Source organism: Synechococcus sp. HK05 (assembly GCF_019104765.1).
GTDB lineage: Bacteria > Cyanobacteriota > Cyanobacteriia > PCC-6307 > Cyanobiaceae > Vulcanococcus.
This window is the reverse complement of the sequence record NZ_JAHRXJ010000011.1, coordinates 222,259-279,669: the sequence shown is the minus strand read 5'-3', so window position 1 is coordinate 279,669 and position 57,411 is coordinate 222,259. Positions and strand designations below refer to the sequence as shown.

Here is a 57,411-nt window from a genome sequence, read left to right as displayed (position 1 = left end):
CGGCGCCGCCTATCCCTATTTCGCGCGCCGGTTGATGGAAGACCCCGACCCGCAGCTGCGGAACAGCCTCAAAGAAATGTTGTTCGACGGCGAGATCTTCCGCTGGCAGCGGCTCGACAACCTGATCAGCAGCGCCGCGAGCGGCAGCCAGCTCGATCTCGAGGGCCTACTGGATCAGGTGCTCGATTTCCTTTTCTCCCCTAACGCCGGGATGCTGCGCGGGCAGCTGGTGGAAGCAGCAGTGAATCAAATGGATGCCCTGGGCTGGCAAACCACCCTGCGCATCACCCAACGGCTGCCGCGCCTGCTGCGGCCACCCGGCCTACGCGATGCCCTGCCGATGAGCGCCAACGACGCCGAATTGCTCTCGCTCGAGCCGATCCAACGGCTGGTGGCGATCCTGCGCCAGCTGCCGGGCTTTGATCCCCAATTGCTGCTCAAGCGGGTGCCACGTTTGCTCCAGGAAACAGAGCTGCGCCGCATGGGCGCCGACCTGGCCCGCGGCCTGGCGGAGCGGGGTGTGGTGCACCTGGTGCGCGATGTGTTGGTGGGAGCTGATCTGCAGCGGAAGCCGGCCTAGGGTCTGGCGAACCCAGCGCGTTCTGCCATGCCCATCAGCAAGCGTCAGCGCCTCACCGCTGCTGTGCTGAGCCTGGGCTTGATCGGCAGCAGCCCCGCCGCCATCGCCGCCGAAAACGTGGTGTTTGTGACCGGGGCCTTCCGGCGCTCGATCGCCGTGACAGATCTCGAGTACCTGGCGGACACCGGCCAGGCCCGGGGGCTGATCGCCGACGTGCTTCTGATTGCCAAGCAGAAGCCCGAAGAGGTGAGCAAGCTGCTCAAAGCAGAGCTGTCGATTCCTTTGCTGCTCACCAGCCGGCTGCTCAGCACGCGCCTGGGCGAGGCCCTGCTGGCCCGGATCGCCCAGATCATCTATCCGCTCTATGCCAAGCGGGCGGGCATCCCTGCCCTGCGCGCGGGGGTGATCAATGCCTTGGTGGCCACAGGCGGCAAGCTCAGCGCCATCAGCTTCCTCAAGGCCTACCCGGTGGATGAAATGGAAGTGAGCATCCCGGCCTTGCTGGCGGTGCTGCAGAAAGCGAAATCGGTGAGTGAGCTGATCCAGTTCTTCATGGAATCGCCCCTCGACGGCCTGCGCGGCAACAGCGCGGCCAGCGGCGGTAGCAGCGCCCCCCAGAAACCCGCCCCGTAGATTCGGCTCCAGACCGTCCCTGCTGCCCGTGGCCCTGTTGTCCTCCCTTCGCCGGCGCCTGGGACGCACCCGCCCGGCCATGCAGGACTGGCCCGGCCTGATCGAGGGCTACCGCAAGTGGCTGCCGGTCAGCGACAAGACGCCGGTGATCACCCTGCGCGAGGGTGCCACGCCGCTGATTCCAGCCCCGGTGATCGCCGAGCGCATCGGCAAGGGCGTGAAGGTGTTTCTCAAATACGACGGCCTCAACCCCACCGGCTCCTTCAAAGACCGGGGGATGACCATGGCCATCTCCAAGGCCAAGGAAGCCGGTTCGGAGGCGGTGATCTGCGCCAGCACCGGCAACACCTCGGCCGCCGCCGCCGCCTATGCCCGCCGCGGCGGGATGCGTGCCTTCGTGCTGATCCCCGATGGCTACGTGGCCCAGGGCAAGCTGGCGCAGGCCCTGCTCTACGGCGCTGAGGTACTGGCGGTGAAAGGCAACTTCGACCGCGCCCTGGCGATCGTGCAGGAAGTGGCGAACCAATACCCGATCACCCTGGTGAACTCGGTGAACCCCTACCGCCTGCAGGGACAGAAAACCGCCGCCTTCGAGGTGGTGGATGCCCTGGGTGAAGCGCCCGACTGGCTCTGCATCCCCGTGGGCAACGCCGGCAACATCAGCGCCTACTGGATGGGCTTCAACGAATACAAGGCAGCAGGCCACAGCCGTCGCCTGCCGCGGATGATGGGCTTCCAAGCCGCCGGTTCGGCGCCGCTCGTGCTCGGCCACACGGTGGAGCAGCCCGACACGATCGCCACGGCCATCCGCATCGGCAACCCGGTGAACAAAGAGCGGGCCCTCAAGGCCCGGGCGGAGAGCAACGGCGATTTCATGGCCGTCACCGACGCCGAGATCATCGAGGCCTACAAGCTGTTGGGCAGTGGTGAGGGCGTGTTCTGCGAACCCGCCAGCGCCGCCTCGGTGGCCGGCCTGATCAAGCGCCGCGAGGAGGTGCCGGCTGGAGCCACGGTGGTGTGTGTGCTCACGGGCAACGGTCTCAAAGACCCCACCACGGCGATCGAGCACAACGATTCCAAGTTCCACACGGGCCTGGAGCCCGATACCGCCACCGTGGCGCGCGTGATGGGCTTCTGAGCCTGCCTCCAGACGGACAGAGCCGCCGGTACCCCCGGCGGTTTTTTTGTGCCTGTTGCGGGCATTTGAGCACCAACCAAGCCCGATCCACCCAGCAAAGCGTCTGCCCACAACCTGGGGAAAACAGGCCCAGCGCTCCCTGGAAAACCCAACCCAACGATCGCCGCTCAATCAAGTTCGTTTTCCGCAATCCCGGGAAACAGAGGAAAACACCAAAGTTGGTGATGGCTCGCCAGCTCGTTCACCAGGGCTGGGGAAATGAGATCTCCTCTGGTGCAGTGGCTTTGGTGGGTTGTCCTGAGTTTCCCCACGCCCTACGGCTACGGGATTGGGTTTTGGTTTTAAAAACTTTTGATCCGTTAGACCCCGGGTTGGGGAGAAGCGGGGAAACCGCTCGCCAGGCCCGTTGCACTTCCCACCGCGTTGTGGAAGCGTGGGGGCCGCTTAGCCCCTGCCATGAAGCTGGTCTGCTCCCAGGCCGAACTCAACGCCAGCCTTCAGCTGGTGAGCCGTGCCGTGGCAGGGCGGCCCACCCACCCGGTGCTGGCCAACGTGTTGCTCACGGCTGATGCCGGCACAGGGCGGCTCAGCCTCACCGGTTTCGATCTGAGCCTCGGCATCCAAACCAGCCTCAGCGCCTCGGTGCACAGCAGCGGTGCGATCACCCTGCCGGCGCGCTTGTTCGGCGAGATCGTGGCCCGCATGCCTTCCGATAGCCCGATCAGCCTCAGCTGTGAGGAAGGGGGTGAACAGGTGGAGCTCACCAGCGCCTCCGGCAGCTACCAGATGCGTGGCATGCCCGCGGAAGACTTCCCTGAGCTGCCGCTCGCTCAAGCCGCCACCCCGATCAAGCTGGACCCCGAGGTGTTGGTCAAAGGCCTGCGGGCCACGCTGTTTGCCAGCAGCAGCGATGAAGCCAAGCAGCTGCTCACCGGGGTGCACCTGGGCCTGGATGCGGAAGGGCTGGAATGTGCGGCCACCGATGGCCACCGCCTGGCGGTGCTGCGGTTGCAAAACAGCGCCGAGGGCGAGGCGGATCTCGATGTCACGGTGCCGGCCCGTTCGCTGCGGGAGCTCGAGCGCTTGCTCTCCAGCCGCGGTGGCAGCGATCCGGTGAGCCTGTTTTGCGATCGCGGCCAGGTGGTGTTCCAGTGGGCCGATCAGGTGCTCACCAGCCGCAGCCTCGATGGCACCTACCCCAACTACCGCCAGCTCATCCCTGAGAGCTTTGCCCGCAGCCTCAAGCTCGATCGCAAGGGCTTGCTTGGCGCGCTGGAGCGTGTGGCGGTGCTCGCCGATCAGCACAACAACGTGGTGAAGATCAGCAGTGATCCGGCGGCAGGCCAGTTGGCCATCAGTGCCGATGCTCAGGATGTGGGTAGTGGCTCCGAAGCGATCGCCGCTGAGGTGAACGGCGATGCCATTCAGATTGCCTTCAACGTGCGCTACGTGCTCGAGGGCCTCAAAGCGATGAGCGCTGAGCGGGTGGAACTGCGCTGCAACGCCCCCACCACGCCGGTGGTGCTGGCACCCCAGGATGATTCAGCGTTCACCTATCTGGTGATGCCGGTGCAGATCCGCCAGTGAGCCTGCCGGAGCAACTGCTGTTGAGCGATCTGCTGCGCCGCCGCGTGCGCTGCGATCAGGGCATCGACCATGGCGCCGGCGCGCTGGCCTGGATGCATCCGCCGGTGCATCGCTTGCTGGGTTGGATCAGCAAGCCCTCAGCCTTTGGTGATCGCCGTCAGGCCTGGCGGCTCGATCAGCTGCGCGGCCTCAGTGAGCTGGAAGCCCTGGTGAAGGGCCCCGGGGCCGATACCGACCTCCCCACGGTGGATCGGCTGCCCACCTTGATCGAAGCGGCGCTGCTCGATCGCCAGGGTGAGGTGATCGGCAGCGTGGCCGACGCTGCGGTGGAGCTCAGCACCGGCCGCATCGTGCACTATCTGGTGTCGCGCAGCGATCCGCGCCTGCCGGGCAGCAGCCGCTGGCGCCTCAGCCCCGAACGTATCAGCGATCAGCAGCCCGGCCAGGTGTTCACGGGGCTGAGCGGTCTGGATGATCTGCCGCTGGCCCGTGCCAGCGTCCGCCAGGAATTCCTGCGTCGCGGCCGCCGCTGGCGCGACCAGCTGCAAGAGGAAACCGAGCGCCTCCGGGATCGCTTCGATGAGCGGCTCGAGGGGTGGCTGGAGGAAGAGCCGCTTGCGTCAACACCCCAGCCTCGCACGGATGAGTCTTGGGTTTGGCCAGATATCCCAGACCAACGTCAGGACTCGAGCATGGGACAGCAAGATCCAAACTCTGAAGACAGTGATGAGGATCCCTGGTTTTGAAGTAAGTCGAGTCGAGGCTTGGGAGATGAGGCCTCCAGCCAAGGACCAGCTACGCGTCAGCAGCAACGGTGTCTCCCTTATAGTGGTATCTTGCTTTAAAAAACTAGAATGTGTTATCAATGCTTAGTAGCTGGGCTTGACACTACTAAATATTTAGATTCTCACTCATTTGGCGAAATTTCTCTTCGTGCCATTCCTCCTGATCTCCTAATACAGCCAGATTTCAGGGATTTTAGCCAACAAAAAGTCGTTAAAGATAGCGTCATCGATATCTATCTAAATCGTTTCGGAGGCCCCGTCGATGTTAGCGGTGGATTTATAGGTGCTCAAACGATTCAAGCCTTGGAAATTGATGATCAGCTATACCAGTTTTTACTGAACTCACTCGAAAAGTTAGATGCCGAGATTGATATCGACTTTAGGATTGTCAATAAGCCTGACCTTGCTGATGTGAGATTTTATTTAGACTCGAAAATTGAACTTCCTGACCTTGATCCTGATGGTGTTTTGTTGGGTTTGGCGTTGACAAATGAAAATGTCGAATCATCGTTCTGGGAGATATTCTTAAATGCACCCGCCTTTGAAGGCGATTTGAGTTATTTGTACTATGCTGCTCTACATGAGCTTGGCCACACACTTGGCCTTGAGCATCCTTTTGATGATTTTGATAGTGATGTTTTCGTAAGTGATTTGCCATCGCTAAGTGCGTTTCCAGAGGAAACAATCATGGCTTATCGAGACCCTCTTGGCGATCGTTGGCCTACAGTTTTTTCGTCTAGTGACTTAGCTGCTCTGAAGCAAATATGGGGCCAAGAGACAGAAGTCACTACTTCTAATGTTTTTCTTCCTCAAAAGTTAGTCGGCACTCCTGATGATGATGTGTTGACAGGCGGCCTGGGTAGTGACCTCATCAATGCCGAATCTGGTAATGATATTTTGATTGGTGGTGGAGGTTTGGATGAACTTATCGGTGGTCTAGGTTCAAATAAGTTCGTTAGCAAAGACGATGAATTCTCTTCCCGGATATTGATAACTCGTGATGGCTCTAAGCAGGTGAATCGTAATCAGTTGACTGTTGATGAAGTTTCTGAACTGGGAACGGAAGACCAAATTGGCATCGTGGGTGCCTCTACGCGTCAATTGCGATTCCTTCCGACGTTGATTAACAGTAATTATTTTGGGAGGCTCGATGGTATTGGGATTTACGTTGGTAAACGCCTCGAGGCCGTTTACACTGGTGGAGACTTAACCATTTCGGAGATCAAAAAGCTGACGGTTGGGCTACCAGCAACTGCCATAGGAGAACTTGGTTGAGTCGCTAGGCGAGACTGGGGTGATCTGCTCCTCTGTTCGTGGTCGCTGCTTCCGAGTACGCCTCTCCCACTTACTCCGTTCCCGACGCGCTTAGTAAGGAGAACCTGAGCCAGGCCGACTACGACGAGATTTGCCGCCGCCTCGGCCGCGCCCCCAACCGCGCTGAGCTGGGCATGTTTGGGGTGATGTGGTCGGAGCACTGCTGCTACCGGAACTCCCGGCCGCTGCTGCAGGGCTTCCCCACCACCGGCCCGCGCATCCTGGTGGGCCCCGGTGAGAACGCCGGTGTGGTGGATCTGGGCGAGGGCCAGCGCCTCGCTTTCAAGATCGAGAGTCATAACCACCCCTCGGCCGTGGAGCCGTTCCAGGGGGCAGCTACGGGCGTGGGCGGCATCCTGCGCGACATCTTCACGATGGGTGCCCGCCCGATCGCCCTGCTCAATGCCCTGCGCTTCGGCCCGCTGGAGGACGAGCGCAACGTGGGTCTGATGGAGGGCGTGGTGGCCGGCATCGCCCACTACGGCAACTGCGTGGGCGTGCCCACCGTGGGCGGCGAAGTGGCCTTCGACCCCAGCTACTCCGGCAACCCTCTGGTGAATGCCATGGCGCTGGGGCTGATGGAAACCGAGGAGATCGTTTGCTCCGGCGCCGAGGGCGTGGGCTATCCCGTGGTGTACGTGGGCAGCACCACCGGCCGCGACGGCATGGGCGGCGCCAGCTTCGCCTCGGCCGAACTCACCGAGGCCTCCCTCGACGATCGCCCCGCCGTGCAGGTGGGTGATCCCTTCCTCGAGAAGGGTCTGATCGAGGCCTGCCTCGAGGCCTTCCAAACCGGTGATGTGGTGGCCGCCCAAGACATGGGCGCCGCCGGCCTCACTTGCAGCTGCTCAGAGATGGCCGCCAAGGGGGGCCTGGGCATCGAGTTGGATCTCGATCGCGTGCCCGCCCGTGAGGCCGGCATGACCCCCTACGAGTTTCTGCTGAGCGAATCCCAGGAGCGGATGTTGTTTGTGGTGAAGCCCGGCCGCGAGCAGGCGCTGATGCAGAGCTTCACCCGCTGGGGCCTGCAGGCGGCCGTGGTGGGCCGCGTGCTGGAAGACAACATCGTGCGGGTGCTTCAGAACGGCGAAGTGGCAGCCGAGGTGCCCGCCAGTGCCCTGGCGGACGACACCCCAATCAACCGCCACGAGCTGATCAGCGAACCTCCGGCCGAGATCCAGGCCCACTGGCGCTGGAGCGAGAGCGAGCTTCCGGCCGCTGGCGCCAACGGCATCACCCCTGCCGGTGTCACCGCCCTCAGCTGGAACGCGGCGCTGCTGCAGCTGCTCGACGATCCCACCATCGCCTCCAAGCGCTGGGTGTATCGCCAGTACGACCATCAGGTTCAGGCCAACACCGTGGTGCCCCCTGGCGGCGCCGATGCAGCCGTGGTGCGCCTGCGGCCCCAGGCGAGCACCGATGGCGCCAGCCGCGGTGTTGCGGCCGTGGTGGATTGCCCCAACCGCTGGGTGGCCCTCGATCCCGAGCGCGGTGGCATGGCCGCGGTGGCCGAAGCCGCCCGCAACCTCAGCTGCGTGGGCGCCGAGCCCCTGGCTGTCACCGACAACCTCAATTTCCCTTCCCCTGAAACCCCCACCGGCTACTGGCAGCTGGCCTTGGCCTGCCGCGGTCTCTCAGCCGCCTGCTCGGCGCTGGATACGCCCGTCACCGGCGGCAACGTCTCCCTCTACAACGAAACCCGCCTGCCGGATGGGCGCATGCAGCCGATCCACCCCACCCCCGTGGTGGGCATGGTGGGCCTGGTGCACGATCTGGCCCATGTGCGCGGCCAGGCCTGGCGGGACGCCGGCGATGCGATCTGGCTGCTGGGGGTGCCGTTGGAGGCAGGAGATGCTCCCGCCGATCCGCGCCTGAGCCTGGCTGGCAGCAGCTACCTGGAGCGGATCCATGGAGCCGTCACGGGGCGCCCGCCCGAGATTGATCTGGCGCTGGAGCGCGCGGTGCAGGGCTTCCTGCGCCAGGCGATCGCCGCCGGCCTGGTGCGCTCCGCTCATGACTTGAGCGATGGCGGCCTGGCGGTGGCCGCGGCGGAAGCCTGTATCGCCAGCGGCTTGGGTGCCCATCTGGAGATCCCCGCCAGCGTCGCCCGCGTGGATCGGCTGCTGTTCGCTGAAGGCGGCGCCCGCATCCTGGTGAGCGTCGCCCCGGCGCAGACCGCCGCCTGGCAAGAGGCTGTGGATGCAGCCGGCATTCCGGCTCAGTGCCTGGGTGTGGTGGCCTCGGAGGCTGAGCTGCAGATTCAGCAGGCCGGCCAGCCGCTGCTTCAACTGCCGGTGGCGCAGCTGCAGGCCCAGTTCGAGCAGGCAATCCCCCGGCGCATGGGCGTGGATCTGCCGCCCACAGCATGAAGGCAGCGCTGATGCACAATGCTGAAACAAACCAGAAGGTGGGAACTGCGGTGACCGACGTGCACTCCGTCTCGCGTTCCCCCGCTTCAGAGTTCAACCCCGAACGCCCCGACAAGCCGGAAGAGGCCTGCGGCGTGTTTGCCGTGTTGGCCACCGATCAGCCGGTGGCCAACCTCACCTACTTCGGCCTCTACGCCCTGCAGCACCGCGGCCAGGAGTCGGCCGGGATCGCGGTGTTTGATGCGGCCTCGGCCGCAGATCAGCCTGGGGCTTCCGGCGCGAGCGCAGGCCCCAAGGTGCGGATGCACAAAGACATGGGCCTGGTGAGCCAGGTGTTTGATCAGAGCGTGCTCGAGCGGCTGCCCGGCCAGCTGGCCATCGGCCACAACCGCTACTCCACCACCGGCAGCAGCAAAGCTTGCAACGCCCAGCCGGTGCTGCTCAACACGCGCCTCGGCCCGCTTGCCTTTGCCCACAACGGCAACCTCGTGAATGCCGGTGAGCTGCGGGAAGCCATCGCGGCTGATATCCCGGAAGTGGAGTTCACCTCCACCACCGATTCCGAGCTGATCGCCTTCGCGATCCAGCACGCTGTGAATCAGGGCCTGGGCTGGGATGCGGCGATCCGCGAGGCCGCCAGCCGCTGCCGGGGTGCCTTCAGCCTCGTGATCGGCACACCCGAGGGCCTCTACGCCCTGCGCGATGGCCACGGCATCCGTCCGCTGGTGTTTGGCCATATGGGTGAGCCCAGTGAGGCCCAGTGGGTGGTGAGCAGCGAAACCTGCGGACTCGACATCATCGGCGCCAGCTTCGATGGCGATGTGGAGCCCGGCGAAATCATGCATTTCCGCCTGGGTGATCCAGAACCCACGCGCAGCCGCTGGATCACCGAACCCGCCAAGTTGTGCGTGTTCGAGATGATCTATTTCGCCCGGCCCGACAGCCGTTTCTTCGGCGAATCGCTCTACAGCTACCGCGTTCGCATCGGTGAAGTGCTCGCCCGCGAAACTCCGGTGGAGGCCGACATCGTGATCGGCGTTCCCGACTCAGGCATCCCCGCCGCGATCGGCTATTCGCAGTACAGCGGTATCCCCTTCGGCGATGGCCTGATCAAAAACCGCTACGTGGGCCGAACCTTCATTCAGCCCACCCAGGCGATGCGCGAGGCCGGCATCCGCGTGAAGCTCAACCCCCTGCCGGACGTGCTTGCCGGTAAGCGCGTGGTGGTGATCGACGACTCGATCGTGCGCGGCACCACCAGCCGCAAGCTCGTGGCGGCGATCCGCGATGCCGGTGCCACCGAGGTGCACATGCGCATCAGCTCACCGCCCGTCACGCACCCCTGCTTCTACGGCATCGACACCGACACCCAGGACCAGCTGATCGCCGCCCGCCTCACCCTCGAGGAGATCGCCGCTCACTTGGGCGTGGATTCCCTCGCCTACCTCACCAAAGAAGGCATGGTGGAAGCGGCCCAGGCCAATGCCTCCCACTTCTGCACCGCTTGCTTCGATGGCGCCTATCCGATCGAGATGGATGAGAGCGTGAGCGGCAGCAAGCTGATGCTGGAGCCCAAAGGAATCGCGGCCAAGTTGTGAAGTTAAGAGAGGAGCAAAAGCATTAACGGCCAGCACCTTTCAAAACAATTTTAATTGTTTTGAATAGGATTAGCAAGTCAAGCCAGATTGTGGAATTTTTAATATAGAATAAGTCATAACTTAGCTTTTTCTCGGTGTCTGAGATGCTTGATGTGTAAGGCATGTTCACTTGAGCCCATCCGCTCAAGCCTGGACGCATCCAATGGCGAAGCCTGTAATTGGGTATATTTTCTTCCAGGCAATGCTCAAGTTCTGGTTGTTCTGGTCTGGGACCAATCAAGCTCATCTCACCGCGTAAAACATTGATCAATTGAGGTAGTTCATCGAGGCGCGTGCGTCTGAGCCATCGCCCCACAGGTGTGATGCGTGCATCATTTGTTTTGGCCCACTGGGCGGTGATTTGTCCGCTCTCCACGCTCATACTGCGGATTTTAAGCACATAAAATGTTTTACCGAATAAACCCGTCCGTCTTTGCTTGTAGATCAATGTGCCGCCGTCTTGGAGTTTCACGAGCACGAAAGCAACCAGGAGTACTGGAGAGGTGATCAGCAATAGGGCTAGGCTTACCACTACATCGGCATAGCGCTTGAATTGTTTTTGGAGGGTTGTGCGTTGGCCATCGATGCCTCCAGAAAACAATAGCCACTGATGTTCAATCCACCGGCAGGGGATGCGCTGGAACTCTTGTTCGGCGAGATCAACAACCGAGTAAACAGGCTGGCCGCGGCTGACAGCCTCCTGGCAAAACACTCGCAAGGCTGGATCGTTGATCACACCGGCACTGAGCGCTAAGGCCTCTGAATCGGTGATGTTTTTGGTTGGCCAACTCTTCACATCCGTGATGGTTGGCAGCGGTCCTTCAGGCTGGCAGAGGCTCCATTCCTTAATAACACCCGGGATTTCGTGCTCAAGAGCCACAATGTGCCATCGGGCCCGTTGCCGTTGTGGCCAGTGACGGCGTAGAACCCAGCGCACTAGGCCACTCCATAAGGCCAGCACAATAAATTGAGGGATCAGGTTGCTGCGGAAAAAGAGGCTGCTGGTGATTTGTAAACGAAAAATATAGCCATAGGCGATCGCTAAGATTACGCTGGCGATTGAGGTGGTGCTCAAACGGGCGAGCGCTTGAATCCAGGTTGGACTTCTTAGTTTGAGAAGTGTATAAGATCCGAATAACCAGCCCAGACTGCAATAAATTGCCACAAGGGTTAGGAACGATCTCACTTGCGATGCTGACTCTCCAAAGCCATCACCGATGCCATAACTGAAGAGCAGCCCGAGAACTACCAGACCAGAAGCGTCTAGCAAGGCTGCAATCAGCAGTGGAAGTCGAGGACGGGCCCAGGGCATTACGGCATCAGATCACACGGGTGCCTCAGTTCCCTGAGCTTGGTGCTGCACCGCGCCGCCTAAACCAAAGGCGGCATGCACCACCTGCAAGGCCTTCACGCCATCGGCTTCCGGCACCACGCAGCTGGTGCGGATTTCGCTGGTGGCGATCATTTCGATGTTCACCCCCGCTTGCGCCAGAGACCGGAACATGCGGGCGGCCGTTCCTGCGGTGCAGGGCATTCCGGCCCCCACGGCGCTCACCCGCGCGATGGCCATGCCCTCCTCGAAGCTGGCGCCTGGCCACTGGTTGAGCAGCGGTTGCAGGGCCGTGCGGGCGCGCTCCAGCTCATCGCGCTTGAGGCAGAAGCCCATATCGCGGCTTTGTTGATCGCCGGAGCCATGGCTGCGCTCCGATTGAACAATCGCATCGAGGCTGATGCCCGCATCGGCGAGCACGCGGCATACAGCCGCTGCGGTGCCGGGCTTGTCGGGGATGCGGCGCACGGCCACCTGAGCTTGATCGCGATCGAGGGCCACACCCCGCACTTCCGGTTCGCCGGCGCCGGAGGGGGGCGGGTTGAGATGCAGCTGCCGCTCGTTGAGCTCGAAGCACTGGGCCGCGGCCTGCAGTGCCTTGCTGCCTTGCTGGCCGGCCACCAGGCAGCTCACCTTCACTTCGCTGGTGGCGATCAGGCGCAGGTTGATGCCCCCCTTCGCCAGGGTGTCGAACAGGCGGGCGGCCACACCGGGGCGGCCCATGATCCCGGCGCCGGCGATGCTCAGCTTCGCCATGCCGCCTTCGGCGCTGATGGTGGCGCTCTCCGCGCCGGGGCCCATCGCCGCCAACACCTCGCGGCACACCAGCTGAGCCCGATCGAGCTGCGCTTCGGCCACGGTGAAGGCGATGTCGTTGGTGAAGCCGCAGTGATCGCCGCTGCAGTGGGTATCGGCTTCGTGGGTGGATTGCACGATCAGATCCACGTTCAGCCCCGCTGCCGAAAGCGCTTCAAACAGCTGAGCGGCCACGCCCGGGCGATCGGGCACGTGTGCCAAGGCCAGCACGGCTTGGTCGGTGTCGAGCTCGGCGCCATCCACCGGCTTGCCCAGCTCCAGGCCCTCACCGCTGCCGCGGCGGCTGGCGGCGTCGCTGGTGAGCAGGGTGCCGGGCTGATCACTCCAGCTGGAGCGCACCACCAAGGGCACCCCGTAGTTGCGGGCGATCTCCACCGCCCGCGGGTGCAGCACCGCCGCCCCGAGGCTTGCCAGTTCCAGCATCTCGTTGCAGGTGATCGTGTCCATCAGCTGGGCATCGGCCACCTTGCGCGGGTCGGTGGTGAGCACCCCCGGCACATCGGTGTAGATCTCGCAGGCATCGGCCCCTAGGGCCGCGGCTAAGGCAACAGCGGAGGTGTCGGAGCCGCCGCGGCCGAGGGTTGTGATCTCGGGCAGGCCGCTCAGGCCGCTGCTGGTGCCCTGGAAGCCGGCCACCACCACCACGTTCCCGTCGCCCAGCAGGCGCTGCAGCCGATCGGTGCGCACCTCGAGGATGCGGGCGCGGCCGTGGGCCGATTCGGTGAGGATGCCCACCTGAGGCCCGGTCATCGACACCGCTGGCACCCCCAGAGCGTTCAGCGCCATCGCCAGCAGCGCGATCGACACCTGCTCCCCGGTGGCCAGCAGCATGTCCATCTCCCGCTGGGGTGGGTTGCTGCTGATGGCGCGGGCCAGGCCCGTGAGCTCATCGGTGGTGTGCCCCATGGCAGACACCACGATCACCAGATCGTTTCCTGCTTGACGGCTGGTGGCGATGCGCTGGGCCACGGCCTGGATCCGCTCCACATCGGCCACGGAGGTGCCGCCGAACTTCTGGACCAGCAGGGCCATGGGGAGGGCGCGTGCAGTGTTAACGGCTGATTGTCGTATGTGGGGTTTCGAAGGGTTGCGCTGGGTGCAGCCCGGCGACTCTCAAGGAGCCAAAAGGAAGCCGTCGCGGAAGGCATCGCCCGGATCGGCGCCCCGTTTGAGGGCGGCTTCCACCTCGAGCAGCTGGCGCAGCAGCGCCAGGAAGCGGGCCGGCTTGCGGCCGCGGATCTGTTTGCGCATCACATAGATGCGTTTGGGGTTGCCGATCCCGGCGGCCTTGGCGATGGCGTTCACATCGTTTTCGCCCTGCTGATCCAGCAGGCTTACCCAGAGCCAGCCGCGGATCTGCCCGCAGAGGGTGGCCACGATCCGCAGCGCCGGCTCGTTGGCTGCCAGCAGCGCATCCACCAGTGCCACGGCTTCTGCTGGCTTGCCGGCCAGCAGGGCATCGCCCACCTGCAGGGCATTGGTGGCGTGGCTGCCCACCAGGGCCTCCACCGCCGCCGCGGTGATCGCTGGTTGTGGACCCTTGCTGCCCGGCTGCGCGCCCACATAGAGCGCCAGCTTCTCCAGCTCGCTGGCCAGGCGGGCGCTGTCGCTGCCGATGGCGTCGCTCAGGGCTTCGGCGGCGGCGGGTTCCAGCTGCAGCCCCAGCTCCCTTGCGGTGCGCTGCACCAGCTCGATCTGGCCGGCGCCATCCCACACCGCCGGCAGCTGAAAGCTTTGCTCCCTGGCTTCGCCGGCTTTCACCAGCTTCTGCAGCGCTTTGGTGGTGCGCAGGCGGGCATCGGGTTTGCCGCTGCTCACCAGCAGCAGATGGCAGTTGTCGGGGATCAGGGCCAGGGAGGCTTCAAGTTGCTCCGCCAGCTCCGCCGGACACTGGTTGCAGAAGGGGCTGCGCTGCAGCACCACCACCCGATTACCCCCACCGAAGGGTGGAGTGCGCGCTTCTTCGAGGGCTTGCGCAGCTTGGCTGGCGTCGTTGCCGTCGAGGCGGGCCAGGTTGATGCTCTGCCAGGCGGGATCGGTGCGTTCGCTCACCAGCGCTTCCACCGCTCGGGATCGGGCGGCTTCGTCATCGCCCCAGAGCAGATGAATGGGCATTGGCTGCGGGTCAGAGGCGCAGGGCGCTGAGCACCGGATGCCTCTCAGTTTGGGCGAGGGCTGGGTGATCAGTCACCAGCACGGCGGCTTCCGCAGCAATGGCGGTGGCGAGTTCGATGGCGCGGATCTCATCGAGCTGCGGTTCCTGGCGCTGCAGCCGCGCTGCGGCAAGCACGAGCGCACCATCCGCCGGCACCTGCCGCCATTGCTGTGGGTTGGCGAAAGCAGTGGCGTAACGCTGCACCAGGGCTTCATCGCCTTGCGCCAGCGGGCCCTCGAACACCCGTGCCAGGCTCACGCTGCTGATCACCCCCTGCCAGGTGCCCTGGGCGATCCCTTGCATGATCGGCTGCAGGTAGCTGCCCGTGCCCTCTGCATCGGCAAGAAACGCCACCAGCGCGGATCCATCCAGGGCGATGCGACTGCCCTGTGCCAGCTGTTGCGGGCTGAAGCTGCTCTGGGCCTTGGCGGGATCGAGGCGCTGCAGGAGGGCTGTTCTGGCGGGGTGGCTCTGGTTGGGATTCCAGCAGCCTCGCCCGCTGCCCTGCAGGCTGATCAAGCTTTGGATCTGGCGCTGGCGCTCCAGGGGATCGTTGGGGGGCTGGCCACCCACGGGCACCAGCGCCGCCATCGGCTTTTTGTGCCGCTGGATCACAAAGGCCTCGCCGCCTGCAGCACGCTCCAACAGCTCCGGCAGGCGGCGCCGCGCTTCTTCGACACCCAGAGGGGCGTTCTGCATCGGTAACTCCCTGCTCCGTTTATGTACAGACAGTACAAACGTGGACACCAGAGCTGCAGGGCTTGAGGAAGGCCGCCAGTCGGTGATCCAGCTGATCAACGAACGATCAAGCTGCCTGGATCTCTCAAGGAGGCTCCGGTGTGGCGGAGGCGCGGGCCAGCTTCGACCATCCGATCTTCAGCGAGAGCATCCGGCTGATCCGTGCTGCTCTGGCCGATTCCGCGGCACCTCACGCGTTCAGCCTCGAGCGTTGGTCGCCTGTGGAGCAAGACGTGCTCCTACGCCTCATCCACAGCAGCGGCGACCTCAGCCTCGCCAGAGACGTGCGCTTTTCAGAAGAGGCCTGTGTGGCCGGCCTTCAGGCGTTGGCCGCTGGCGCTGCGATCCTCACGGACACCGCCATGGCCGCCGCTGCCGTGGCTCCGATGGCCCGGCGCACCTTCGGTAACAGCGTGCACAGCGTGTTGGATTGGGCGCCTCCGCAAGCGCCCGAGCGAAGCACGCGAGCCGCTGCTGGCATGGCTGAGGCGTTGCAGGCCCATCCAGGTGCCGTGGTGCTGATTGGCAGTGCGCCAACCGCTCTTGAGCTGTTGTTGGAGCAGGTGGCAGCGGGGGAAACGGCGCCACCGACGTTGGTGATCGGCATGCCGGTGGGATTTGTGGGGGTGGCAGAGAGCAAGCGCCACCTGGCGCAGAGCGCCTTACCCCAGATCCGCCTGGAGGGCAGCCGCGGCGGAGCGGGGTTGGTGGGAGCAGCCGTGAATGCCCTGCTGCGCCGGGCTTGGCTCGATCAATCCCCCGTCTGTTCAGACTGATTGCTCTTGGAGCACCTGCAAGCTGATGCCCCTGTTGATCCCGGCTTCGGTGGGTGAGCTGATCGACAAGATCACCATTCTTGAGATCAAGCAGCAGCGCATTGCTGACGGAGCCAAGCAGCAGAACATCAGCCGGGAGCTGCAGGCCCTGATGGCGGTGGTGGTGCAGCAGGACCTGGGGTATCCCTCCGGTGCCCTAGCTGAGCTGGGTCAGCAGCTCTGGGACATTGAAGACGACATTCGCGCGTGTGAGCGGCAGGCGGATTTCGGCCCTTGCTTTGTGGATTTGGCTCGAGCCGTGTATCACCGCAATGATGAGCGTGCTGCTCTCAAGCGGCGCATCAACGAGCAGTGCGGTTCGGAGCTGGTCGAAGAAAAGTCGTACGCCGCCTACTGATCAGGCGGCCGCTGGCCCCACCACCACATGGCTGTTGGCCTCAATCCGGCCCAGCACCTGGCGGGCGCGCAGCACCACCGCTGGGGGCACGCCGGCCAGCCGCGCCGCTTCGATCCCGTAGCTGCGGTTGGCGCCGCCGTTCACCACGCGGTGCAGGAAGCGCAGCTCTTCGCCCGTGTCTTCCACCAGCACCTGGGCATTGGCCACGTTGGGCAGTTGCTCGGCCAGCTCATTGAGTTCGTGGTAATGGGTGGCGAACACGCTGCGGGCGCTGATCTGATCGGCGAGGTATTCCGCTACGGCCCACGCGATCGAAAGGCCATCGAAGGTGGCCGTGCCGCGGCCGATTTCATCGAGCAGCACGAGAGAGCGATCCGTGGCGTGGTGAAGGATGTTGGCGGTTTCGGCCATCTCCACCATGAAGGTGGATTGACCGGCCGCCAGATCGTCGCCGGCACCCACCCGAGTGAAGATCCGATCGGTGATTCCCAGCCGCGCGCTCTGGGCTGGAATCCAACTGCCGATCTGGGCCATCAGCTGCAGCAGTCCTGTTTGGCGCAGATAGCAGCTCTTGCCGCTGGCGTTGGGGCCGGTGAGCACGATCAGGTCGGGGCCCCCTGTGGCCTGTGAGCTAGCCGTTGAACCGAGGCTGATGTCGTTGGGGGTGAAGGGTTCTTCCACCAGAAGTTGTTCCACCACGGGATGGCGGCCCGCTTCGATCTGGAGCAGGCGCCCCTCCGGGCTGTCTGGATCGGTGAGCTCGGGTTTGCAGTAGCCGCTGGTGGCGGCCACTTCCGCCAGCGAGGCGATGGCATCGAGTTCGGCCACCAGCCGGGCGGCGGCGCGAATCGGGCCCGCCTGCTCCCCCACGCGGCTGCGCAGCTCGCAGAACAGCTCGTATTCCCGTTGAGCAGCCCGGGCCCGCAGCTGCAGGATGCGCCCCTCCCGTGCCTTGAGCTCGGGGGTGACGAAGCGCTCTTCATTGGCGAGCGTTTGGCGGCGGATCCAGTGCTCGGGCACGCTGCGCGCCTTGGCTTTGCTCACCGCGAGGAAGTAGCCAAAGGTGCGGTGGTACTGGAGCTTGAGGGTGCTGATGCCGCTCGCGCCGCGCTCGGCGCTCTCCTGCTCATTCAGCCAGGCCTCCTGGTCGTCGAGTTGGTTGCGCAGGCCATCGAGCTGGGTATCCACGCCGTCGTGAATCAGGCCCCCTTCCGTGAGGCTCAGGGGTGGGGTGTCGAGCAGCTGGTGGCGCAGTTCGGCGGCAAGGGCGTCGAGTTCGGGCCACGGGCGTGCCAGGGCGGAGAGCGGCGGGCTCGCGGCTTGGGCGGCGTTGATCTGGCTGGCCAGCTGGGGCAGTCGCTCTAGACCATCGGCCAGGGCCACCAGGTCGCGGGCTGAGGCGCTGCCGGCACCAGCTCGGCCGGCCAGGCGCTCCAGATCTCCCATGGGGCGCAAGAGCCGGCGTAGGGCTACCCGCAGCCGGCGGTTGTGCACCAGCTCGCTCACCCCGTCTTGCCGGGCCAGGATTGCGGCCCGATCCACCAGCGGCGCTTCGATCCAACGGCGCAGGCAGCGGCCACCCATGGCGGTGTGGGTGCGATCCAGGGCCCAGAGCAGGGAGCCCTGTAGCCCGCCGTTCAGTTGGGTGCGCGTGAGTTCCAGGTTGCGCCGGGTGGCGGCATCGAGCACCAGCTGATCGCCTGCCTGCCAAGTGGTGGGCAGCTCCAGGGGCACGGCGCTGCCGGGTTGGGTGTCGTCGAGATAGCGGAGCAAACCGCCGGCTGCCCGCAGGCCCAGGGGCATCTCGCCGAGGCCGAGGCCATCGAGGCTGCCCAGCCGGAAGCGCTCCAGCAGGGCCACCCGCGCTTCCTGGGCGCTGAAGGGTGTGCGGGGCAGGGGCGTGAGCCGCAGCGCGTCTGGACACCACGCGGGCACGGTGCTCTGCAGCTCGGCCGGAGCCGGCCAAAGCACTTCGGCGGCGTCCACCTGCAGCAGCTCCTGGTGGAGTTGATCGCTGCCGTCGCGCTCCGTCACGCGGAATTCGCCGGTGCTCACATCCGCCACCGCCAACCCCCAGCGCGACTGCTCACACACCACGGCGCAGAGCCAGTTGTTGCGGCGGGCGCTGAGCAGCCCTTCCTCGAGCACGGTGCCCGGCGTGAGCACCCGGGTGATTTCGCGTTTGAGCAGGGCCCCCTTGGCGGGCGTGGTTTCCACCTGATCGCAGAGGGCCACGCTCAGGCCGCGGCTCACCAGTTCGGCGCAGTAGCGCTCGGCGGCGTGATGGGGGATCCCGGCCATGGGCACGCGCCCGATCGCCTTCCCGCCCTCCTTGCCGGTGAGGGTGAGCTCCAGCAGGCGGGAGAGCTGGATGGCGTCTTCAAAGAAGCACTCGAAAAAATCGCCCAGCCGATAGAGCAGCACCCGTTCGGGGTGGGCGGCCTTGAGCTCCACGTAGTGACGCAGCATCGGCGTGAGCTGCTCTGGATCCACCAGGCTGTGGTGGTGCCAGGGGGGCAGGTCGGAGTCGGGGGTGTCGGCGCTGGGCGGCTCCGGCGTGGCGTCTTCTGCCGGTGGTTGCTGCGGTTGCTGGCGTTGCCGCGGCCGGCGGTTGGCGTCTTCGGCCAGGGCGGCTTCATCCAGCGGATCACAGCTGGTGTCGCTGGCTGCTGCTGTGTTGCTCTGTTTCTGCGGGGTTGGATCGACAGGCTCCAGGCCGAACAGCGTTCCCTGCAGGGCCAGTTCCGGCTGCTGCGGGGACGGTGCGGCCAAAGCAATGGAGCGGGTGCCTGATCGTAGGCGGCTCGTTTTTGGGCTTACCAACCACAACATGTGAAGGAACCTCTGCTGAGCCGCCGTTCACCACAAACCCGCGTGGGAGAATCCCTCAACTGCTCGGCCGGCGCCGCCGCTGTTCCATGACGATCCTCAACACCCTCACCGTTCTGGCTCTGGTGGTGATGTCGTTCGCCCTGATCGTGGCTGTGCCCGTGCTGTACGCCAGCGAAGACACCAGCGGCCGCTCCAACCGCCTGATCCTGCTGGGTGGCCTCGCCTGGGTGGCCCTGGTGCTGGTGAACTGGGGCATGAGCTTCTTCGTAGTGTGAGCGGAGTTCACGGCCAGCCCGCGTGACCGTTTTTGAAGGCCAGTTCGTTGGTGCACAGTCGCTGCGCGTGGCGATTGTGGTGGCCCGATTCAATGATTTGGTCACCGCCAAGCTGCTGAGCGGTTGCCTGGATTGCCTGTCGCGTCACGGCATCGACACGTCCGCCAGCAGCACCCAGCTCGATACCGCCTGGGTGCCCGGCAGCTTTGAGATTCCCCTGGTGGCCCAACGCCTCGCCGCCAGCGGCCGCTACCAGGTGGTGATCACCCTGGGGGCTGTGATCCGCGGCGATACCCCCCACTTCGATGTGGTGGTGGCCGAGGTGAGCAAGGGCGTGGCCGCCGTGAGCCGCGATACTGGTGTGCCCGTGATCTTCGGTGTGCTCACCACCGACACGATGCAGCAGGCGCTTGAGCGCGCCGGCATCAAGAGCAACCTGGGCTGGAGCTACGGCCTGCAGGCGATCGAGATGGGCAGCTTGATGGCAGCCTTGCCAAGCTGAGCCTCCAGCACCAGTGATGGTGGTTTGCCGTCTTCAATGCCTCTACGGGTGGTGTTTAGGTTCTCTGTGTGCGCTACCATCAACCTGTACGACCTCCTCAGACAGAGGGCTGCGGCGTTGCTGCTGCAGCCCTTTTTTTGTTTGTGGGATCATGGGCTTGTGAAGATTGGGCTGGAACGTCAAACGTGCATTCACGTAAGGGCATCATCCTGGCTGGCGGAAGTGGCAGTCGCTTGCATCCGATCACCCAGGCGGTGAGCAAGCAGTTGTTGCCGGTTTATGACAAACCAATGATCTATTACCCGCTCAGCACATTGATGCTGGCTGGTATTCGAGAGATCCTGATCATCACCACCCCTGTTGATCAGCCTGCCTTCAGACGCCTGTTATCGGATGGTGCAGATTGGGGGATCCAGATTGAATACGCCACGCAATCCAGTCCTGATGGTCTGGTCCAGGCGTTTCTGATCGGAGCTGATTTCCTCAAAGACGCACCAGCTGCACTTGTTTTGGGAGACAATCTCTTTCACGGGGATGCCAAGTTGGGGCGAAGCATCACCGCGTCCTCCGGTGCATCTGTTTTTGCCTACCCAGTTCGGGATCCAGAGCGTTATGGCGTTGTGGAGTTTGATCAGTATGGCCGTGTCCTAAGTATTGAAGAAAAACCTGCTAAGCCCAAGTCTCGTTATGCTGTAACAGGTTTGTATTTTTACGATTCATCGGTTGTTGAGCGAGCCAGATGTGTTACTCCTTCCGCCCGAGGAGAATTGGAAATCACTGATTTAAATCGTCTTTACTTGGATGATGGGCTATTGCAAGTTGAATTAATGGGTCGCGGAATGGCTTGGCTGGATACCGGAACGTGTGATTCACTCCATGAGGCATCAAGCTATATTCGAACTCTGGAGCATCGCCAGAGCTTGAAAGTTGGTTGTCCTGAAGAAGTGGCGTGGCGCCAGGGCTGGATTTCTTCGGGTCAACTTGAGATGTTGGCTCAGCCACTTCGCAAAAGCGGATATGGAGACTATCTCCTTCAGTTGCTGGACAAGAATCACCAAGGCCTGGAGGTCATGCCTTGACGTACGCTCAAAGACTGATCACAGCTCAAGGCGTCACGTTGGAGGGGCCCTTGTTGATCAAGCCAAAGGTTTTTGCCGATGAGCGTGGCTTCTTTTTTGAGAGCTGGAATGATAATATTTTTCGTCAGATCCTTGACCAAGAAGGACAAGTCATTCCAAGATTTGTCCAAGATAATCACTCTCGCTCAAGTCAGGGTGTGCTGAGGGGTCTTCATTACCAACTGCCGCCTCATCCCCAGGGAAAGCTCGTACGTTGTGTTGTTGGTGAGATCTTTGATGTAGCGGTTGATTTGCGTCGCCAGTCACCAACCTTCTCTCAGTGGGTTGGGGTGCGTTTAAATGCCTCGAATCAAGACCAGCTTTGGGTTCCGGCTGGTTTTGCCCATGGGTTTCTTACCTTGAGTGATCATGCTGAAGTCCTCTACAAAACCACTGATTATTGGTCTCGTGACTGTGAGCGATCAATCCGTTGGGATGATCCGCAGATCGGCATCCAATGGCCAAGCTTTGTTCAAAATGTTTCCGAGATGAAGCCCTTGTTGTCGCAAAAAGATGCGCAGGCACCATTTCTTATTGATCAGCCATGCGTGTTCTGATTACTGGTGCCACTGGGCAACTTGGGCGAGCCCTGTTGCGTCATCAGCCCACACATCTTTCTGGTACGACCGTTGAGTGCATCGCGACAAGTCGAAATGGGGGAGATGGTTCACTCTCTCTTGATCTGTCAGATTCGGAGGCCTGTCGTGCTGTTGTGCGTGATTATCAACCGCACTGGGTGTTGAATGCTGGTGCTTACACGGCCGTTGATCAAGCAGAAGCTGAGCCAGATTTGGCCTACGCCATTAATGCTGGTGCGCCCGCAGCATTTGCAGATGTCTTGCAGGGTTATGGAGGTCGTTTGCTGCAGATCAGTACAGATTTCGTGTTTAATGGTGACCAGAACGTTCCCTATCGACCCGAGCAGCTAACCAGCCCTCTTGGCTCGTATGGGGTCAGTAAGGCCGCGGGTGAGCAAGCGGTTCTCAATCGTTTGGGTCAGAAGGGGTTGGCTGTGATTTTGAGAACCAGCTGGGTTTATGGTCCAGTTGGGCGCAATTTCTTATTGACGATGTTGCGGTTGCATGCCGAGCGAGCCGCTGAGGGCCGACCGTTATCGGTCGTGTCGGATCAATTTGGCAGTCCAACGGCAACAGATGGTCTGGCTGTGGCCTGTTGGCGTGTTCTGCAGCGGCAATCCGAGGAAGCACAGGCGTTACCCTCGATTCTCCATTGGAGCGATGCCGGCATCACCACTTGGTATGAGTTTGCTGTCGCGATTGGTGAAATGGCCGTGGATTGCGGCCTGCTCACTCAGGCTGCCGACGTTTGTCCGATACCTAGTTCTGCTTACCCCACACCAGCAAAAAGACCACCCTATTCGGTGCTCGACTGTGGGATGACCTCAGCTGTCCTGGGCATAGCACCTCACGACTGGCGCGAGTCTCTTGCAGATGTGCTACGCCATATGGTCTGATGAAAAGTGTGCCATCATTTAAAACGTTTAGATCAAGGTCTGATGAGGTTGGACCCGATCAAGATGAACCGGCGTCTCGATTGTTGTCAGGCTTGACCTTGGATTCAATCCCTTTCCTACACTTGAGCAGCTGAGGTCCCGAATTGGTTCAGAATTTTTTGCCGCAGAGCATGCGTCGGGTGTTGGTGACTGGAGGGGCTGGTTTTATTGGCGGAGCTCTGGTGCGCCGCCTGTTGGCTGATTCAGAAGCTGAGGTCTTCAACCTTGACAAGCTTGGTTATGCCAGTGATCTCAGCAGTATTGGCACCCATCCCCGTCACCATCTCCTTCGTGTCGATTTGGCTGATGCGACCAACACCGCTGATGCTGTGCGCGCTGCTGATCCCGACCTGGTGATGCATTTGGCGGCCGAGAGCCATGTTGATCGATCCATAGATGGACCCGCTGCTTTTATCGAGAGCAATGTGAGTGGCACCTTCAACCTGCTCCAGGCCGCACGCGATCACTATGAGCATCTTTCCCGTCAGCGGCGAGATGGCTTTCGTTTCCACCACATCAGTACCGACGAGGTGTTTGGCTCTTTGGGGGCCACAGGTCGCTTCTCGGAGGTCACGCCATACGATCCCCGAAGTCCTTATTCGGCCAGTAAGGCGGCTAGCGATCATCTGGTGTGTGCCTGGCATCACACCTATGGCTTGCCGGTGGTCCTCACCAACTGTTCCAACAACTATGGCCCTTGGCAGTTTCCTGAGAAATTAATCCCTGTTGTCATTCTCAAGGCCGTTGCCGGAGAGCCGATCCCTCTCTATGGAGACGGAGCCAATGTACGCGACTGGCTCTACGTGGAAGACCACGTGGAGGCGCTGCTTTTGGCCGCCACTCGTGGACGGCTTGGGGAGAGTTACTGCGTGGGCGGTGCCGGTGATCATGGAAGTCCCAGTGAACGCACCAATCGTGAGGTGGTGGAGGTGATCTGCGCACTGATGGATCAGCTGCGACCCCACGGTGCTCCGCACGCTCGCTTGATCACTCGTGTGAGTGATCGGCCAGGCCATGATCGTCGTTATGCCATTGATGCCAGCAAGGTCACAGCTGAGTTGGGCTGGAAGCCACGGCACAGCTTTGAGCAGGGTCTAGAGCACACTGTGCGTTGGTATCTTGAGAATCTTGATTGGTGCCAACAGGTGCGTGATCGTGCGTGCTATGGCGGCGAGCGCATCGGTATGCAGGCCTCTGCGGGCATGGCAGCCGGATGAAACGGGCTTGGCCATTGCTTTGGGTCAACGTCGGACTAGATCTCGGAGCGCTCCTGTTGGGCGTTTGTCTAGTTCCTCGGCTGCGCCATCACAATCTTGCGCTTGTGTTTCAGGCGGATGTTGCGGCTTTTGCCCTGGGTTTTTTGCTGCTGGCCTGGTTTTTTGGGGGCTATTCCTACCTGGGATGGCCCTGGATGCCTTACCGGCAGCTGTTGCAGCGATGGTCGCTTGTGGTGGGTAGCTCCCTTGGTATGGCTGCTCTGTTGGGTTGGTTGCTGCATGCGCAGTCCACAGTTGTTTGGCCCTACCGCAGCACGCTGCTGATTCCGGGCTTGGTGTTGGCTGTGTGCGGCCTCTTAACGCGGCGCTGGCTGCAACCAATGGCACGGCTTCAGGCAGCGCAGCGACAAGCTCAAACCAGATTGGGTCGGGTGCGCTCCAACCCAGATGCCTCAATGGATCAGCCTGTGCATGCATCACAACGCCAGCTTCTCCTGATGTTTGTGGCTTATCACCCCTCGCGCTTCGAGGTTCAGCAGCTTCAAGACTGCTTGTCACAGTTGTCGCCGCAGGTCGGCTACGCCGTGGTGGTCAATGATCATCAGCCCGGTGAGCCGGTGGATGCACTAGCAACCTGCGCTGACCTATTTCTCACCAATTTTGATAATCCTGGATATGGCCGTGCTGTTAACCGGCTTGTGACGCGATTCGGTCAACTTCCTCCTTATATCGGAGTACTCAACATTGATCTTTCATGGCAGCCAGGTACTTTTGAACAGTTGCTTGGCTGGTTGCAGCAGCATCCGCAGGTGAATCTTGCGGTGCCGCAGATCCTGGATGAAAACAACATCTGCCAGAAGCTTTGCAAGCACCACCCCACGGTTCTGGGTCTTTTGAGTCGTCGTTTCTTGCCTACCTGGCTCAAGCCCACCTGGCTAAAACGTTATGACCGCTGGTATATGATGGCTGATCACAACTATCAGGATGTGTTCGATGTGCCCTACTTGAGTGGTTGCTGCATGTTGATCCGCAGCGAGGCCTTTCGTCGCATAGGTGGATTCGATGAACGATACTTTCTTTATCTAGAAGATGCCGATCTTACCCGAAGCCTGGCTCGATTCGGCCGTTGCGTTCACCTGCCGGTCGCTGCTGTGATTCACGGCTGGGGTCGTGGTAACTATCGTAATTTAGGCCTAATGGTTGTTAATCTTGCCAGCGCTTGGCACTACTTCCGAAAATGGGGCTGGCAACTCTGGTGAAAGAAAAACCAATGCTGTTTTGAGATCGGATATATAAGTCTAATTCTCTCTTGATGCCAGTCATTCGGTTTATTCTCTATCCATTGTCGATCAACATCGATAATGGATAGCCGTCTAAAGGTTGGTGCTTCCACTGGTTCATAAAAGAGGTAAAGGAAGGATGAGCATGTTCAATCATTAGAAAATTACTGCAATCAATAGATGGCTTAAAAATGGAAAAGTATTTTACAACAGTAAGTGTTGCAGCTGTTTCGAGAGGGCTGATGAAACCATCTATTGGAAGCTCCTGCTTAGATAGAATCTCTTTTTGTGATCTACTAACAACAAAAAGTCCTGAATGAGGATTCTCGGGGATATCAAAACTTATATTTGTTTCTCCGCGATAAACTCCCCTTCCAGAATTCTGTTTTGGCTCGTAAAACTTTCGAATCAACGCAGGTCTCAGAGGTCCATCAATGAGTAGCCTCCCGACATTACGTCGAAAAATCGGTTCATATCGATGGGGCATTAAGCAAAATCTACCTTTCGTATGGCCTAGAAACCAAGCCTGCTTATCAAAAAACTCAGCATCAGTGATGACTAAGTCATCTTCTAGGTAGGCATATAGATCATAATTGTCATTGTCCTTGCTGTTTCGTAGTAGCCAATCACGTGTAGTGATTGGAAGGATCTTAGGATCGTCTAGTTCAAACGTCTTGATTGTGACAAAATCGCTAAATTCTTCTAGTATTTCATCGATAACATCGACTCCATTGGTGCAAATAGTAATTTCGATCTGAATGTCATCAGGAAGTATCTTCCTATCAGCTATTGCATAATGCTCAATGGCCTGTTCATTCATGTTAAATAAACAGTTTTTTCGAGTGCGCTGTAGGTTAATGAGTGAGCCGAGGCACCTGCCAAAGCTGAGAAGTCTGGTGATGCGCGCCGTTTGACGCGTTGACCCATACCCCTTCTTATTGTCTGAAGGTTTAAAATAATGCGGAATACAAATTGCTATTCTGCTCATTCTAGCCTCGGTACCAGAGCGAAAATTTTAACTGTGACATGGAGAAAGCTTTTCATTTTATACTGCGAACCTAAACAAAAAAGGATTGACACAGGAGGGATTGAGGCCGTCTTCATTGTAGATCACAGATTCGAGAAAATAGCCTTTAAGAAGCATAGAACTAGAGTTGATCATGGCCTAATGCGATCTTTTCGACTGGATTGTTTTTGTAAAGCTTGTTTGTAGGCACATATATACTGGTCCATCATATGCTCCCAAGAAAACTTCTGGGCTGCGGCACGAGCACGCAACCTGTACTCTTCAAGGCTTGTCTTGCTATCGATAACACTTTGGATTGATTCAGCAATATCTTCTGGGTGGCAATAACCTGTGCGAATCGGGATTAGCCCGCCAGCCAAGCCGTAATCTGAGGCAAGCATCTTCGCGATATCACCGAGATCGGATGCCACATACGGTGTTCCAACGAGTAACGATTCAATCAGTGTAAGGGGTTGGCTTTCACCCTGAAAAAAGCTTGGAAGTAGGCCTATATCAGATCCTGCAAAAATGCTACATGCATCGGGACAAAAACCCACGAAGTGAATAAATGGTAAGTGTCTATACCGCTCAGACAGAAAAGTGTGCATTGGCCCATCACCCACTAAAAGCAAATCAATCTCATACGAAAACTGATCATGCAGTATACAGATAGCTTTAATGGCTTCTTCCCACCCTTTCTCTTTAATTGCTCGGCTAACGAGACTAACAACTACACTGGTCTGACTAATCCCTAACGCAGAACGCTCAAATGCTTGAACATCTTCAATCCTAGTAGAATTTCCAATGTGCATCAAGCTTTCTTCACTAAATCCTGCCTTGTTAAGAGCGGCATGATTGGTATGAGAGACATATGTTGCAACACGAACTGAATTTTCGAGCAGTTTGCCAATGCGTTTGAGTTCGTGCTCGTCCATGTAGTCATACATGCCATGCGACGTTATCACTTGAGCTACATCCTTAAAGTCGCCTATCAGTTCTGCTATTGTTGTATCCACCCAAGCATGATGGGTATGAGCAATATTGATTGAGAAGTGAGCAATGATCTGACCAAGATCCTGTAGCCTTCCCAGTGTAAGAACCGGTATTCCTGGGTTAATCATGTCTAGAACATCAGTCTGAGTTGTTCTCTGATTGCAATTCAGAATAGCAACAGTATAGCCCCTGTCTTTTAGCCCATTGGCTAGCCTAATGGGAAATATTTCTCCTCCCCCTGCTACTAGCGCGTATGTAACGACCAATATGTTAAACGGACCCTCTATTGTGGCGAGTTGGTCAACATCAGCTTTTGTATTGATCGGCATTTTGCTCGCTGAGCTTTGTAGCCATCGTTTCTTGAGTTCATGCTGAATTGAATTGATGCAAGCAGGCTGCAATGCAAACTGCGAGACAATCCATTGTGCAACGATTAAGTGCTCATCAAAGTATTGAGGTTTGCCGTGCAGAGCTATTGAGCTATTAGACCGATGCTGCCGATAATAGTTAATTGCCAGTGGTGTGTATGCGACCATGCCTCCACGCGCTAAATCGAGATAAAAGAGCCAGTCACCACAGACTTTCAATGACTGCCACCATGTCTCTTTTCTGATGCTTTTATTAGCGGGTCTTCTAAATATGCATCCACTTGCATTCGGGATAATATTATGGTTGCACCAAATTCTCGAAACCAGCCGCTGCGTAGTTTCAGTAAACGGCATCGTCCAGAATCTTGATCCAAGACTTGGCAAATACTGCTCAAGCGACCATACTTCTTGTTTCCCATCATATGATATAAAGCTACTTCTCCCAATGCCAATCATCACGCCACGATTCTGGAAGCACGGAACCAGACTCTCGAGAAAGTTAAGTTCACAATAGTCATCTGATTCTGCTATCCATATTAACTCGCCGTGAGATTCATCGATACCTTTCGACCACTGGCTAAATGGTGCACCCGTATTCGCTTCGTTGATGATTAACCGCGTCTTGTCTGAGTGGCGGCGATGGAAGTCGGTAAGAATCTCCTTGCTTCCGTCAGTTGAGCCATCATCAAGGAGAATAACCTCGATATTCTGATATGTCTGATTGATAATTGAGTCTAAGCGTTCCCGCAAGAACTCGGCATGATTAAAGCATGGAACAATAATGCTAACGAGAGGATTCCATGGATCTGTTTCCGGATTTGACAAATCAAATATTCCGGGCATCCATTGCCAGGCATTTCGATAAATAAGACTCTTTGCTCTAATTAATCTCCGCCTTAGACTGAAGAAAACTGCATTATGAACACCTGGCCATCTGGGGTAAATCCATTTGAATGACTTACTCCTAATCTGCTTCATTAGTCGTTTTGATCTATGTGGTAAATCCAACATCAGCCCAGTCCTCCTTCTGCAGAGCCGCTAGCTGTTGACAATGCAAGCCATGGATGTCTTTGTTTGAGCATACGGCTTGTCTCCCGAACGAAGCGATTCGTCTGACTTCGCAGCATTGAGTCTGAATGTTCTGAGTAGGTTGCAAGGATTTGAGGACAGATGACTCCAAAATAATCTTTGGATATCAAGCTGCACCAAAAGTCATAGTCTTCCCAGCCATGAGGAAGGTGCTGATATCCACCTACATCTTCCCATGCCGATCTTCGAACTAAAGCCATCGCATCAACGTGGTTTGCTTTTTCGAACAATCTTCGTTGCCAGCTGTGATGTGATAAGAGACTTGCCTCACTATTGCAACTATTATCTCTTATGACTTCGATTAATGGATGAACGACGGCTAATTTCTCAAGACTTGAGTCGGCTAAAGATAGGCATTGAACAATCGCTTTAGGATACAGCGTATTGTCGGCATCTAGGACAAAGCACCACTCTGTTGTTGCCCAACTAAATGCTGTATTTCTAGCTGCAGCAAGTCCCCCATTCTCATGATGTTGAAGCAATGTTGCTCTGTTGAAGGCCCGTTGATGTTTTGCTATCCAATCACGAACAAGCTCTTCTCCGCCATCAGTTGAGCCGTCATCAACGACGATCACATCTAAGGCTACATCCTCCTGATCTCTAACAGTTTCAAGAGCATGTATGACGGTTTGACTGTAATTGTACAGACTAATGCAAACCGTTGCATCGGCTTCAAGTGCGTTCTGCTGATATTCGCTAAGTATTCTGACAGCTGGAGTGGGTGTAGCAGGTAGTCTAGCCGGCTTGCATCCTTGTTCTCGCCAATGGATTTCTCTGATGAGTTCCTCAGGATGAATTGGGTCGATAAATCCGTGAACCTGACCTCCAAAAGCCTGCATGAGGCACTTAAATCCTGCCTTGCGTATTTCGTGGTCGGTAGGATTCAGCCTGACAACTCTGATGTCACTAGTTAACAAGCCCGCTATCCAAGCGGCTAAGAATCTTGCTTGTTGCCAGGTCTCCGTGACGATTTCGTCAAAACCTGGAATTGCCAACAAAGGTGGTTTCACTAAATTGACCCATCGAAGCTCTTGGCTCCGGCCAAGACAAATCACCTGGCCTACCGCTGCTAGATGGCTTGGCTTTGCCAATCCCATGCTTGCTGCTGCATCAGTCTCTTGATCTGCCAGCCAGCCGTTATGGCTGCCTAGTCCGTGTTGAAGAGACAGCAACTGTGCGTTGACTCCTAGCCTCCTGAGCAGCTCAACCCTTTTCTCATCGACGTCGTAGACCCTAAGCGCATGAGCTAGTTCCAAAAGCTGATAGATCTGATCCTGACCCTGGCTACATGGAGCGATGGCTTCAAACTGCACTACAAGGACAGGCCAGCGCTTGGCATCATTATCGTTGGTATCATGCTCAGCAACGATTGTTTCATTTCTTAGCCCAAGCTGGTGTAACCAAGCATGCAGCTGCCAATCATTAAGGTTGAGTCCAAGGCTCAGGATGCGGATTTCTGTTGGTATTTCGGTTTGATCATCTATTATGTTTAGCTTCTTGTATAGCTCGCAGAACCAATGTGTTTCCGCGGCCATCAATTCATCAAGCTGCCTTAGCGATATCCCCTCTCTAGTCCATCTGTTCAAAAGTATTTCCGCTAGACGCTCATTACCCTTGCTTAGCGCTCTGGCTGCCGCACCCCAAGGATGACAGTTGGCGATATGCCGATTAATGCGTCTTTTCCATCGATTGGGTTCTGCAGCACGCCACAGGGGATCGTAAGGACAAGGTTTAAACACGCTAATGAGAAGCTACTTCATCATACTCTAGAACTTGCCGATCAACCAAAGGCCTGAATGCACTTTAGCCTCAGGTTCTTAGTAAGCTCAATCTTCTCATTGCTAATCACGTCCAGGTTTTGATGCTCTTCTCCATCTTTACTGTCTATTCTATCCCTCCTGCGGCAACCAGCGAAATAAGCCCTAGTTGTCGAGGCAGACATCTAGTTAAGCTATATTGCTCTAGAATCGTTGCTCTAGCGTTGCTTCCTAGCTGAGCAGATAGCTCTGGATTATTCAATAACTTCTCCACCTTTTCAGAAAGCCCCATGCTGTCAAAGAAGTCAGTGATTAGGCCATTGAGTCCGTCCTCTATTACTTCTGTCACTGGAGGCGTATTTGAACCAATTACTGGAGCGCCGCAACTCATCGCTTCGAGCATGCTCCAACTTAGTACGAATGGGTAAGTCAGGTAAACATGCGCCTTTGTAATTTTCATCAATGACATATAGTCTTCATAGGCAAGGGCACCTGTGAATATGACGTTGTCTTCATTATATTCACCCTTTATCTCATCTAAAAATACGTCTTTCCACTCTCCATCTTTGCATGGGCTACCATATGAAACACCCTCTTGACGTCCTACCAGAAGGATCTTGGCATTTGGACATTTCTGCTGAATATGAGGAATCGCTCTTATCATTGTGTGACACCCCCGATATGGTTCAAGTCTACGATTGACGAAGCTAACAATCTGATCTTTTTCTGTGAGGATATTATTGTTAGGTAGTCTTAATGAGACTTGTTCCCCTGCGGCTATTGGTTTCGCAACATCTGTATCAATGCCGTCATGAATCACACTCATCTTTTTGCGAATATGTCTAGGGAAGGTACTCTTTTGGAATCTTGTAGGGGTGACCGACCAAGTTGCCACTTCTGCATTAATCAACTGATTAGCCGTTTTCATTCTGACTTTTGAAGTGTCTTCCCATGTAGGCTTCATTTGAAGTTCACTATCAAAGTCAAAGTCAAACCCATAGGCATGGTAGTAAAACTCTTGGTAACAAAGGACCGGTACTTCTGGCCATACCTCCTTTAGGAAAAGCATCTCTCCCCATCCAGGGTGTCCGCAAATAATATTAGGCGTAAACCCCTTTTCTTTAAGAGTATGAGCGGCCCTTGCGCAGCATTCTCCTCTTATTACTTTCGTTTCTAAGTCAGTAAGCCAAGGATGGAGACCCTTTTGATTGCCTCTCGTAATTCCATAGCGGACCTGAATAACGCCGTCTATTTGGTATTCAGGCTTTTCAATCGATAAAGAAACAAGCTGATGATTACCTTGTTTTGCAAGTTCCCTAGCTATATGTAGATATTGCCCGGGGAAATTCTGATGTATGAATAAGATTTTCATGTTGCCCAGCCTGCTTTTGCAACTCTACCATGCCAGCTCTACTGCATAGTTGTCTAAATGCTATGCTGAATCAATTCAGTTCTACTTCAAATCTGTTGATCGAATACCAATAACTCCAGACTACGCATGATCATGCCGAGTCCTTGTTAGATTACATTTCTCCATACATAAGGAATTTCATGCCCCTGCCCCTTTGCGCGCACAGTTTGTGCCACTGGCCTGAGCGTCCACATCGCTATGGGCTATAGTGTGATGGTTGGCTGGGGCCATCCATTTGTGAGGAGTTCAACGAGGTAGACGTGACAGACGCCAGCTTCTTCGCTAGTATCCGTCCGTAAACCTGGAACGCAACTAGGTTCACAAAGCTGCCTTCCGGCAGCTTTTTTTTGTTTTTTCATCCCCTGGCCAGCCCTCGTCTCACATCTTCTGCACTCGAGGAGGACCACCTTTATCAATAAGGCGAGAAATAGAGAAGAAAATCATATCTTATCCATTTGTCTAAAATAAATTCAGCGTCACTTGCAACTATGCACCCCCGGCGCTCCAATGACCCATCTAAATATCCGTCTGTCTTGTATTCGAGAATGGAAGCCAATGCTTCTGTATTTGTCCCATACTGTATTTCTTTTCACAGAACTTGCTGTCATCATTAAGTCTTCAGATGATAAATGCCGAGAATCCAATCCGAGGACTGCCTACTAGTTCAATCTGTATGTCGCTCTTCTTATTGCCGTCAAGATCAATATTCACAATCCCTTTGCTATACTGAATTTCTCCTGCTTTACCAGTTAGTTTTTGATTTCTAATATACGTAAACTCGATATCCTCGCCAACCTCTGTTAAATCAATTCGATCGTTCTTGCTGAAACCCGCAATAATATCGCGGCTCTTTTTGCTGGGCAGCGAATCCTGAATTGTTTCATAGCTGAAAATATCTGCGCCTTTGGTTGATATTAGTACGTCGCCAGATAGGCCTCCGGCAATAACATTTGACCCACCAAGTCCAGTAAGAAGATCTTTCCCGGGAGTGCCGATTATGGTCTCGTTGGTATCGAGGCCAATTTTGGCTGCTGAAATGCGTTTAGTAATCTTCTTGTTTAAACCATATTTGGAAAGACTAATCCCTAAGTCTTCCAGGCCATATGCGACGGCTGGACTGGCGTTCCCGTCGCTATAGCCAACCACTTCCACTGTAAAAACCAGAGTGGAATTGGCTGGTATTCCAGGCCTCTCCGTGCTTCCATAGGCGAGCTCGGGGGGGATCTCCAGTTTGATCACTTGACCAAGCGCTGCTCCTTCAAGACCTTTTTCCCAGCCTTGGATCACTTGTCCTGCCCCCAGAACAAATGAGAAGAAATCACGGCCCTCTACCGGCTCAAGAGTGCTGAAATTAAAGTTGCCGTCAAATAAATCACCGTTGGTCAGTCTCCCTTCGTAGCGAACAAAGACCTTATCCCCGGATTGAATCTTTACGCCCGTGCTTGCTCGAAGTAATTCTCGCTGCATGCGATGTCAATGCATATTCATTACTCTAGCATAGGCGTACACGTCCTTCTCTAAACGACAGCTTCTTGGAGGATTTCCAGAACTAATCTCAATCGATCATTAGCGGGTTCTCTCGCATTCTACGCGCAGGGCTCGCCAGTTGGGCACGGTAAATACCATAATATATTCATGTTGCTTTGCCTGGCGTGAGCCTGCTTCACTCCTCTTCGAGAGTTATCTTTGATATCGGCAGTAATAATGGTGATGACATTCCTTACTACCTTCTTAAGGCAGAACGTGTTGTTGCCGTTGAGGCTAATCCTGCCTTGTGCGATGCAATCGCGACACGCTTCTCGGACCAGATCTCAAGCGGGAGGCTGATTGTCGAGAATGCTGCACTCATTAATGGATCCGAAGGCTGTGTTGATTTCTTTATCCATAACAAATACCATGTGCTAAGCTCTCTTTCGAAGACAGCTTTCCCTGATTCCGACTTCGCCAAAATCGAAGTCCGCGCGACCAATATTCACCGCCTCGTTGAGCAATACGGCTCGCCCTTCTATGCAAAGATTGATGTTGAGGGGGCTGATGAAGCTGTCCTTGAGTCATTCCATGAATCTGCAGTGAAGCCACCTTATATCTCGGCAGAGTCTCATAAGCTCGGTGTATTTGCTTTGCTATCCGAGAAACTGGGCTATCAATCTTTTAAACTTGTCGATGGTCGTTCAGTTAGTACTGTCTATAAGCACGTTATTATTCCATCCCCAGTTCGGCAGCAAATGGTCGCTTACTCATTTCCTCATCATTCAGCAGGCCCCTTTGGCAATGACATTTACGGAGAGTGGATGGATAAAGCAACATTGCTCAAGGTCCTTGCGTTGCAAGGTCTCGGTTGGCGTGATATTCATGCCTCGGCCATCGATCGACCTACTCTGAGTTATTAGTCACCGAGTCATTTTTCTGCGCCTTATTTGGTGCATCTTCTTCATTCTTGCATTGATGCTGATGATTAGATGGCGTGCTTCTGAGTCAGGACCTCCTTGTCATTTCCTATTCGACCTCCTGTGCTTTGTCTGATGCAGACCCGCACGGATGCATTCCTGCTGTGTGCGCATGAGAGATGCGCCCTAAGCAGCCATGATACGCTTTTATTGAAACTCCGTATCGACTTTGCTTTTAACTACCTTGGGGTCTGGGTGCACATATATTCCGCTCGCTTGAGATCGAAGCCTTTATTTCGGTCCACTTCTTAGCTTTTGTAATGCTCGCTATGCTGCAACGTAAGCTTTCACGTTTTCGCTGAGTCGCTTCAATCCTGCTAATCCATCACGTTCAAGGTTACGAACTCGATCTCGACTCATTCCCAGCACTCGCCCAATACCCGTAAGACTCATCGGCTCATCTGGGTCCGGTACGTCTGGGCAAGGGATTCCATAACGCATCTTCAAAACCCGGCCTTGTAGCTCCGGCAGCTGATCAAGCAGATCGCGCATGTCGCTGCGCAGGCACTCGCCATCCACCAGCTCCTCCGGCTGGCTGCCGTCGGCCGCTAGGAGATCCAGCAATTCGGTGTCATCGCCGTCGCCCACCTTCGTTTCCAGGCTCACCGGCTGGCGAGCGCGGCAGAGCAGATCCTTCACCTCCTCCTCCGGCAGTTCCACGAACTCCGCGAGCTCCGTCACCGTGGGGGTGCGGCCCAGCTCCTGGCTCAGTTCGCGCTGGCCTTTCTTGAGCTTGTTGAGGGTTTCGGTGATGTGGATCGGCAGGCGGATCGTGCGGCTTTTCTCCGCAATCGCCCGTGTGATGCCCTGGCGGATCCACCAGTAGGCATAGGTGGAGAACTTGTAGCCGCGGGTGGGGTCGAACTTCTCCACACCACGCACCAGGCCGATGGTTCCCTCCTGGATCAGATCCAGGAGTTCCATGTTCCGCTTGGTGTATTTCTTCGCCACGCTCACCACCAGCCGCAGGTTGGCGGCCACCATCCGCTCCTTGGCCCGCTGGCCGCTGCGCAGGCGCTTCTTGAGCTGCTGGGGGGTGAGCTGAGCGGCTTGGGCAAGCTGCTCGTGATCGGGTTTAGCGCCACCGGCGCGCATTTCCAACTCCTGCTCCAGCTCCTCGAGGGCCACCAGTTCCTGAACCTGGCGGCCCAGAGTGATCTCCTGCTCATGGGAGAGCAGCGGCACCCGGCCGATATCGCGGAGGTAGGAGCGCACCAGATCGGTGCTTAGCCCCGAGGCATCGACAGCAACGACCACGACCAACCGTGTGAACTCATGTAAAGCCTACCCTGAAGAAGTGTGAAGTGTCTCTCAGGAAGCTCGCGAAACCCTTGGCATGGCCTCAGCTCCCGCTTCGGCTCAGCAGCCAGCTTGCGGTCTGCAGGTAGATGAACACGCCGGCGACGTCCGTGGCGGTGGCGATGAACGGTGCCGACATCAGCGCTGGATCTAAGCCCAGGCGGTTGAACAGCAGCGGAAGGGCGGCGCCGGCGGTGGCTGCCAGCGTGGTGATCGCCACCAGGCTGATGCCGGCCGCACTGGCCACCAGCCAGTTGCCGCCGCTCACATAGCCCGACCAAGGCACCACCACCAGCATCATCAACAGCCCCAGCAGTGCCCCGGCGATCGCTTCCCGCCCGATCGCCTTCGCTGGCCCCAGGCTCTGGATCCGCTGGGTGCTGAGGCCGCGGATCACAACCGTGGAGCTCTGAGCGCCCACATTGCCGCCAGTGCCGATCAGCAGGGGGATAAAGGCCGCCAGCACCACCACCTGCTTGAGCACCCCATCCATCGAGGCGATCACCGCGGCGGTGCCGCTGTTGGCCAGGAGCAGCACCAACAACCACAGCACCCGTCGTCGGGCCACGCTGAACAGGTTGCTCTGGAAATAGTCGTCTTCATCGCCGGCCTGCACGGCACCAGCGGCGTAGAGGTCTCGGGTGGCCTCCTGCTGGATCACGTCGATCACGTCATCCACAGTGACGATCCCCACCAGCCGCTGCTCGCGGTCCACCACCGGCACGGCGAGGAAGTCGTAGCGCTGGATCACGCGCGCCACTTCTTCTTGGTCGGTGTCCGTACCCACGCTCACCACCTCGCGGGTCATCACATCGCCCACCCGCTCCTCCGGGTCGGCCACCACCAGATCCCGCAACGAGAGGATGCCGGTGAGATGGCGCGAGCCATCTGTGACGTAGAGGGCGTAGATCGTTTCGGTGTCGCGGGCGCGGCGACGCACGATCGTGAGCGCCTGGGCGACGCTGTGGAATTCCTTGAGGTCGATGAACTCCGTGGTCATCAACCGGCCGGCGGTTTCCGGCTCGTAGCCGAGCAGCTGGGCGGTCACGCGCCGCTCCGCCGGGCTCAGTTCCGCCAGCAGCCGGCGCACGACCTTGGCCGGCAGTTCATCAAACAGATCCACCCGGTCATCGGGTGACATCTCCTCCACCAGCTCCAGCACCTCACTGGAGCGCAAGCGCTCGAGCAGCGACTGCTGCACGCTGGGCTCGAGGTATTCGTAGACCTCGATCGCTTCATTTTTAGGAAGCAGGCGGAAGGCGAGCGCCTGCAAGGTGCGCGGCAACCCGCCGATCGCCTCGGCGATGTCCACCTCCTGCACGGGCTGCAGCAGAAGCTTCACGCCGTCGTAATTCCCGGCCTCGAGGAGCGCCTTGAGCTGTTGGGTGAGCACCTCAGCCAGCACCGCTCCGTTGGTGGGCGTAACACTGGCGGCTGCAGACGCCTCGCTCATCGCTCCGGTGCTGCGGCCACCCGAGTTTATGGGCTGATGTCGCTAAGGTCCGGCCTTCTCGAACACCCGCTCGGGCGGGCAGATCCGATGGCGATCAACGTGAGCGATGTGGTGGTGAGCACCGCCGCCGGAGTGCACCAGAAGCTTGGTGCCCTCGATGGCCAGGTGCGCCTGATTGTGAACGTGGCCAGCCGCTGCGGCTTCACCCGCCAGTACGCCGGTCTGCAGGCCCTGCAGGACTCGTACGGCAGTCAGGGCTTCTCGGTGCTGGCCTTCCCCTGCAACGACTTTGGCGCCCAGGAGCCCGGCAGCGTGGAAGAAATCCAACAGTTCTGCTCCACTACATACGGCGTGAACTTCCCCATCTACGCCAAGGTGGCGATCAGCGCCGCTCCCTTCGACACGCTGGTTCAAAGCGAGCCCGCCGGCCCTGTGGCCTGGAACTTCGAGAAGTTCCTGGTGGGTAAGGACGGCACCGTGATCGCTCGCTTCAAGAGCGGCGTGGAGCCCGAGTCGGCCGAGCTGAAGAGCGCGATCGAAGCAGCACTGGCGGCCTGATCTGAAACTGCCTTGGCCCAAGGACCGGGACCATTGCAGCAGCAACTGTCCAGAATCTCGTACAGACCGCACGGAATTCTGGACAGTTGCTTGAACCTGCACGGATGCCAAAGCAGGATCAAAAGGCTCTCCAGCTGATCAGTCGAGCCGAGATCGGAACACCGATCGGCTCAACGCCAAGCCAGCCGCAGCGCAGGCAATCCCGAGCACCAGGCTGACGGCGATCAACACCAGGCCCCAGGCGGGCTTTCCCGCCTGAATCAGCTTGGCCACATCCAACATCCAGCTGCTGAAGGTGGTGAGGCAGCCACAGAAGCCGATCCCGAGCAACAGCACCAGGCTCGTGCGGCGGGGAATCGGACCGGCCAGAAAGCCGAGGATGAACGCACCCACCAGATTCACCAGCAGATCGGCGCCGGCACTGCCACCCAGATGCGGCCCAAGCTGAACACCGCTCTGCCAGCGCAACCAGGCGCCAGGAACAGCGCCGAGGCCGACCAGTAAGAGCTCTCTGAGCTCAAAGCTCAGGCGCCGGGCTTCAAGCTGATCAGCCACCGATCACCATCCCGGCTGCCACAGCCAACAGGCCTGCCGCCACCGAGCCGCCCATCAACCAAAGCGCCTGCCGGCGTTGGCCAACCAGCCACGACTGCAACAGCTCAGCCGCGAAGGTGGAAAACGTGCTGAGGCTGCCGAGGAAGCCTGTCGCAAGCAGCAAGCCGATCTGTTGATCGGGTCCGCAGCGTCCCGCCAGGGCCGCAATCAAACCGAGCGCGAAGCAAGCCGTGACATTCACGCCAAAGGTGGCCCAGTGCTTGCGGGGCACCATGGGCTCGAAGTGGTTCACCAGGCGGAAACGCAGCCAGGCGCCGGGCACGGCGCCGATCGCCACCAGAACGGCGTCGCGCATCAGTCAGGCAACAGCGAGCCAGCCGCGCTGCTCGCCTGCTTCCACCTGCAGCCACTGGTCTCCGGCCTGATCGCGCCAGCTGCGCATCACCCGGAGGGGTTGATCGGGATGAACCTCGGCGAGGGCTGGAGCCTGTAGATCCGGCGCGGCCTGAAGAGCCTGGCAACCGGTACTGAGCAGAGGCTCACCGGCGTTGCGGCGTCGCACGTCGGGCAGGCGTCGATCAGCTCCGCCAGCAGGTAGTGAGACTGGCGCGAACAAGGCAAAAGCGAGTACAGCTCCCCAGCGCCAAGCGCTGAAGCGCTGATCCACGGAGGGCAGCACCGAATGCCCCACTCAGATATCCAGCTGCGCCAGATCGAGCTCAGCGCTGTGGGTTTCGATGAACTCGCGGCGGGGGGCCACCTTGTCGCCCATCAGGATCGTGAAAATGCGATCGGCTTCGGCGGCATCTTCGATCTCCACGCGCTTCATCGTGCGGGTGGTGGGATCCATCGTGGTTTCCCACAGCTGCTGAGGCATCATTTCGCCCAAGCCCTTAAAGCGTTGGATGGTGTAATTGGCCTTCTCGCCGAAGCCCTCCACCACGCGCTTGAGATCACCTTCGTTGTAGCAATAGCTGTGGTTTTTGCCGCGCTCCACTTTGTAAAGGGGCGGGCAGGCAATGTAGATGTAACCGCCTTCCACAAGCGCCTTCTGATAGCGATAGAAGAAGGTGAGCAGAAGGGTACGGATGTGAGCTCCGTCCACGTCGGCATCGGTCATGATCACGATGCGGTGGTAGCGGAGGTTCTTTTCGTCGAACTCTTCCCCTTTGATGCCCAAACCGAGAGCCGTGATCAGCGCCTGGATCTCGGTGTTCTTATAAATTTTGGCGTCGTCGGTCTTCTCGATGTTGAGAATTTTGCCGCGCAGGGGCAGGATCGCCTGGAAGCGGCGATCGCGGCCCTGCTTGGCGGAGCCACCGGCGGAATCACCCTCCACAATGTAGATCTCGGATTCACCAGGATCGCGGGAGGAGCAATCGGCCAACTTGCCGGGCAGGGTTGAGCTCTCCAGCACACTCTTGCGTCGCACAAGCTCGCGGGCGCGGCGAGCGGCTTCAGCAGCGTTGAACGCCTGGATGGCCTTCTCGAGGATCAGATCGATCACCGAGGGGTTGAACTCCAGGTATTCACTGAGGGCCTCACCCACCAGTGAATCCACAATGCCGCGCACCTCGGTGTTGCCGAGCTTGGTTTTGGTTTGGCCCTCAAACTCGGGCTCGGGCACCTTCACCGACAGCACCGCGGTGAGACCTTCGCGGATGTTTTCGCCGGCAAGATTGGCGTCAGCGTCTTTGCGCTTGCCGCGCTTCTTGGCGAAGGCATTGAGGGTGCGGGTGAGGACCGTTTTCAAGCCTTCAATGTGGGTGCCGCCATCCACCGTGCGGATGTTATTGGCGAAACCAAAGATATTGTCGGAGTAGGCATCCACGCACCACTGCAGCGCCGCCTCCACCTGAACTCCGTCTTTTTCGGAGTTCACATAGATGATGTCGGGGTGGAGGGCATCCTTCTCCGCGTTCATATAGGCAACGTATTCCTTGATGCCGCCTTCGTAGTGGTAGATCTCCTCGTGGGCCGCGCCTTCGGCGTTGCGCGCCGCGGGGCGCTCATCGCGGAACACGATGCGCACACCACCATTGAGGTAGGCGAGCTCGCGCAGACGCGCCGAGAGGGTGTGGTAATCGAACTCGATGCCGCCCGTGAAAATCTCGATGTCGGGCTTGAAGCACACCGAGGTGCCGGTGAGGGTGGCATCGGCGGAGGGCTTGGAGGCGAGCGAACCGATCGGAGCACCGCGCTCGAACCGCTGCAGGTGCTCCTGCCCTTGGCGGTGAACCGTCACCTCCACCCATTCGGAGAGGGCGTTCACCACCGACACGCCCACGCCGTGCAAGCCGCCCGACACCTTGTAACCGCCGGCGCCGAACTTGCCGCCGGCGTGCAGCACGGTGAGCACCGTTTCCAGGGCGCTCTTGCCGGTGCGGGGGTGCACGTCGGTGGGGATGCCGCGGCCGTTGTCGGTGACGGCGCAGCTGCCGTCCTCATTGAGGACGACGAGAATTTCGTTGCAGTGGCCGGCAAGCGCCTCGTCGACCGAGTTGTCGACCACCTCGTACACGAGGTGGTGCAAGCCCCGCGGCCCGGTGGAGCCGATGTACATGCCCGGGCGTTTGCGCACCGGCTCCAGGCCTTCCAGCACCTGGATCTGCTCGGCGCCGTAGGCGGCCTGAACTTTGGTGGCTTCGCTCATGGGATCCGGCGGGGGCACGTCTTCCTGCCGCAAGAGCCCGTTGGCAAGCGCGGCAAGGGGCAGGGAGGCGCGCAAAGGCCGTGCCTGAAGGCCCAATCTACCACCGATGCAATAGAGGCGCTTCTGGCTGCCCCTCCGCGCGCTTTTCGGCAAGGGGTGCAATCGGCGGCACGCAGGTCAGGCGACAGGCCCGCCGGCAAAGTGCCCGGATGAGTCAAGCCGAAACCGCTGCCCAGCCCCTCGTGATTGTGCTGCTGGGGCCCACCGCCAGCGGCAAAACGGCCCTCGGCATCGAGCTAGCCCAGGCACTGGATCTAGCGGTGCTGTCGGTGGATTCGCGGCAGCTTTACAAGGAGATGGATATCGGCACCGCCAAGCCCACCCCGGCCCAGCGGGCGGCGGTGCGCCATGAGCTGCTGGACCTGCGCCGCCCCGATCAACCGATCAACCTGCAGGAATTCCGGGCTGAAGCCGAACAGGTGATCACCGCTGAACACGCCCGGCGCGGCATCGCCCTACTGGTGGGCGGCAGCGGCCTCTATCTCAAAGCGATCACTCAGGGGATGACGCCGCCGGCCGTTCCGCCCCAGCCCCAGCTACGGGCCCAGCTCGACGCCTTCGGCCAGCCCCTCTGCCACCAACTGCTCTGCGCCGCCGACCCAACGGCGGGTGCGCGGATCATGGCCAACGACGCCTTGCGCACCCAACGGGCCCTGGAGGTGATCTATGCCACCGGCCAACCGCTGAGCGCCCAACAGGGAGCTACACCGCCCCCATGGCGCGTGCTGGAGCTGGGCCTGAATCCGCCGGATCTCAAGCGCCGCATCGCCCTGCGCAGCGCTGGCCTCTACGCCGAAGGGCTGGTGGAGGAAACCCGCAGCCTGATCGAGCGCTACGGGGAGGCCTGCCCCCTGCTCGACACGATCGGCTACGGCGAGGCCAAGGCCGTACTGAGCGGGGACCTGCAGGAACCCGAAGCGATCGCCCTCACCACCCAACGCACCCAGCAATTCGCCAAACGCCAGCGCACCTGGTTCCGCCGCCAGCATCAGCCGCTCTGGCTGGATGGCGCCGATCCGCTGCAGCAGGCCTTGCAGGCGATCGAGCGCGTTCTAGGGTGAAGGGTGAACAGACACTGTTTTCTTTTCGTCCTCTCGCCCGCCTGAATGCCACCTCGTCCTCGTTTTGACCGCCGCGCTCCGGTGCGGGAGCTCCCCAACATCAACGACCGCATCAGCTATCCCCAGTTGCGGGTGGTGGATGCCGACGGCAGTCAGCTGGGGGTGATCACGCGGGAGGCGGCCCTGGAGGTGGCCAAAGACCGCGAGCTCGACCTGGTGCTGGTGAGCGAGAAGGCTGATCCGCCGGTGTGCCGGATCATGGACTACGGCAAGTTCAAGTTTGAGCAGGAAAAGAAGGCCAAGGAAGCCAAGAAAAAATCTCACCAAACCGAAGTGAAGGAGGTGAAGATGCGCTACAAGATCGATCAGCACGATTACGACGTGCGGATCGGTCAGGCTTCCCGCTTCCTTAAAGCCGGCGACAAGGTGAAGTGCACCGTGATCTTCCGGGGCCGCGAGATCCAGCACACCGCCTTGGCCGAGCAGCTGCTCAAGCGCATGGCCAAAGACCTTGAGGAAAAGGCCGAGATCCAGCAGGAGCCCAAGCGCGAGGGCCGCAACATGATCATGTTCCTCACGCCGCGCAAAACGCCGCTGGCCAAGGAGAAAGAAGCCGAAGCCGCCGCCAGCAAGGCCGTGCGCACGATCGAAACTCCGCGCCAACAGGCCGCTGCAGCAGCCGCTGAGGGCTGAGGCTCAACCAGCCAGGCGGCTCTGCCGCCTTCAGAGCGTTTCACCAAACAGCTCGAGCATCGCCGCCCAACCGGCGGCTGAGGCTTCGGCGTTGAAGTCGGCGCGGGCTTCGCACATGTAGCCGTGGCCGGCGCCCGGGGCCCGCACAAAACGGTGTCGGTTGCCTGGTGCGGCCGCCAGAGCCTGCTCGATCGCGCTGAGCTCTTCCGGGGGCATGAGTGGATCCTGATCGCCGCAGAAGCACCACAGCCTGCCGGGAATCTGCGGCACATCGGTAAGCGTGGGCGCACCGCCGCCGGGGCGATCGGTGGAGACGCGAGCGCCATAGAAATCACACGTGGCGGCAATCACCGGCAGGGTGGCAGCGAGCATCGCCAGGTGGCCGCCAAAGCAGAAGCCCACGCAACCCAGGGGCTTCTCTCCCAACCCATCAGCGCTGTGGCTTTGCTGCATCCAGGCCGCCGCCGCCATCACATCGGCGCGCAGCTGTTCGGCCCGCACTTGATCGCGGTGCTGCCGGCCCAGCAGCAAACCGGCCTCGTCGTAGCCGGCTTCCAGCCGAGGCGCCGTGCGCCAGAAGGTGCTGATGGCGAGAGACGCATAGCCCTGCTCCGCCAGGCGGTCGGCCACGCTGCGCACCCAGCCGTTCACGCCGAACACCTCGGGCAGCACCAGCACACCCGCTCTCGGGGCCTCGGGGCGCGCCCACCAGGCGGGCATGGCGCCCTCGGGGGTGATCACTTCGGTGTGGTTCGCCTGAATCGCTTTCGTCACAGCCGCTTATGCCGGGATTGCAATTGTCACCGGCGCCAAAGATCCGTATGGTGGCGCCGCAGCGTTGTGCCACTCCGGTTTGCGGTTCCACATTCAGCAGGACAGCGACATCCCGGCGTCGAGCCAGCTGTACAACCAGATCTGCTTTGCGATTGCGGCTCGGCATTTTCCGCCCGGTCATCGCTTACCGAGCACGCGCCAGCTAGCGATGCAGACCGGCCTGCACCGCAACACGATCAGCAAGGTGTACCGCCAGCTGGAGAACGATGGCGTTGTGGAAGCCATGGCCGGCTCTGGCATCTATGTGCGCGACCAGCAGAACCCGCGCGACATCAAGCCCGCACCGGGTCCCCGTAGCCGCCATCTGCCGGATATCGACCGCGAGGTGCGCCAGAGCGTGGATGGTTTGCTCAATGCCGGCTGCACCCTGCAGCAGGCCCGCGATCTGTTCACCCGCGAGATCGACTGGCGCTTGCGCTGCGGCGCCCGGGTGCTGGTGAGTACCCCTCGGGAGGACATTGGCGCCTCGATGCTGATTGCTGAGGAGCTGACGCCCCACCTGGATGTTCCGGTGGAAGTGGTGCCGATGGAGGAGCTGGAAAGCGTTCTCGAAAGCTCTAGCAATGGCACGGTGGTGACCAGCCGCTACTTCCTGCAGCCGGTGGAGGAGATCGCCCGCCGCCACAGCGTGCGCGCCGTGCCGGTGGACCTCAACGACTTCCGCCACGAGCTCGACCTGCTCAAAGACCTCAAGGCCGGCAGCTGTGTGGGCCTTGTGAGCATCAGCCCGGGCATCCTGCGCGCAGCTGAGGTGATTTTGCACAGCATGCGCGGCAGTGAGCTCCTGCTGATGACGGCAACGCCCGATGTGAGTAGCCGCTTGTTGGCCTTGTTGCGGGCCTCGAGCCATGTGCTGTGCGATCGGCCGAGCTTGCCGCTGGTGGAGCAGAACCTGCGCCAGAACCGCGCCCAGCTGATGCGCCTGCCCCAGGTGCACTGTGCCCAAAGTTATTTGGGCAGTGCCACGATCGATCTGCTCCGCAAGGAGATCGGCCTGCTGGCGGTCTGAGCCGGCAGACTCTCCCCATGCTCAACGCCCTGCGCGCCGACCTGGCGATCATCAAGGAGCGCGATCCGGCGGCCCGTGGGGTCCTGGAGATTCTGTGCTGCTATCCGGGGCTGCACGCTCTGACGCTGCATCGCGTGAGCCACCAGCTCTGGCGGCTCCGCTGGCCGTTGACGCCTCTGCTGGCGCGAATTCTCAGCCAATTGGGTCGCTGGCTCACGGGTATCGAAATCCATCCCGGTGCTCAAATTGGCCGAGGTGTCTTCATCGATCACGGCATGGGCGTGGTGATTGGTGAAACAAGCGTGATCGGTGACAACTGCTTGCTGTACCAGGGGGTGACCTTGGGCGGCACTGGCAAGGCCCATGGCAAACGCCACCCGACCCTCAAGCACAACGTCGTGGTTGGGGCTGGTGCGAAGGTGCTGGGAGCTATTCAGGTGGGTGCTAACACGCGGATCGGCGCCGGCTCGGTGGTCCTTCGCGATGTCGCGCCTGACAGCACCGTGGTGGGCATCCCGGGGCGAGTGATTCACCAGAGCGGTGTGCGCATCGATCCGCTGGCCCACTCCGCGTTGCCGGATGCGGAGGCGCGCGTGATCCGCAACCTGATGGAGCGCATCGATCAATTGGAGGGGGAGCTCGCCCGCACGCAGGCGTGCCTGCGGGAATTGGCGGCGGGCCAGCCGCTGCTGGAACCCTGCCGCGGAGCGGCCCAGAACCTCAAAGACCGTGAGATTCTGGAATTTCTCGGCGACGAGCAACAGCGTCCATGAAGGCCTGGGGTCTGGCGCCGTTGTGGCTGCGTCGTTTGCATCAGCACCGCATCCTGCTCTGGCGGCTCACCCAGCGGGAGGTGGTGGGTCGCTATCGGGGTTCCCTGCTGGGCTGGGGCTGGAGCTTGCTCAACCCCTTGCTGATGTTGGCGGTGTACACGTTTGTGTTCTCCACGGTGTTCAAAGCCCGTTGGCCGGATCTGGAGCAGGCGGGGCCACTGGGTTTTGCGATCAATTTGTTCGCCGGGTTGATCGTGTTCAACCTGGCGGCGGAGTGCGTGGGCAAGGCCCCCACGCTCGTGCTCAGTGAGCCGAGTTATGTCACCAAGGTGGTGTTTCCACTTGAGGTGTTGAGCGCTGTTGCGGTTGGTGCGGCTGGGTTTCACGCGTGCACCAGTTTGGTGGTGCTGGGGCTGTTCGAATGGATGGCTGTGGGCGCCATTCCGGTCACGGCGCTCTGGCTGCCACTGGTTTGGCTGCCGCTCGTGCTGGGCTGTTTGGGGGTGTGTTGGTTGCTCTCAGCCCTTGGGGTGTTTCTGCGGGATTTGCCGCAGGTGGTGAGTGTGGGGCTCAGTATGTTGATGTTTCTCAGTGCGATTTTTTATCCGCTGTCGGCATTGCCAGAGCGTTGGCAGCCCTGGCTGCGGGTGAACCCCCTGGTGCCTGTGATTGAGCAAACGCGGCGGGTCCTGGTGCGGGGTGAACAGCCTGAGATCCTGTTTGTGCTGTTAGGCGTTCCGCTGGCGCTGCTGGGCTGCGAGCTGGGGTTTCGCTTGTTTCTGAAAGCCCGGCGTGGTTTTGCGGATGTGATGTAGCGCCATGACAGCAGCGATCGCCCTGCAGGCTGAGGATTTGGGGAAGTGCTACAGGATCTTTCCCTCACCGCGCGCCCGGTTGGCCCAGGGTCTTTGGGGTGAGCGGCGGCAGCTGTATCAGGAGAAATGGGCGCTCCGGGGTGTGAGCTTTGCTTTGCCGGCTGGTCAGACCCTGGGGGTTGTGGGGCGTAATGGTTCGGGGAAGAGCACCCTGCTGCAGCTGTTGTGTGGCACCCTCACCCCCAGCGAGGGCACGGTGCATCGCCAAGGACGGGTGGCGGGACTGCTGGAGCTGGGCAGCGGCTTCAACCCGGAGTTCAGCGGTATTGAAAATGTGTTTTTGAATGCCTCCCTGCTGGGGCTCAGTCAGCAACAAACTGAAGACAAGCTCGACGCCATCCTGGCGTTTGCAGATATCGGCGACTATGTGCACCAACCCGTGAAGACCTATTCCAGTGGAATGGCGCTTCGCCTGGCGTTTGCGGTGCAGGCCAGCATTGATCCCGACATCCTGATCGTGGATGAAGCCCTGGCGGTGGGTGATGAACTGTTCCAGAAGAAGTGTTTTGCGCGCCTGAGCCAGCTCAAGGCCTCGGGCACCTCGATCTTGCTGGTGACCCACAGCTGCGCCCAGATCATCCAGCACTGTGATCAGGCGCTGCTGTTGCATCGCGGCCAAGCCCAGCTGATGGGGCAACCCTCGCTGGTGACCACCACCTATCAGCAGTTGGCGAATGCACCGGATGCGGAGTGGGCAGCGGTGATCCGTCGTAAACGAGAGCAGCTGCAACAGCAGGGCGCTGCAACGGCAGCGGGGGCGGCATCGCAGGTGCACCAGAGCTGCAGCCCCAGCGGCGGCACGGAGGCGATGGAGCCTGGATTGCTGGTGCCCAGCAGCCGTGAGGTGTATGCGAGCGAGGGTGTGGAGATCCTCGGTGTGAGCATCGAAACCCCGGATGGCCGGCCCCGCAATCAGATTCCGTTTCGCGCAGCCTTTCAGCTGCGCTTTCGCTACGCCGCGGCCCTCAGCAGTTCGGCCCAGGCCCTGCGCTGCGGTTGCTACATCGCCAGCACGCAAGGCCTCAGGATCACCGGGCAGGTGTTTCCATTACCCGGCGACGCCTTTGTCGCTGAACCTGGCCAGTGCTGGGAGGTGTTGTTCAGCTTTGGTGGGGGTCTCATCCCCGGCGTGTATTTCGTTGGCGGTGGTGTGTGGCGCAACGATCAACCCGGCCACTTCTTGCATCGGGTGGTGGACCACACCGCGTTTCGCGTGTTGGCGAGCCCTGAAGTGGGTGGGGCGGGGCTCTGCGATCTCGCAACAGCCCCGCCCGAGTTGATCAGGCAGCTTGCGGCGCCGCCGCCGGCTGGAACATGAACATCGAGTAGATCACGTTGCGGCGCATCTGGGTCATCATCTCGAGGAACATGTCGTAACCCTCGTTCTTGTATTCGATCAGCGGATCCTTCTGGCCGTAGCCGCGCAGACCCACCGATTCGCGCAGGGCGTCCATCGCCTGCAGGTGTTCACGCCAGAGCGTGTCGATCTGCTGGAGGATGAAGAAGCGCTCGGCTTCGCGCATCAGGCCGGGGCGCTGCTGCTCGATCTGGCCCTCCTTGATGTCGTAGGCGTTGCGCAGCTGCTCCTGCAGGAAGGCCTTGAGCTCCTCCACCGAGAGGCCGCGCAGCTGATCGGGCTTGAGGTCCTCCAGGAGATACACGAACTCCTGCACCTTGCTCACGAGGCGATCGAGATCCCACTCCTCGGGTGGCAGATCGGGGTTCACGTACGCCTCCACGATGTCGGTCATGGTGCGCTCGCCGTAGCCCACCACTTGCTGCTTGAGCTCGCGGCCTTCGAGCACGCGCCGGCGCTCGGCATACACGGCCTTGCGCTGGTTGTTCATCACCTCGTCGTACTCGAACACCTGCTTGCGGATGTCGTAGTAGTACGTTTCCACCTTCTTTTGGGCGCCCTCGAGCGAGCGGGTGAGCATGCCGGATTCGATCGGCATGTCTTCCTCCACGCGGAAGGCATTCATCAGGCCCGCCACACGGTCGCCCCCGAAGATGCGCAGCAGGTTGTCTTCCAACGAAAGGAAGAAGCGAGTGGAGCCGGGGTCGCCCTGGCGGCCCGCCCGGCCGCGCAGCTGGTTGTCCACGCGGCGGGATTCGTGGCGCTCGGTGCCGATCACGTGCAGGCCGCCTGCTTCTCGCACCTGCTCATCTTCCGTGCCAGTAACGGCCTCGTATTCAGCCTTCACGCGGGCAATCAGCGAGCGCAGCGCCTGGATCTGAGCGTCGTCGGTGGGGGCTTTCTCGGCCGCCTGGGCAATCTTGTCTTCTAACTCGAGCACCGTGAGCTGGCGGTCGCCCCAGGCCTTCACCAGATCGTGGGCGAGCTCCGAGAGGGAGTGCTCAGTGGCATCGCTGAGGGCGCAGGGGTAGAGGGCGCCAATGGCGCGGGCTTCGGACGGGGCCTTGGCAGCGGCGGCACTGGAGGCTGCACCGAAGCCGGGAGCGGCTTCTGGAGCACGCTGCAGCGGCACCGGCGGTTTGTGGCCTTCTTCGGGCCGCACCAGGCGGGGCAGCAGCACCTCGCGCAGCTTGAGGCGGGCCATGTAGTCGGCGTTGCCGCCCAGGATGATGTCCGTCCCGCGGCCGGCCATGTTGGTGGCGATGGTCACAGCGCCGGCGCGGCCGGCCTGGGCCACGATCTCGGCCTCCCGCTCCACGTTCTCGGGCTTGGCGTTGAGCAGGTTGTGGGGAATCGCCTGCTCAGCCAGCAGGGCGCTCAGCAACTCCGATTTCTCCACGCTGGTGGTGCCCACCAGCACCGGCCGGCCGGTTTTGTGCACCTCGGCCGTTTCCAGGGCCACGGCGCGCCATTTGGCGGTTTCGTTCTTGTACACCTGATCGGTCCAATCGGCGCGGGAACGCACGCGGTTGGTGGGAACAATGGTGACCTCGAGCTTGTAGGTCTTCTCGAACTCCACTTCTTCCGTTTTGGCGGTGCCGGTCATGCCGGCCAGGCGCGGGTAAAGCAGGAAGAAGTTCTGGTAGGTGATCGAGGCGAGCGTCTGGGTTTCGGGCTGAATCGGCAGACCCTCCTTGGCCTCGATCGCCTGGTGCTGGCCATCGCTCCAGCGGCGACCGGGCATCACGCGGCCGGTGAACTCATCCACGATCACGGCATCGCTGCCGCGCACGATGTAGTTCACGTCTTTCACGAAGAGTTCCTTCGCCTTGAGCGCGTTGTTGATGTAGTGCGCCCAGGGATCCTGGGGATCAAACAGATCGCTCACCCCGAGCAGCTGCTCGGCCTTGGCGTAGCCCTCATCGGTAAGGGTGCAGTTGCGCTGCTTCTCGTCAACTTCGTAGTCGCCCTCGGGGTCGATGCCGTCTTTGCCGAGTTCAGCGGCGCGCACCAGGGCGGCGGCCACCTCAGCGGCCCTCTGATACTTCTCCTGGGGACGCTCCACCTGGCCGGAGATGATCAGCGGCGTGCGGGCTTCGTCGATCAGGATCGAGTCGACTTCGTCGATCACGCAGTAGTGGAACTCGCGCTGCACCACCTCGGCGATGTCCGCCGCCATGTTGTCGCGCAGGTAGTCGAACCCGAGCTCTGAGTTGGTGGCGTAGGTGATGTCGCAGCCATAGTTCTGGCGGCGGGTGGCGGGATCCATGTCTTGCTGGATCAAGCCCACCGAGAGGCCCAGGAAGCGGTGCACCTGCCCCATCCACTCCGCGTCGCGGCGGGCGAGGTAGTCGTTCACCGTCACCACGTGCACACCGCGGCCGGTGAGGGCGTTGAGGTAGGCGGGCAGGGTGGCCACGAGGGTTTTGCCCTCGCCGGTTTTCATCTCAGCGATCTGGCCGTCGTGCAGCACCATGCCGCCAATCAGCTGCACATCGAAGTGGCGCATACCGAGCACGCGCTTGCCGGCTTCGCGCACCACGGCGAAGGCCTGAGGCAGCAGCTCATCGAGCAGTTTTCGCTCGCGTTCGAGCGTGGCTTCGAGGCTCAGGCCGCGGTTTTGGCACTCCAGCTGCAAGGCAGCGAGCTTGCCGCGGAATTCAGTGGTGAGGCCACGCAGCTCGTCGTCGGAGAGGGGGGCCACCTCCTCTTCGAGCAGATTGATATCGGAAACGATCGGCTGATAGCGCTTCAGCTTGCGGGCATTGGGATCACCCAGCAGCAGCTTGAGCATGGAAGTGGGCCGATTTGCGCTGCGGGCAGCCTACTGAGAGCGGGCGTGGCGCCCTTGGGCGGGATTCACGCCTGCAGCAGCCATTCGAGCGCTGAGTTCCAGCTCACCGCTTCCGGCCACTCACCACTGGGCTGGGCCCGATCCAGGGCGATCACCCGGGCCTGGGCCGCCGCACCGATCGGCTCCTGCAGGGCCTGCTGCAAGGAACGCAGCTCCCGCCGACGGGTGGCGCCATCGCTGAGATCCGCGCACACCTTGATCAGCTCGCGGCGGCCATCCGGGAAGCGGGCATGGAAATCCACCTCGAAGCCATCGCTGGTGCGCACATAACCCACCTCGGCGCCCTGGCGCAGCAGCTCCAGCAACACCACGGTCTCCAGGGCATGGCCGAGATTGCTGCGCCCATCCAGCTCATAGAGGGGCAACAGGCCCGGATCAATCGGATACACCTTGCGCGGCAGGGTCATCCGGCGGCGCAGAGAGCCACCCACCACGGAGAGACAGCGGATCAGGAAGGCGCTTTCCAGGTGATCCACCAGCTCTGCCAGGTGTTCACGGCTGATGGCGAGACCCTGGCTTTTCAGGGCACCATGCAGGCGATTGAGGCTGAAGCCGCCGCCGCCGTGGCTGAGCAGCTGCCGTACCAGCCATTGCAACGCTAGGGGTTGGCGGATGGCATGGCGCTCGATCACATCGCGCAGCACCGTGCTATCCACATAACTGCTCAGCAGAAGCCAGCAGCTGCGGTCATCGGCCTGCTGCAGCTCCGGAAAGCCGCCACGGTGGAGATAGAGCTCCAGCTGATGGGCCAGCTGGGAGCGTTCGGCACTGCTCCAATGGCTGCTCGGCTGCTGGGGCTCCAGGCCGGCATGGCGCAGGCACTCGCGAAAACTGAACGGGAACACGACAGCCTCCACAGCCCGGCCCCGCAGGCTGCTGGCGATCTCGCTGGAGAGCATCTCCGCGGAGGAACCGCTCACCACCACGTCGATGGGCTCGGTATCCATCACGCGGCGCACGAAACCCTCCCAGCCGGGAATGCGCTGGATCTCATCGAGAAACAGGCAGCCCCTCGGCTGCCCGATGCGCAACTGCGGCTGCAGCTGAAAGAAGGTTTCCAGCAGGTGGTCGAGCAGCTCCACCCCTGGCGACTGGGCCAGGAGGCGCTCGTCTTCAAACGACACCAAGGGCAACCAGGCCCGTTCAGCGCCGGCGGCGAGGCGTTCACCTACCTCCTGCCAGAGCAGCGACGTTTTGCCGCTGCGGCGCATGCCGATCACGGCGAGGGTTTTGCCGGGAATGCGGGGAATCCAGGTGTCGCGGCGGGTGAGCTGGGGGAGCGGCCGCTGCACGGCGTCGATCAGCTTCTGGCGCAGCAGCCGCTGCAGGCCCTCCGGGATATTGCCGTCCATGACGACAAGTTAGCTTGAAAACTTGTCGTTATGGACGGCAAGCTCATTCGAGCAGCTCGGCCGGCTCACCCAGATCCGCCAGCAACTGAACGGTGCGGCGATCGAAGCTCACGAAGCGCTCTCCGCCGACACGGCGGCCGCTGAAGGCGATTACGGCATCAGCAAAATCGCCGCCGGCCGACAGCAACCTGAGGCCAGCCCTGGCAGCCGGGCAATCGGTGACCACAATCCGCGTGGCCAGCAGGGCCTCGATCGCAGCCACGCAATCAGCTGCGGCAAAGCGATACACCCGCTTCAGCACCCAAACCAGCTCGCAGAGCACCGGCAGCGGCACCGCCACCAACTCGGTTGGGCGCACAGATCCATGGCGGCACGAGCCTGCTCAGGATCGTCCTGCACGAGAACTCGCACCAGCATGTTGGTGTCGGCGGTGACCCTCACTGGCCAGCCCAACCCGCGGCGGCGGCCTCAGCGATCTCCTCGAGACTGGCCCGGCGATCGGCGCGCCCGGCGAGCACGCCGAATACGGCATTGAGGAGTGTCAAGAGAGGCAAGCAGGGCCCCGCAGCCCATGCAACCCAAAGTCGCCCCTCGAGTGCGAGGGTAGATTGAACGCAGCTGTCTACCCCGCCACGCCATGGGGATGAACATCAAAGATCCCGAAGTTCACGCGATGGCCCGGCAGCTGGCCGCATGGCGGGGCACCACCGTGACCAATGCGGTGCGGCAAGCCCTCAGCGCCGAACTGGAGCGCAGCCAGGCCGCCGATGCCGCCCGGCAGGACAACCTCCAGGCTCTGCTGGAACGCTTCCGTAGGCTGCACTGGCCGGAGGGAGTGAGCGGCAAGGAAGCGCAGGACGCGCTCTACGACGATCAGGGGCTACCGGTGTGATCGTGGTCGACACCTCGGCACTGGTGGCGATCCTGAAGGTGGAGCCTGATGCAGCAGAACTGCTCCGCCGCCTGGGCGAGAGCCGAACCAATCGCATCGCCACCGCCACCCTGCTGGAAGCCCAGATGGTGGTGATCAGCCAGCTGGGTGATGCCGGATTGGCCGAGCTGGAACTGCTGCTCAGCCGGGCGCAGGTCCAACCCATCCCCTTCGATGCCAACCAGCTGCACTGGGCCCTGCACGGCTGGCGCCACTACGGCCGAGGGCACCACAAGGCTGCGTTGAACCTGGGCGACTGCTTCAGCTACGGGCTGGCCAAGGCGCTTGATGCACCGCTCCTGTTCAAGGGCGAGGATTTCCGATACACCGATGTGAAGGTGGCCCGTTGAGCGCCGCGCCGATTCAGCTGATCTGCCACCGCCGCGGTGCCTGGCGCCTCCGGCGTGCGCCGGGTCAGCTGCAGCAGCTGCAGCGCCTGCTCGATGCCCATAGCTTCTGGGCCAGGGGCCGCTCCAAACGCGAGCTGAGCCGAATGCTGGCCGGCAGCCAGGCGGTGATCAGCGCCTGGCAAGGCTCGCGCCTGGTGGGCTTCGGCCGCGCCACCAGCGATGGTGTGTTCCGCGCCGTGCTCTGGGATGTGGTGGTGGCCGGCGATCAACAGGGCCGCGGGCTTGGCCGACGAATCGTGGAAGCCTTGCTTCAGGAACCGGCGCTGCAGGAGGTGGAGCGCACCTATCTGATGACCACCAACAGCGCCGGCTTCTATGAACAGCTCGGCTTTACAGCCGTAGATAGCCAGCGGCTGATGCTGCGACAGCAGTAGCCCGAGATCTGAGAGATCAAGGGCTAATCAAACCATGAACTGCCCTAAACATGCAATCATGGGACCAACGAAAGCGGATGAAGAGATTCGAACTCTCGACCCTCTCCTTGGCAAGGAGATGCTCTACCACTGAGCTACATCCGCGTGGCGGCGTTCCCGCCGACACCAGAAGCATGCACTACGGAGGTGCCCTGGGTCAACCGAACCCCAAGGATGGGTTGCCCCCCAGGGGGTTGCCACTAATCTCGTGACCATGAACACGGCTTCCCCACCAGACCTTTCTCAAGCTCTCCCCGCTGCTCTGGTGAGCCTGGATGCTCATTGCCTGACCCTGCTGCGCCGGAGAAATTTGCTGCGCGCTCTCGTGGAGCAGGAACTGGTGGCTCAAGCGGTGGGTGGCGTCGCAGTCTCCGATGAGGAACGTGACCAGCTGGTGGCCGCCTACCGGCAGAAACAAGGCCTCGAGGATGAAGCCGCCTTTCAGGCTTTCCTGGCGCGAAGCGGTTTCACGGCAGCTGATCTCACCGAGCAACTCCTCCTTCCGATCAAGCGCCAGCGCTGCGCCCAAGAGTGGTTTGGCCATAAGGCAGAGGCCAGGTTTCTCACACGCAAAAACCAGCTCGACAGCGTTGTGTACAGCTTGTTGAGGGTTCAGAACCGGTTTCTGGCCCAGGAGCTCTACCTTCGGATCGCAGGCGGTGAAGCCAACTTCGCCGACCTAGCCGCCGAGTTTGCCGAAGGCCCTGAGCGTGGCACCAAGGGAATCGTTGGACCGGTGCCGCTCACCCAGGCTCACCCTGCCCTGGCAGAACGGCTGAGAACGTCGTCGCCAGGCCAGCTGCTCATGCCGATTCAGATTGCCGACTGGTGGTTGGTGGTTCGCCTGGAGAGCTACCGGCCAGCCAGTTTCGACACCGCCATGGCGGCACAAATGACCAACGAGCTGATGGATAGCTGGGTGTTGGAAGAAACAAACCGTACGATGGTGGCCTTGTTGACTCATTTGGCCGAAGGCAGCGCTGCATGACTCAGTCACCCTCGTTGCCCTTCCAGCAGGCACCAGCTTTTCAGGGCCTGAGCTCTGAGGGCCTCCAGCTCTTACAGAGCAACGCCGAGTTGCTCCGCTATGACCTAGGTCAACTGGTGGTGTTGCCATCCAGTCTGCCGGCCAAGGTGTCGTTCATCCTCGAGGGAACGGCTCGTCTCTTAGGCACGGATCAAGGAAAACTGGCCACGTTGGCGCGCTTGGGCCCGGGTGAGCTGCTGGGTTTGGCGTCGCTTCTCCACGGCAATCCCTGCGAACACATCACGGCATCCTCGGCCTTGGTTGTGGCGAGCCTTGACGATCGGTTTGTGCTGGAGCTTTTTCAGACTGAACCGGCCTTCCGCGAATGGTGTCAGAGCCATATCTGGCCCTCTGAGGTGGCGCAGCTCATCCAAGCCGTCCAATCGCATGCGGCTGGTTCGGATGGATCGGTGATGCGCGTTCTTTCGGACGCCTATGCGACTGCAACGTTGGTTCAGCCTCACGAAGAGGCCTTGTTAGAGGCTCAGCGCCAAGGTCGTCAGGTTTTTCTGGTCAGTGCTCCTGCCAGCCAACAGCCTTGGCCCATCGAAACCTTCAGTGAGCTGCCTGATCTCAGTCAGACAACCAAACCGTTTGGTTATCGACTTTTGAGTTTGCCGATAACGATTCTTGAGGCGGCTCGAGCTAACCCTGCAGCGTCTGAACCCTCAGGAGACCCTTCCCAGGCACCGCCAGAGCCGGCCATAGGGCAAGCCCCCGCAGTCCCTGAAGTCAGCGGCCTGAACTCTATCGGTTCAGACCAGTGGAAGCAGCAACTCGTCCGTGCAGAGGGTCCAGTTGAAGAGACCTTGGCTTGTTTTCAGATGTTGTGCAAGCAACTCGATCTGCCGTTCCGTCGAGACGCGATCGAAAAAGGCCTGCGTCAAACGCTGCAACGCGGCAGCCAGCCAACGCTTCAGCTCTGCGGAGAGCTAGGGGCAAGCTTTGGTTTGCACGTGATGGGTGCCAAGGTTCCTGCTTCGGTCGGATCTCGGCTGCAGGTTCCTAGTCTTGTGGAATGGAAAGACAGCTTTGCCTTGGTGATGGCGAGCAGTCGAGAGGGGATCATCTTGGCATCGCCGCGAGATGGAATTGTTGAATTAAGTCCTCAAGAGATCGAACATTCGTATCCGGATGGAATCGGTGTCCTCCAGTTTGACCGATCTAACGTTAACCAGGAGAAGAAATTCGGCCCTTCTTGGTTCTGGCCTGCGCTGAAGCGATATCGGGGCATTCTTGTTCAGGTTCTGATCGCGAGCTTTGTCGTCCAGATGTTTACGCTGGCGAACCCACTATTAATTCAGGTGATCATCGATAAGGTGATCTCTCAGCGAAGCTTTGACACCTTGCAAATTCTTGGTGTTGCGCTTGTGGTGGTCACAATTCTCGAAGGCGTTTTAAGCAGTTTGCGAACCTTCTTGTTTGCTCAGACTACGAATCGAATCGACCAACGCCTAGGAGCTGAGGTGATTGACCATCTTCTTAGACTTCCACTCTCTTATTTTGACAAGCGTCCTGTTGGAGAACTAAGTACTCGAGTTGCTGAGCTCGAAAAAATTCGCAATTTCCTCACCGGTCAAGCCCTAACAACGGTTTTGGATTCTGCTTTTTCGGTAATTTATATTGTTGTGATGCTTGTTTACAGCATCGAGCTGTCTGTCGTTGCACTTGCTGTTGTTCCTATCCAGATTGCCCTCACCCTCCTCGGCGCTCCGCTCTTTAGGCGCCAATATCGAGAAGCAGCCATTCAGAACGCGAATACTCAAAGCCATTTGGTTGAGGTGATGAGTGGTATTCAAACGGTCAAGGCTCAGAATGTGGAAATGGTTAGCCGCTTTAAATGGCAAGATTTTTATTCACGCTACATTCAGAGAACGTTTGAGAAAACTGTGACAGGTACGGCTCTAAACGAAACCAGTTCTGTTCTCCAGAAATTGTCTCAACTGTTGGTGCTGTGGGTTGGCGCCATTCTTGTTTTGCGCGGCGACTTAACTTTAGGTCAGCTGATTGCTTTCCGAATTATTTCCGGCAACGTGACTCAGCCTTTGTTGCGCCTATCGTCAACTTGGCAAAGCATTCAGGAAATTCGCATCAGCTTCGAGCGTCTTGCTGACGTGATTGACACCAAACAAGAATCCGACAGTACTGATCAGTCAAAAATTCCGCTGCCACCGATCACTGGTGAGGTTGAGTTCCAGAACGTTACGTTTGCATTCGTTAAGGGTAAGATGCCAGTCCTTAAGGATGTTGATCTCCATGTTCCTAGTGGTACATTCGTCGGTATCGTTGGACAGAGTGGTAGTGGCAAAAGCACACTCATGAAGCTTTTGCCACGCCTTTATTCACCAGATTCAGGTCGTATTTTAATTGATCACTATGATATTAGTAAAATTGAGCTTTATTCGTTGCGCCGCCAGATTGGAATTGTTCCTCAAGAGCCAATTCTATTTTCTGGCAGTGTGAGCGAGAATATTGCCTTAACGCGACCTGACGCCGATAGTGAAGAGATTGTTCGCGCGGCCCGTTTGGCTTGTGCTCATGATTTCATCATGGACCTCCCAGATGGTTATAGTTCATCTGTTGGTGAACGAGGATCCGCTCTCAGTGGAGGCCAGAGGCAACGGTTGGCTATCGCACGCACACTGTTAAGCGAACCGAAGCTCCTGGTGATGGATGAAGCAACAAGTGCTTTGGACTACGCAACAGAAAGGCAAGTTTGTGACAATCTTATCGATTCTCTTCATGACCGAACAGTTTTCTTCATCACCCACAGATTGTCAACGATTAAGAGGGCTGATCTCATTATCATGATGCATCAAGGTGCCATTGTTGAAATGGGTACGCATGCTGAGTTGATGGAGAAGCGCGGACGCTATTTTGCTTTGTCACGCCAACAGGAGGCTCAATAATGAGGTCTTTACTCAACAAGCCAGCTTCATTATTCACACGCGCTCAAAAAAAGCTGGAATCTTCAATCCAGCCCAATGATCAAGATGAGAAGGTGCTCAACCAGCACACCTTCTGGATGCGTTCACTCACCTGGACCTTGGTTGGTACGACTGCTTTTGCATTGGCATGGCTTGCCTTCGCCAAAACTGAGGAAATTGTTCAGGCCACAGGTCGGCTCCAACCGATTGGTTCAGTTAAGGATATTCAGCTTCCTTTGGGTGGGGTTACCAAG

The 57,411-nt window shown here is 59.5% G+C and carries 51 protein-coding genes and 1 tRNA gene (2 of these 52 cut by a window edge); 31 read left to right on the top strand and 21 right to left on the bottom strand.

The features are described 5' to 3' along the window. The 8 genes from KUL97_RS10805 to purF all read left to right on the top strand — a co-directional run. On the top strand, positions 1 to 580 hold the 3' portion of the coding sequence (locus KUL97_RS10805; protein WP_254896423.1) for an AarF/ABC1/UbiB kinase family protein. The gene continues 1,526 nt to the left of window position 1, outside the view; only the last 580 of its 2,106 coding nucleotides appear in the window; the start codon falls outside the window, past its left edge; its stop codon occupies positions 578 to 580. 27 nt (positions 581 to 607) lie between these two features. Then, positions 608 to 1,213, top strand: coding sequence for an alpha/beta hydrolase (locus KUL97_RS10800; RefSeq protein ID WP_217796981.1), 606 nt, complete (start codon positions 608 to 610; stop codon positions 1,211 to 1,213). Positions 1,214 to 1,292: 79 nt separating this feature from the next. After that, positions 1,293 to 2,351: a threonine synthase gene (gene thrC, locus KUL97_RS10795; RefSeq protein WP_217797309.1), complete on the top strand. Its 1,059-nt coding sequence runs from the start codon at positions 1,293 to 1,295 to the stop codon at positions 2,349 to 2,351. 456 nt (positions 2,352 to 2,807) lie between these two features. Then, a complete protein-coding gene (dnaN, locus tag KUL97_RS10790) occupies positions 2,808 to 3,938 on the top strand; it encodes a DNA polymerase III subunit beta (protein WP_217796980.1) in 1,131 nt (376 codons plus the stop codon). Further along, positions 3,935 to 4,684, top strand: a complete 750-nt coding sequence (locus KUL97_RS10785; protein ID WP_217796979.1) for an RNA methyltransferase — start codon at positions 3,935 to 3,937, stop codon at positions 4,682 to 4,684. Before dnaN ends, KUL97_RS10785 begins: the two co-directional genes overlap by 4 nt. A gap of 108 nt (positions 4,685 to 4,792) precedes the next feature. Then, entirely contained in the window at positions 4,793 to 5,998 is a 1,206-nt protein-coding gene (locus KUL97_RS10780; RefSeq protein ID WP_217796978.1) for a M10 family metallopeptidase, read from the top strand. 104 nt (positions 5,999 to 6,102) lie between these two features. Then, positions 6,103 to 8,406: a phosphoribosylformylglycinamidine synthase subunit PurL gene (gene purL / locus KUL97_RS10775; RefSeq protein WP_217797308.1), complete on the top strand. Its 2,304-nt coding sequence runs from the start codon at positions 6,103 to 6,105 to the stop codon at positions 8,404 to 8,406. An 11-nt stretch (positions 8,407 to 8,417) separates the two neighbouring features. Continuing rightward, positions 8,418 to 10,004, top strand: a complete 1,587-nt coding sequence (purF, locus tag KUL97_RS10770; RefSeq protein ID WP_254896422.1) for an amidophosphoribosyltransferase — start codon at positions 8,418 to 8,420, stop codon at positions 10,002 to 10,004. 22 nt (positions 10,005 to 10,026) lie between these two features. On the opposite strand, the gene KUL97_RS10765 is transcribed toward purF, so the two are convergent. The 4 genes from KUL97_RS10765 to KUL97_RS10750 all read right to left on the bottom strand — a co-directional run bounded on the left by KUL97_RS10765 (position 10,027) and on the right by KUL97_RS10750 (position 15,043). Further along, positions 10,027 to 11,355 carry an exopolysaccharide biosynthesis polyprenyl glycosylphosphotransferase gene (locus tag KUL97_RS10765; RefSeq protein WP_217796977.1) on the bottom strand — a complete coding sequence of 443 codons (1,329 nt, stop codon included), beginning with the start codon at positions 11,353 to 11,355 and terminating at the stop codon, positions 10,027 to 10,029. Positions 11,356 to 11,367: 12 nt separating this feature from the next. Continuing rightward, positions 11,368 to 13,221 carry an aspartate kinase gene (locus tag KUL97_RS10760; RefSeq protein WP_217796976.1) on the bottom strand — a complete coding sequence of 618 codons (1,854 nt, stop codon included), beginning with the start codon at positions 13,219 to 13,221 and terminating at the stop codon, positions 11,368 to 11,370. 81 nt (positions 13,222 to 13,302) lie between these two features. After that, the gene (holA, locus tag KUL97_RS10755; protein WP_217796975.1) at positions 13,303 to 14,304 is read right to left on the bottom strand and encodes a DNA polymerase III subunit delta; all 1,002 of its coding nucleotides are present in this window, start codon (positions 14,302 to 14,304) and stop codon (positions 13,303 to 13,305) included. 10 nt (positions 14,305 to 14,314) lie between these two features. Next, positions 14,315 to 15,043 carry a type II toxin-antitoxin system Phd/YefM family antitoxin gene (locus tag KUL97_RS10750; protein ID WP_217796974.1) on the bottom strand — a complete coding sequence of 243 codons (729 nt, stop codon included), beginning with the start codon at positions 15,041 to 15,043 and terminating at the stop codon, positions 14,315 to 14,317. 140 nt (positions 15,044 to 15,183) lie between these two features. On the opposite strand from KUL97_RS10750, the gene KUL97_RS10745 reads away from it, so the two are divergent. Both KUL97_RS10745 and KUL97_RS10740 read left to right on the top strand, forming a co-directional pair. After that, positions 15,184 to 15,858, top strand: a complete 675-nt coding sequence (locus KUL97_RS10745) for a precorrin-8X methylmutase (protein ID WP_217796973.1) — start codon at positions 15,184 to 15,186, stop codon at positions 15,856 to 15,858. Positions 15,859 to 15,883: 25 nt separating this feature from the next. Beyond that, a complete protein-coding gene (locus tag KUL97_RS10740) occupies positions 15,884 to 16,255 on the top strand; it encodes a DUF6165 family protein (protein ID WP_217796972.1) in 372 nt (123 codons plus the stop codon). Here KUL97_RS10740 and mutS read toward each other — a convergent pair whose 3' ends face one another. Beyond that, positions 16,256 to 19,027 carry a DNA mismatch repair protein MutS gene (gene mutS, locus KUL97_RS10735; protein WP_217796971.1) on the bottom strand — a complete coding sequence of 924 codons (2,772 nt, stop codon included), beginning with the start codon at positions 19,025 to 19,027 and terminating at the stop codon, positions 16,256 to 16,258. A gap of 146 nt (positions 19,028 to 19,173) precedes the next feature. Here mutS and psbZ point away from each other — a divergent pair, with 146 nt between their 5' ends. The 7 genes from psbZ (at position 19,174) to KUL97_RS13770 (ending at position 24,971) form a co-directional block, all read left to right on the top strand. Continuing rightward, positions 19,174 to 19,362, top strand: coding sequence for a photosystem II reaction center protein PsbZ (gene psbZ / locus KUL97_RS10730; protein ID WP_010312528.1), 189 nt, complete (start codon positions 19,174 to 19,176; stop codon positions 19,360 to 19,362). A 22-nt stretch (positions 19,363 to 19,384) separates the two neighbouring features. Beyond that, complete coding sequence (ribH, locus tag KUL97_RS10725; RefSeq protein WP_217796970.1) at positions 19,385 to 19,864, top strand: 6,7-dimethyl-8-ribityllumazine synthase; 480 nt, start codon at positions 19,385 to 19,387, stop codon at positions 19,862 to 19,864. A 185-nt stretch (positions 19,865 to 20,049) separates the two neighbouring features. Then, on the top strand, positions 20,050 to 20,943 hold the full coding sequence (gene rfbA / locus KUL97_RS10720) for a glucose-1-phosphate thymidylyltransferase RfbA (protein ID WP_217796969.1): 894 nt from the start codon (positions 20,050 to 20,052) through the stop codon (positions 20,941 to 20,943). After that, complete coding sequence (gene rfbC, locus KUL97_RS10715; RefSeq protein ID WP_254896421.1) at positions 20,940 to 21,539, top strand: dTDP-4-dehydrorhamnose 3,5-epimerase; 600 nt, start codon at positions 20,940 to 20,942, stop codon at positions 21,537 to 21,539. The genes rfbA and rfbC overlap by 4 nt, the downstream gene beginning before the upstream one ends. Continuing rightward, positions 21,527 to 22,456, top strand: a complete 930-nt coding sequence (gene rfbD, locus KUL97_RS10710) for a dTDP-4-dehydrorhamnose reductase (protein ID WP_217796968.1) — start codon at positions 21,527 to 21,529, stop codon at positions 22,454 to 22,456. Before rfbC ends, rfbD begins: the two co-directional genes overlap by 13 nt. 170 nt (positions 22,457 to 22,626) lie before the next feature. After that, entirely contained in the window at positions 22,627 to 23,712 is a 1,086-nt protein-coding gene (rfbB, locus tag KUL97_RS10705) for a dTDP-glucose 4,6-dehydratase (protein ID WP_217797305.1), read from the top strand. Next, positions 23,709 to 24,971, top strand: a complete 1,263-nt coding sequence (locus KUL97_RS13770; RefSeq protein WP_254896420.1) for a glycosyltransferase family 2 protein — start codon at positions 23,709 to 23,711, stop codon at positions 24,969 to 24,971. The genes rfbB and KUL97_RS13770 overlap by 4 nt, the downstream gene beginning before the upstream one ends. A gap of 76 nt (positions 24,972 to 25,047) precedes the next feature. Here the strand turns inward: KUL97_RS13770 and KUL97_RS10695 are convergent, their stop codons facing one another. The 5 genes from KUL97_RS10695 to KUL97_RS10675 all read right to left on the bottom strand — a co-directional run bounded on the left by KUL97_RS10695 (position 25,048) and on the right by KUL97_RS10675 (position 33,083). Continuing rightward, complete coding sequence (locus KUL97_RS10695; RefSeq protein ID WP_217796967.1) at positions 25,048 to 25,812, bottom strand: hypothetical protein; 765 nt, start codon at positions 25,810 to 25,812, stop codon at positions 25,048 to 25,050. Positions 25,813 to 26,150: 338 nt separating this feature from the next. Then, positions 26,151 to 28,202 carry a glycosyltransferase gene (locus KUL97_RS10690; RefSeq protein ID WP_217796966.1) on the bottom strand — a complete coding sequence of 684 codons (2,052 nt, stop codon included), beginning with the start codon at positions 28,200 to 28,202 and terminating at the stop codon, positions 26,151 to 26,153. 167 nt (positions 28,203 to 28,369) lie between these two features. Continuing rightward, complete coding sequence (locus KUL97_RS10685; protein ID WP_217796965.1) at positions 28,370 to 29,983, bottom strand: glycosyltransferase family 2 protein; 1,614 nt, start codon at positions 29,981 to 29,983, stop codon at positions 28,370 to 28,372. 349 nt (positions 29,984 to 30,332) lie between these two features. Then, positions 30,333 to 31,577: a glycosyltransferase gene (locus tag KUL97_RS10680; protein WP_217796964.1), complete on the bottom strand. Its 1,245-nt coding sequence runs from the start codon at positions 31,575 to 31,577 to the stop codon at positions 30,333 to 30,335. A gap of 657 nt (positions 31,578 to 32,234) precedes the next feature. Continuing rightward, positions 32,235 to 33,083, bottom strand: a complete 849-nt coding sequence (locus KUL97_RS10675) for an FKBP-type peptidyl-prolyl cis-trans isomerase (protein WP_217796963.1) — start codon at positions 33,081 to 33,083, stop codon at positions 32,235 to 32,237. Positions 33,084 to 33,268: 185 nt separating this feature from the next. Between KUL97_RS10675 and KUL97_RS10670 the strand changes: the two genes are divergently transcribed. After that, positions 33,269 to 34,006, top strand: coding sequence for an FkbM family methyltransferase (locus KUL97_RS10670; RefSeq protein ID WP_217796962.1), 738 nt, complete (start codon positions 33,269 to 33,271; stop codon positions 34,004 to 34,006). 324 nt (positions 34,007 to 34,330) lie between these two features. On the opposite strand, the gene KUL97_RS10665 is transcribed toward KUL97_RS10670, so the two are convergent. Both KUL97_RS10665 and mgtE read right to left on the bottom strand, forming a co-directional pair. Continuing rightward, a complete protein-coding gene (locus KUL97_RS10665; protein ID WP_217796961.1) occupies positions 34,331 to 35,320 on the bottom strand; it encodes an RpoD/SigA family RNA polymerase sigma factor in 990 nt (329 codons plus the stop codon). An 85-nt stretch (positions 35,321 to 35,405) separates the two neighbouring features. Continuing rightward, positions 35,406 to 36,815, bottom strand: coding sequence for a magnesium transporter (gene mgtE / locus KUL97_RS10660; RefSeq protein ID WP_217796960.1), 1,410 nt, complete (start codon positions 36,813 to 36,815; stop codon positions 35,406 to 35,408). Positions 36,816 to 36,902: 87 nt separating this feature from the next. Here mgtE and KUL97_RS10655 point away from each other — a divergent pair, with 87 nt between their 5' ends. Continuing rightward, positions 36,903 to 37,373 (top strand): glutathione peroxidase, encoded by a 471-nt coding sequence (locus KUL97_RS10655; RefSeq protein ID WP_217796959.1) that lies wholly within the window; start codon positions 36,903 to 36,905, stop codon positions 37,371 to 37,373. A gap of 138 nt (positions 37,374 to 37,511) precedes the next feature. On the opposite strand, the gene KUL97_RS10650 is transcribed toward KUL97_RS10655, so the two are convergent. From KUL97_RS10650 to gyrB, 4 genes are read right to left on the bottom strand one after another with little or no spacing between them, the layout of a single operon-like run. Beyond that, complete coding sequence (locus KUL97_RS10650; RefSeq protein ID WP_217796958.1) at positions 37,512 to 37,928, bottom strand: CrcB family protein; 417 nt, start codon at positions 37,926 to 37,928, stop codon at positions 37,512 to 37,514. Continuing rightward, positions 37,921 to 38,283 carry a CrcB family protein gene (locus KUL97_RS10645; protein WP_217796957.1) on the bottom strand — a complete coding sequence of 121 codons (363 nt, stop codon included), beginning with the start codon at positions 38,281 to 38,283 and terminating at the stop codon, positions 37,921 to 37,923. Before KUL97_RS10645 ends, KUL97_RS10650 begins: the two co-directional genes overlap by 8 nt. 3 nt (positions 38,284 to 38,286) lie before the next feature. Next, positions 38,287 to 38,607 (bottom strand): SH3 domain-containing protein, encoded by a 321-nt coding sequence (locus KUL97_RS10640; protein WP_368656144.1) that lies wholly within the window; start codon positions 38,605 to 38,607, stop codon positions 38,287 to 38,289. A gap of 12 nt (positions 38,608 to 38,619) precedes the next feature. After that, positions 38,620 to 40,581 carry a DNA topoisomerase (ATP-hydrolyzing) subunit B gene (gene gyrB, locus KUL97_RS10635; protein WP_217796955.1) on the bottom strand — a complete coding sequence of 654 codons (1,962 nt, stop codon included), beginning with the start codon at positions 40,579 to 40,581 and terminating at the stop codon, positions 38,620 to 38,622. A gap of 209 nt (positions 40,582 to 40,790) precedes the next feature. On the opposite strand from gyrB, the gene miaA reads away from it, so the two are divergent. Both miaA and infC read left to right on the top strand, forming a co-directional pair. Beyond that, on the top strand, positions 40,791 to 41,702 hold the full coding sequence (gene miaA, locus KUL97_RS10630; protein ID WP_217796954.1) for a tRNA (adenosine(37)-N6)-dimethylallyltransferase MiaA: 912 nt from the start codon (positions 40,791 to 40,793) through the stop codon (positions 41,700 to 41,702). A gap of 45 nt (positions 41,703 to 41,747) precedes the next feature. Further along, a complete protein-coding gene (gene infC / locus KUL97_RS10625) occupies positions 41,748 to 42,395 on the top strand; it encodes a translation initiation factor IF-3 (protein WP_217796953.1) in 648 nt (215 codons plus the stop codon). Positions 42,396 to 42,425: 30 nt separating this feature from the next. Here infC and KUL97_RS10620 read toward each other — a convergent pair whose 3' ends face one another. After that, positions 42,426 to 43,169: a dienelactone hydrolase family protein gene (locus KUL97_RS10620; RefSeq protein WP_368656143.1), complete on the bottom strand. Its 744-nt coding sequence runs from the start codon at positions 43,167 to 43,169 to the stop codon at positions 42,426 to 42,428. Between the two features lie 79 nt (positions 43,170 to 43,248). Between KUL97_RS10620 and KUL97_RS10615 the strand changes: the two genes are divergently transcribed. From KUL97_RS10615 to KUL97_RS10600, 4 genes are read left to right on the top strand one after another with little or no spacing between them, the layout of a single operon-like run. Continuing rightward, entirely contained in the window at positions 43,249 to 44,238 is a 990-nt protein-coding gene (locus tag KUL97_RS10615; protein WP_217796952.1) for a GntR family transcriptional regulator, read from the top strand. Positions 44,239 to 44,255: 17 nt separating this feature from the next. Further along, entirely contained in the window at positions 44,256 to 45,011 is a 756-nt protein-coding gene (gene cysE, locus KUL97_RS10610) for a serine O-acetyltransferase (RefSeq protein WP_217796951.1), read from the top strand. Beyond that, on the top strand, positions 45,008 to 45,826 hold the full coding sequence (locus KUL97_RS10605) for an ABC transporter permease (RefSeq protein WP_217796950.1): 819 nt from the start codon (positions 45,008 to 45,010) through the stop codon (positions 45,824 to 45,826). Before cysE ends, KUL97_RS10605 begins: the two co-directional genes overlap by 4 nt. Positions 45,827 to 45,830: 4 nt before the next feature. Continuing rightward, complete coding sequence (locus KUL97_RS10600; RefSeq protein WP_217796949.1) at positions 45,831 to 47,204, top strand: ABC transporter ATP-binding protein; 1,374 nt, start codon at positions 45,831 to 45,833, stop codon at positions 47,202 to 47,204. Here the strand turns inward: KUL97_RS10600 and secA are convergent. The 3 genes from secA to KUL97_RS10585 form a co-directional block, all read right to left on the bottom strand. After that, positions 47,167 to 50,037: a preprotein translocase subunit SecA gene (gene secA / locus KUL97_RS10595; RefSeq protein WP_217796948.1), complete on the bottom strand. Its 2,871-nt coding sequence runs from the start codon at positions 50,035 to 50,037 to the stop codon at positions 47,167 to 47,169. The two genes, KUL97_RS10600 and secA, sit on opposite strands and share 38 nt — an antisense overlap. A 65-nt stretch (positions 50,038 to 50,102) precedes the next feature. Further along, complete coding sequence (locus tag KUL97_RS10590; protein WP_217796947.1) at positions 50,103 to 51,449, bottom strand: ATP-binding protein; 1,347 nt, start codon at positions 51,447 to 51,449, stop codon at positions 50,103 to 50,105. Between the two features lie 43 nt (positions 51,450 to 51,492). After that, complete coding sequence (locus tag KUL97_RS10585) at positions 51,493 to 51,807, bottom strand: PIN domain-containing protein (RefSeq protein ID WP_217796946.1); 315 nt, start codon at positions 51,805 to 51,807, stop codon at positions 51,493 to 51,495. A gap of 279 nt (positions 51,808 to 52,086) precedes the next feature. Between KUL97_RS10585 and KUL97_RS10580 the strand changes: the two genes are divergently transcribed. The 3 genes from KUL97_RS10580 to KUL97_RS10570 are packed head-to-tail and all read left to right on the top strand — an operon-like array spanning position 52,087 to position 53,164. Next, positions 52,087 to 52,341, top strand: coding sequence for a type II toxin-antitoxin system VapB family antitoxin (locus KUL97_RS10580; RefSeq protein WP_217796945.1), 255 nt, complete (start codon positions 52,087 to 52,089; stop codon positions 52,339 to 52,341). A gap of 2 nt (positions 52,342 to 52,343) precedes the next feature. Then, entirely contained in the window at positions 52,344 to 52,730 is a 387-nt protein-coding gene (locus KUL97_RS10575; RefSeq protein ID WP_368656142.1) for a type II toxin-antitoxin system VapC family toxin, read from the top strand. Then, complete coding sequence (locus tag KUL97_RS10570; protein WP_217796944.1) at positions 52,727 to 53,164, top strand: GNAT family N-acetyltransferase; 438 nt, start codon at positions 52,727 to 52,729, stop codon at positions 53,162 to 53,164. The genes KUL97_RS10575 and KUL97_RS10570 overlap by 4 nt, the downstream gene beginning before the upstream one ends. Before the next feature lie 72 nt (positions 53,165 to 53,236). Here the strand turns inward: KUL97_RS10570 and KUL97_RS10565 are convergent. Beyond that, a tRNA-Gly gene (locus tag KUL97_RS10565) sits at positions 53,237 to 53,308 on the bottom strand. A 160-nt stretch (positions 53,309 to 53,468) separates the two neighbouring features. On the opposite strand from KUL97_RS10565, the gene KUL97_RS10560 reads away from it, so the two are divergent. The 3 genes in view from KUL97_RS10560 to KUL97_RS10550 are tightly spaced (each overlapping or abutting the next) and all read left to right on the top strand, a layout consistent with a single transcriptional unit that may run on beyond the window. Then, positions 53,469 to 54,191, top strand: a complete 723-nt coding sequence (locus KUL97_RS10560) for a peptidylprolyl isomerase (protein WP_368656141.1) — start codon at positions 53,469 to 53,471, stop codon at positions 54,189 to 54,191. Further along, a complete protein-coding gene (locus KUL97_RS10555) occupies positions 54,188 to 57,139 on the top strand; it encodes an ABC transporter transmembrane domain-containing protein (protein WP_217796942.1) in 2,952 nt (983 codons plus the stop codon). Before KUL97_RS10560 ends, KUL97_RS10555 begins: the two co-directional genes overlap by 4 nt. After that, on the top strand, positions 57,139 to 57,411 hold the start of the coding sequence (locus KUL97_RS10550; protein WP_217796941.1) for an HlyD family secretion protein. It continues 903 nt past the right edge of the window; 273 of the gene's 1,176 nt are visible here — the first part of the coding sequence; the start codon lies at positions 57,139 to 57,141; its stop codon lies off the right edge, out of view. Before KUL97_RS10555 ends, KUL97_RS10550 begins: the two co-directional genes overlap by 1 nt.

What these genes read in the sequence shown, in the direction of transcription:
- rfbD (WP_217796968.1), top strand. Translation starts at nt 21,527, where the DNA reads ATGCGTGTTCTGATTACTGGTGCCACTGGGCAACTTGGGCGAGCCCTG.
- KUL97_RS10675 (WP_217796963.1), bottom strand. Translation starts at nt 33,083, where the DNA reads ATGCAGCGAGAATTACTTCGAGCAAGCACGGGCGTAAAGATTCAATCC.
- cysE (WP_217796951.1), top strand. Translation starts at nt 44,256, where the DNA reads ATGCTCAACGCCCTGCGCGCCGACCTGGCGATCATCAAGGAGCGCGAT.
- infC (WP_217796953.1), top strand. Translation starts at nt 41,748, where the DNA reads ATGCCACCTCGTCCTCGTTTTGACCGCCGCGCTCCGGTGCGGGAGCTC.
- KUL97_RS10580 (WP_217796945.1), top strand. Translation starts at nt 52,087, where the DNA reads ATGGGGATGAACATCAAAGATCCCGAAGTTCACGCGATGGCCCGGCAG.
- KUL97_RS10605 (WP_217796950.1), top strand. Translation starts at nt 45,008, where the DNA reads ATGAAGGCCTGGGGTCTGGCGCCGTTGTGGCTGCGTCGTTTGCATCAG.
- KUL97_RS10590 (WP_217796947.1), bottom strand. Translation starts at nt 51,449, where the DNA reads ATGGACGGCAATATCCCGGAGGGCCTGCAGCGGCTGCTGCGCCAGAAG.
- KUL97_RS10800 (WP_217796981.1), top strand. Translation starts at nt 608, where the DNA reads ATGCCCATCAGCAAGCGTCAGCGCCTCACCGCTGCTGTGCTGAGCCTG.
- gyrB (WP_217796955.1), bottom strand. Translation starts at nt 40,581, where the DNA reads ATGAGCGAAGCCACCAAAGTTCAGGCCGCCTACGGCGCCGAGCAGATC.
- KUL97_RS10740 (WP_217796972.1), top strand. Translation starts at nt 15,884, where the DNA reads ATGCCCCTGTTGATCCCGGCTTCGGTGGGTGAGCTGATCGACAAGATC.
- thrC (WP_217797309.1), top strand. Translation starts at nt 1,293, where the DNA reads ATGCAGGACTGGCCCGGCCTGATCGAGGGCTACCGCAAGTGGCTGCCG.
- KUL97_RS10600 (WP_217796949.1), top strand. Translation starts at nt 45,831, where the DNA reads ATGACAGCAGCGATCGCCCTGCAGGCTGAGGATTTGGGGAAGTGCTAC.
- KUL97_RS10780 (WP_217796978.1), top strand. Translation starts at nt 4,793, where the DNA reads ATGTGTTATCAATGCTTAGTAGCTGGGCTTGACACTACTAAATATTTA.
- KUL97_RS10690 (WP_217796966.1), bottom strand. Translation starts at nt 28,202, where the DNA reads ATGCCCGGAATATTTGATTTGTCAAATCCGGAAACAGATCCATGGAAT.
- secA (WP_217796948.1), bottom strand. Translation starts at nt 50,037, where the DNA reads ATGCTCAAGCTGCTGCTGGGTGATCCCAATGCCCGCAAGCTGAAGCGC.
- KUL97_RS10645 (WP_217796957.1), bottom strand. Translation starts at nt 38,283, where the DNA reads ATGCGCGACGCCGTTCTGGTGGCGATCGGCGCCGTGCCCGGCGCCTGG.
- mgtE (WP_217796960.1), bottom strand. Translation starts at nt 36,815, where the DNA reads ATGAGCGAGGCGTCTGCAGCCGCCAGTGTTACGCCCACCAACGGAGCG.
- purF (WP_254896422.1), top strand. Translation starts at nt 8,418, where the DNA reads ATGCACAATGCTGAAACAAACCAGAAGGTGGGAACTGCGGTGACCGAC.
- KUL97_RS10750 (WP_217796974.1), bottom strand. Translation starts at nt 15,043, where the DNA reads ATGCAGAACGCCCCTCTGGGTGTCGAAGAAGCGCGGCGCCGCCTGCCG.
- holA (WP_217796975.1), bottom strand. Translation starts at nt 14,304, where the DNA reads ATGCCCATTCATCTGCTCTGGGGCGATGACGAAGCCGCCCGATCCCGA.
- KUL97_RS10695 (WP_217796967.1), bottom strand. Translation starts at nt 25,812, where the DNA reads ATGAATGAACAGGCCATTGAGCATTATGCAATAGCTGATAGGAAGATA.
- KUL97_RS10680 (WP_217796964.1), bottom strand. Translation starts at nt 31,577, where the DNA reads ATGAAAATCTTATTCATACATCAGAATTTCCCCGGGCAATATCTACAT.
- rfbB (WP_217797305.1), top strand. Translation starts at nt 22,627, where the DNA reads ATGCGTCGGGTGTTGGTGACTGGAGGGGCTGGTTTTATTGGCGGAGCT.
- psbZ (WP_010312528.1), top strand. Translation starts at nt 19,174, where the DNA reads ATGACGATCCTCAACACCCTCACCGTTCTGGCTCTGGTGGTGATGTCG.
- KUL97_RS10765 (WP_217796977.1), bottom strand. Translation starts at nt 11,355, where the DNA reads ATGCCCTGGGCCCGTCCTCGACTTCCACTGCTGATTGCAGCCTTGCTA.
- KUL97_RS10655 (WP_217796959.1), top strand. Translation starts at nt 36,903, where the DNA reads ATGGCGATCAACGTGAGCGATGTGGTGGTGAGCACCGCCGCCGGAGTG.
- KUL97_RS10685 (WP_217796965.1), bottom strand. Translation starts at nt 29,983, where the DNA reads ATGGCCGCGGAAACACATTGGTTCTGCGAGCTATACAAGAAGCTAAAC.
- miaA (WP_217796954.1), top strand. Translation starts at nt 40,791, where the DNA reads ATGAGTCAAGCCGAAACCGCTGCCCAGCCCCTCGTGATTGTGCTGCTG.
- KUL97_RS13770 (WP_254896420.1), top strand. Translation starts at nt 23,709, where the DNA reads ATGAAACGGGCTTGGCCATTGCTTTGGGTCAACGTCGGACTAGATCTC.
- KUL97_RS10760 (WP_217796976.1), bottom strand. Translation starts at nt 13,221, where the DNA reads ATGGCCCTGCTGGTCCAGAAGTTCGGCGGCACCTCCGTGGCCGATGTG.
- dnaN (WP_217796980.1), top strand. Translation starts at nt 2,808, where the DNA reads ATGAAGCTGGTCTGCTCCCAGGCCGAACTCAACGCCAGCCTTCAGCTG.
- KUL97_RS10555 (WP_217796942.1), top strand. Translation starts at nt 54,188, where the DNA reads ATGACTCAGTCACCCTCGTTGCCCTTCCAGCAGGCACCAGCTTTTCAG.